Annotated in this window: 41 protein-coding genes; 19 read left to right on the plus strand and 22 right to left on the minus strand. The window is 68.6% G+C overall.

The window, feature by feature from the left end; all coding sequences use genetic code 11:
- Positions 1 to 118 precede the first annotated feature (118 nt).
- The 3 genes from ABZX37_RS29685 to ABZX37_RS29695 all read left to right on the plus strand — a co-directional run bounded on the left by ABZX37_RS29685 (position 119) and on the right by ABZX37_RS29695 (position 2426).
- The gene (locus ABZX37_RS29685; RefSeq protein ID WP_354745043.1) at positions 119 to 1234 is read left to right on the plus strand and encodes an NAD(P)/FAD-dependent oxidoreductase; all 1116 of its coding nucleotides are present in this window, start codon (positions 119 to 121) and stop codon (positions 1232 to 1234) included.
- Between the two features lie 121 nt (positions 1235 to 1355).
- Positions 1356 to 1598, plus strand: a complete 243-nt coding sequence (locus ABZX37_RS29690) for a PLDc N-terminal domain-containing protein (protein WP_354745045.1) — start codon at positions 1356 to 1358, stop codon at positions 1596 to 1598.
- A gap of 36 nt (positions 1599 to 1634) precedes the next feature.
- Positions 1635 to 2426, plus strand: a complete 792-nt coding sequence (locus ABZX37_RS29695) for a nuclear transport factor 2 family protein (protein ID WP_354745047.1) — start codon at positions 1635 to 1637, stop codon at positions 2424 to 2426.
- Positions 2427 to 2480: 54 nt separating this feature from the next.
- Here the strand turns inward: ABZX37_RS29695 and ABZX37_RS29700 are convergent, their stop codons facing one another.
- A complete protein-coding gene (locus tag ABZX37_RS29700; RefSeq protein ID WP_354745049.1) occupies positions 2481 to 2996 on the minus strand; it encodes a lytic polysaccharide monooxygenase auxiliary activity family 9 protein in 516 nt (171 codons plus the stop codon).
- Between the two features lie 239 nt (positions 2997 to 3235).
- Between ABZX37_RS29700 and ABZX37_RS29705 the strand changes: the two genes are divergently transcribed.
- Together ABZX37_RS29705 and ABZX37_RS29710 are read left to right on the plus strand one after the other, a co-directional pair.
- Positions 3236 to 4591: an NAD-dependent succinate-semialdehyde dehydrogenase gene (locus tag ABZX37_RS29705; RefSeq protein WP_354745051.1), complete on the plus strand. Its 1356-nt coding sequence runs from the start codon at positions 3236 to 3238 to the stop codon at positions 4589 to 4591.
- Positions 4588 to 5226, plus strand: coding sequence for a YdcF family protein (locus ABZX37_RS29710; RefSeq protein WP_354745053.1), 639 nt, complete (start codon positions 4588 to 4590; stop codon positions 5224 to 5226). Before ABZX37_RS29705 ends, ABZX37_RS29710 begins: the two co-directional genes overlap by 4 nt.
- Here the strand turns inward: ABZX37_RS29710 and ABZX37_RS29715 are convergent.
- From ABZX37_RS29715 to ABZX37_RS29725, 3 genes are all read right to left on the minus strand, one after another.
- Positions 5219 to 5812: a TetR/AcrR family transcriptional regulator gene (locus ABZX37_RS29715; RefSeq protein WP_344272188.1), complete on the minus strand. Its 594-nt coding sequence runs from the start codon at positions 5810 to 5812 to the stop codon at positions 5219 to 5221. The genes ABZX37_RS29710 and ABZX37_RS29715 overlap by 8 nt on opposite strands.
- 4 nt (positions 5813 to 5816) lie before the next feature.
- Complete coding sequence (locus ABZX37_RS29720; RefSeq protein WP_354745054.1) at positions 5817 to 6683, minus strand: alpha/beta hydrolase; 867 nt, start codon at positions 6681 to 6683, stop codon at positions 5817 to 5819.
- 77 nt (positions 6684 to 6760) lie between these two features.
- Positions 6761 to 7123: a helix-turn-helix domain-containing protein gene (locus ABZX37_RS29725; RefSeq protein WP_354745056.1), complete on the minus strand. Its 363-nt coding sequence runs from the start codon at positions 7121 to 7123 to the stop codon at positions 6761 to 6763.
- 82 nt (positions 7124 to 7205) lie between these two features.
- On the opposite strand from ABZX37_RS29725, the gene ABZX37_RS29730 reads away from it, so the two are divergent.
- A complete protein-coding gene (locus ABZX37_RS29730; RefSeq protein WP_354745058.1) occupies positions 7206 to 8045 on the plus strand; it encodes an NAD(P)H-binding protein in 840 nt (279 codons plus the stop codon).
- A gap of 3 nt (positions 8046 to 8048) precedes the next feature.
- On the opposite strand, the gene ABZX37_RS29735 is transcribed toward ABZX37_RS29730, so the two are convergent.
- On the minus strand, positions 8049 to 8447 hold the full coding sequence (locus ABZX37_RS29735; protein WP_354745060.1) for a transcriptional repressor: 399 nt from the start codon (positions 8445 to 8447) through the stop codon (positions 8049 to 8051).
- 118 nt (positions 8448 to 8565) lie between these two features.
- On the opposite strand from ABZX37_RS29735, the gene ABZX37_RS29740 reads away from it, so the two are divergent.
- Positions 8566 to 8988 (plus strand): Fur family transcriptional regulator, encoded by a 423-nt coding sequence (locus tag ABZX37_RS29740; protein ID WP_354745062.1) that lies wholly within the window; start codon positions 8566 to 8568, stop codon positions 8986 to 8988.
- On the opposite strand, the gene ABZX37_RS29745 is transcribed toward ABZX37_RS29740, so the two are convergent.
- The 3 genes from ABZX37_RS29745 to ABZX37_RS29755 form a co-directional block, all read right to left on the minus strand.
- A complete protein-coding gene (locus tag ABZX37_RS29745) occupies positions 8985 to 10586 on the minus strand; it encodes a DUF885 domain-containing protein (RefSeq protein WP_354745064.1) in 1602 nt (533 codons plus the stop codon). The two genes, ABZX37_RS29740 and ABZX37_RS29745, sit on opposite strands and share 4 nt — an antisense overlap.
- Before the next feature lie 115 nt (positions 10587 to 10701).
- A complete protein-coding gene (argG, locus tag ABZX37_RS29750; RefSeq protein ID WP_354745065.1) occupies positions 10702 to 12150 on the minus strand; it encodes an argininosuccinate synthase in 1449 nt (482 codons plus the stop codon).
- A gap of 553 nt (positions 12151 to 12703) precedes the next feature.
- Complete coding sequence (locus tag ABZX37_RS29755) at positions 12704 to 13792, minus strand: glycosyltransferase (RefSeq protein WP_354745067.1); 1089 nt, start codon at positions 13790 to 13792, stop codon at positions 12704 to 12706.
- A gap of 104 nt (positions 13793 to 13896) precedes the next feature.
- On the opposite strand from ABZX37_RS29755, the gene ABZX37_RS29760 reads away from it, so the two are divergent.
- The 5 genes from ABZX37_RS29760 to ABZX37_RS29780 are packed head-to-tail and all read left to right on the plus strand — an operon-like array spanning position 13897 to position 16970.
- The gene (locus ABZX37_RS29760) at positions 13897 to 14175 is read left to right on the plus strand and encodes a hypothetical protein (protein ID WP_354745069.1); all 279 of its coding nucleotides are present in this window, start codon (positions 13897 to 13899) and stop codon (positions 14173 to 14175) included.
- Entirely contained in the window at positions 14172 to 15098 is a 927-nt protein-coding gene (locus ABZX37_RS29765; RefSeq protein WP_354745071.1) for an FAD:protein FMN transferase, read from the plus strand. Before ABZX37_RS29760 ends, ABZX37_RS29765 begins: the two co-directional genes overlap by 4 nt.
- The gene (locus ABZX37_RS29770; RefSeq protein ID WP_354745073.1) at positions 15095 to 15658 is read left to right on the plus strand and encodes a ferric reductase-like transmembrane domain-containing protein; all 564 of its coding nucleotides are present in this window, start codon (positions 15095 to 15097) and stop codon (positions 15656 to 15658) included. Before ABZX37_RS29765 ends, ABZX37_RS29770 begins: the two co-directional genes overlap by 4 nt.
- Complete coding sequence (locus tag ABZX37_RS29775) at positions 15655 to 16773, plus strand: NADH-ubiquinone oxidoreductase-F iron-sulfur binding region domain-containing protein (protein WP_354745075.1); 1119 nt, start codon at positions 15655 to 15657, stop codon at positions 16771 to 16773. Before ABZX37_RS29770 ends, ABZX37_RS29775 begins: the two co-directional genes overlap by 4 nt.
- The gene (locus ABZX37_RS29780) at positions 16770 to 16970 is read left to right on the plus strand and encodes a ferredoxin (RefSeq protein WP_354745077.1); all 201 of its coding nucleotides are present in this window, start codon (positions 16770 to 16772) and stop codon (positions 16968 to 16970) included. The genes ABZX37_RS29775 and ABZX37_RS29780 overlap by 4 nt, the downstream gene beginning before the upstream one ends.
- A gap of 303 nt (positions 16971 to 17273) precedes the next feature.
- Here ABZX37_RS29780 and ABZX37_RS29785 read toward each other — a convergent pair whose 3' ends face one another.
- Positions 17274 to 20261 (minus strand): tetratricopeptide repeat protein, encoded by a 2988-nt coding sequence (locus tag ABZX37_RS29785; RefSeq protein WP_354745079.1) that lies wholly within the window; start codon positions 20259 to 20261, stop codon positions 17274 to 17276.
- Between the two features lie 195 nt (positions 20262 to 20456).
- Here ABZX37_RS29785 and ABZX37_RS29790 point away from each other — a divergent pair, with 195 nt between their 5' ends.
- A complete protein-coding gene (locus ABZX37_RS29790; RefSeq protein ID WP_354745081.1) occupies positions 20457 to 21671 on the plus strand; it encodes a hypothetical protein in 1215 nt (404 codons plus the stop codon).
- 221 nt (positions 21672 to 21892) lie between these two features.
- Here ABZX37_RS29790 and ABZX37_RS29795 read toward each other — a convergent pair whose 3' ends face one another.
- The 12 genes from ABZX37_RS29795 to ABZX37_RS29850 form a co-directional block, all read right to left on the minus strand.
- Entirely contained in the window at positions 21893 to 23818 is a 1926-nt protein-coding gene (locus tag ABZX37_RS29795) for an NB-ARC domain-containing protein (RefSeq protein WP_354745083.1), read from the minus strand.
- Positions 23819 to 23950: 132 nt separating this feature from the next.
- Positions 23951 to 24325: a hypothetical protein gene (locus ABZX37_RS29800; protein WP_354745085.1), complete on the minus strand. Its 375-nt coding sequence runs from the start codon at positions 24323 to 24325 to the stop codon at positions 23951 to 23953.
- 227 nt (positions 24326 to 24552) lie between these two features.
- On the minus strand, positions 24553 to 25821 hold the full coding sequence (locus tag ABZX37_RS29805; protein WP_354745087.1) for an ATP-binding protein: 1269 nt from the start codon (positions 25819 to 25821) through the stop codon (positions 24553 to 24555).
- A gap of 63 nt (positions 25822 to 25884) precedes the next feature.
- Positions 25885 to 26985 carry a class I SAM-dependent methyltransferase gene (locus tag ABZX37_RS29810; RefSeq protein WP_354745089.1) on the minus strand — a complete coding sequence of 367 codons (1101 nt, stop codon included), beginning with the start codon at positions 26983 to 26985 and terminating at the stop codon, positions 25885 to 25887.
- A gap of 173 nt (positions 26986 to 27158) precedes the next feature.
- The gene (locus ABZX37_RS29815; RefSeq protein WP_354745091.1) at positions 27159 to 28292 is read right to left on the minus strand and encodes a hypothetical protein; all 1134 of its coding nucleotides are present in this window, start codon (positions 28290 to 28292) and stop codon (positions 27159 to 27161) included.
- A 25-nt stretch (positions 28293 to 28317) separates the two neighbouring features.
- Complete coding sequence (locus tag ABZX37_RS29820; protein ID WP_354745093.1) at positions 28318 to 29499, minus strand: SPFH domain-containing protein; 1182 nt, start codon at positions 29497 to 29499, stop codon at positions 28318 to 28320.
- A 63-nt stretch (positions 29500 to 29562) separates the two neighbouring features.
- Positions 29563 to 30690: a serine hydrolase domain-containing protein gene (locus ABZX37_RS29825; RefSeq protein WP_354745095.1), complete on the minus strand. Its 1128-nt coding sequence runs from the start codon at positions 30688 to 30690 to the stop codon at positions 29563 to 29565.
- 80 nt (positions 30691 to 30770) lie between these two features.
- A complete protein-coding gene (locus ABZX37_RS29830) occupies positions 30771 to 32387 on the minus strand; it encodes an ABC-F family ATP-binding cassette domain-containing protein (RefSeq protein ID WP_354745097.1) in 1617 nt (538 codons plus the stop codon).
- Positions 32384 to 34006, minus strand: coding sequence for a ribosomal protection-like ABC-F family protein (gene abc-f / locus ABZX37_RS29835; RefSeq protein WP_354745099.1), 1623 nt, complete (start codon positions 34004 to 34006; stop codon positions 32384 to 32386). The genes ABZX37_RS29830 and abc-f overlap by 4 nt, the downstream gene beginning before the upstream one ends.
- A 382-nt stretch (positions 34007 to 34388) precedes the next feature.
- Complete coding sequence (locus ABZX37_RS29840) at positions 34389 to 37517, minus strand: NACHT domain-containing protein (protein ID WP_354745100.1); 3129 nt, start codon at positions 37515 to 37517, stop codon at positions 34389 to 34391.
- A gap of 42 nt (positions 37518 to 37559) precedes the next feature.
- Positions 37560 to 37988 (minus strand): MarR family transcriptional regulator, encoded by a 429-nt coding sequence (locus ABZX37_RS29845; RefSeq protein ID WP_354745102.1) that lies wholly within the window; start codon positions 37986 to 37988, stop codon positions 37560 to 37562.
- A 9-nt stretch (positions 37989 to 37997) separates the two neighbouring features.
- Positions 37998 to 39464, minus strand: coding sequence for an FAD-dependent oxidoreductase (locus ABZX37_RS29850; protein ID WP_354745104.1), 1467 nt, complete (start codon positions 39462 to 39464; stop codon positions 37998 to 38000).
- A gap of 85 nt (positions 39465 to 39549) precedes the next feature.
- Between ABZX37_RS29850 and ABZX37_RS29855 the strand changes: the two genes are divergently transcribed.
- On the plus strand, positions 39550 to 40593 hold the full coding sequence (locus ABZX37_RS29855; RefSeq protein WP_354745106.1) for a TetR/AcrR family transcriptional regulator C-terminal ligand-binding domain-containing protein: 1044 nt from the start codon (positions 39550 to 39552) through the stop codon (positions 40591 to 40593).
- Between the two features lie 248 nt (positions 40594 to 40841).
- On the opposite strand, the gene ABZX37_RS29860 is transcribed toward ABZX37_RS29855, so the two are convergent.
- On the minus strand, positions 40842 to 41411 hold the full coding sequence (locus tag ABZX37_RS29860; protein ID WP_354745108.1) for a YdcF family protein: 570 nt from the start codon (positions 41409 to 41411) through the stop codon (positions 40842 to 40844).
- A gap of 128 nt (positions 41412 to 41539) precedes the next feature.
- On the opposite strand from ABZX37_RS29860, the gene ABZX37_RS29865 reads away from it, so the two are divergent.
- From ABZX37_RS29865 to ABZX37_RS29885, 5 genes are all read left to right on the plus strand, one after another.
- Positions 41540 to 43186, plus strand: coding sequence for a helix-turn-helix domain-containing protein (locus ABZX37_RS29865; protein ID WP_354745110.1), 1647 nt, complete (start codon positions 41540 to 41542; stop codon positions 43184 to 43186).
- Positions 43187 to 43249: 63 nt separating this feature from the next.
- Positions 43250 to 44749, plus strand: a complete 1500-nt coding sequence (locus ABZX37_RS29870; protein WP_354745112.1) for an aldehyde dehydrogenase family protein — start codon at positions 43250 to 43252, stop codon at positions 44747 to 44749.
- Positions 44750 to 44777: 28 nt separating this feature from the next.
- Complete coding sequence (locus ABZX37_RS29875) at positions 44778 to 45899, plus strand: NDMA-dependent alcohol dehydrogenase (protein WP_354745114.1); 1122 nt, start codon at positions 44778 to 44780, stop codon at positions 45897 to 45899.
- Positions 45900 to 45904: 5 nt separating this feature from the next.
- Positions 45905 to 46834, plus strand: a complete 930-nt coding sequence (locus ABZX37_RS29880; RefSeq protein WP_354745116.1) for a MoxR family ATPase — start codon at positions 45905 to 45907, stop codon at positions 46832 to 46834.
- 254 nt (positions 46835 to 47088) lie between these two features.
- Positions 47089 to 47766: a vWA domain-containing protein gene (locus ABZX37_RS29885; protein ID WP_354745118.1), complete on the plus strand. Its 678-nt coding sequence runs from the start codon at positions 47089 to 47091 to the stop codon at positions 47764 to 47766.
- Positions 47767 to 48045 lie beyond the last annotated feature (279 nt).

Below are 48045 nucleotides of genomic sequence, written 5' to 3' on the forward strand. Positions count from 1 at the left end.
TGCTGCCAACGCGGACGCGGGGGCGGTTGACGACCGTCACTCCATCGCGAACTTGTTCGTAACGAACATGTTCGTTAAGCTCGAGCAAGTCACCCACGAAAGAGAAACGGAGCACCTCATGAACATCACCATCGTCGGCGCCGGCCTCGGCGGTCTCAGCCTCGCCCGCGTCCTGCACGTCCACGGCATCGAAGCCACCGTCCTAGACCTCGACGCCTCCCCGTCCGCCCGCGCGCAGGGCGGCATGCTCGACATCCACGACGACTCCGGCCAGGTCGCCCTCCGCGCCGCCGGTCTGCACGAGGAATTCCGTGCCCTGGTCCACTCCGGGGGCCAGGAGACCCGCGTCTACGACCGGACCGCTGCCCTCCTCTTCTCCGAAGCGGACGACGGCAGTGGCGGGCGCCCGGAGATCGACCGTGGGGCCCTGCGCGACCTCCTCCTCAGCTCGCTGCCGGAAGGCACCGTCCGCTGGGGCACGAAGGTCGCCGCCGCGGAGTCGCTCGCTGACGGGCGGCATCGCCTCACCCTCGCTGACGGCACGTCGCTCACCACGGACGTGCTCGTCGGAGCCGACGGCGCCTGGTCGCGGATCCGTCCGCTGGTCTCGCCGGAGAAACCGGCCTACACCGGGATCTCGTTCGTCGAGATCGACCTCCTCGACGCCGATTCCCGGCACCCAGAGGCGGCGGCTCTCCTCGGCGGCGGCATGAGCTTCGCGCTCGGCGAGGACAAAGGCTTTCTCGCGCACCGCGAACCGGACGGCAGCCTCCACGTCTACGCCGCCGTGCGTGTCCCGGAAGCCTGGGCCGCGTCCATCGACTTCACTGATCGCGACGCCGCCAAGGCCGCCGTGCTGAGTCACTTCGACGGCTGGTCTGACCAGCTCCGTGCGCTGGTCACGGACGCGGACGGCGACCTGGTCCCGCGGCTGATCCACGCGCTCCCCGTCGAGCATTCGTGGGCGCGGGTGCCCGGCGTCACGCTCGTCGGCGACGCCGCGCACCTGATGTCACCGTTCGCCGGGGAGGGCGCGAACCTCGCCATGCTCGACGGTGCCGAGTTGGGGCTCGCGCTGGCCCGGCACCCGGGCGACGTCGAACGTGCGCTCGCCGAGTACGAGGCTGCGTTGTTCCCGCGCAGCGCGAAATCCGCGGCGGAGTCGGCGCAAAGTCTCGAGAGCTGTTTCCGCGCTGACGCACCGGCGGCTTTGCTCGAGTTGTTCGGAGCCTGATGTCCACAGTGGACGCATGTACGACTTAAGCGGTACCCGGATCGAGCCGTCAAGCCGATCCGGGCGAGGCGGTTCGGCTCGCACAATGGGCTTCAGCCCGCTGTGAGAGAGGAAACTCCTGATGACCGCCGTCCTGGCCGACACTGTCCATCAAGGCCTGCACTTCGCCGCCGTCGCCGGGATGATGGCGCTGGTGGCGTTTCCGGTCCTGCTGTTCCTCGGCGCGCTGGTGAGCGTGCTCGGCAGTCCGCTCGGCGGCGGGATGAAGTTCGTGTGGGTGATCTTCGCGTTCTGCGCGCCGTTCATCGGGCCGGTGCTGTGGTTCCTGGTCGGCAAGAAGAGCGCGGAGGCGTCGTTCCGCTGACACAGGATGTCAGTGGAGCGCGGTTAGCGTCCGGGCATGGATCACGAGATTGACGCCGGCGCGTTCGCCGACCGGTATGTCGCAGTGTGGAACGAATCCGACCCGGCCGCCCGCCGCGCGGCGATCGCCTCGTTGTGGGCCGAGGACGGGGTCCAGTTCACCGAGGCCGCGGATTATCGAGGCCATCGGGAACTCGAGCGCCGGGTCGATGAGGCTTTCGAGGAATTCGTTGGCGGGGCGGGGTTTGTGTTCCGGTCCGCCGGAGACGCGGTGGGCCATCACGGCGTGGTCCGGTTCAGCACCTGCATGGTCCCCGCGGCGGGCGGGGAGGTCGCCTGGACCGGCTTCGTCGTGGCTGAACTGGGCGAGGACGGCCGCATCCGGCGCGACTGCCAGTTCGCCGAGCCGCCGCTTCCCGCGTTTCCGGACGCCCGCACGACGGCGGACGAATTCGTGCGCAGGCTCGCGCAGGGCGACCCGGATCGGATCGCGGAGCTTTTCGCGGAACCGGTCGACTGGCGGGTGAGCTGGCCGGAACCGGAGCATCCCGCTGTGCCGTGGATCCGCCCCCGCTCCACCCGGGCGGACGTCGCGGACCACTTTCGGACGCTCGGAAGCGCCTGTGCTCCCGAAGAAGTTCGGGTCGACCGAATCCTGGTCCACGGCCCGGACGCGGTGCTCGTCGGAACGAGTGCCCAGACTGTCAAGCTGACCGGCAAGCGTTTCGCGACGACCTTCGCGGTGCACGTGACCGTCGACGGCGGATTGATCACCCGGTATCACGTTTACGAAGACAGCCTCGCCGTCGCCGAGGCGTTCGCCGGATGAAACACCGGGCAGCCGGAGCGGGGGTTCCGCCCGGCTGCCCGGCATTTCGCGCGGTCAGGAAACGTTCAAGTCGATGCAGGCGTAGAACGCGTTGCCGGTGTCGGCGATGTTCCACACCGCGAGCACCTTCTGCTGTCCGGTGTAGCCGCTCAGGTCGACCTGGTGCGAAATGGTTTCCGGCGGGGCCTGGTCGTTGCCGCTGAAGCTCGCGACCTGGGTGCCGCCGATGAAGTACTCGTAGTCGCTGGTGCGGTGGCGCGCGGTGAACACCCAGTTGAAGGTGACCTGGGTGCCGACCTGGGTGACCTTCCAGCCCTTGCTGTCGTCGTCGAGGTCGGCGAACCGGTCGTTGCCGCCGCTGCAGCTCTGCAGGCCCTTGGGCCCTTCGACGCTCTGCGGTTCCCATTTGATGTCGCCGCAGGACACCGTTCCGTCCGCGCATTGGGCCTGTCTGCTGGGCGGGGAGTTGACGTAGCCGTGCGCGCTGGCGATGCCGGGGCCGATCAGCATCAGCACCGGGGCGAGGGCCGCGCCGCCGAGTGCGGCGAGCATCGTGCGTTTGCGGGGCATGGTGGCTCCTTCGAAGCCGGGCCCGCTCCCGCGCCGGAGGGCGGCCGGACGAGCCACGGCACGACCGACGAGCCCGCGGTGGGGTGGAGCGCGGGCGGAGGGGGGGTGGGGAGATTTGTGGTCTAGACCATACTCGGCCGCCCGCTCTCGGTCAAGAATCAGCTACCCTGCGTCATCTATACACGGGATACTGTATGCAATAGGATGTCGCCGAGAATGCCGACCGCAGGGAGACCGCGATGTACACGGTGACCGACCCGGCAACGGGCCAGCTGATCGAGGAAATCGAGAACGCGACCGACGCGGAGGTTCGCGCGGCGATCGAACGCGTCGGCCACGGATATCGCAGCTGGCGGGACCGTCCGGTGGCGGAACGAGCAGCGATCGTCGCCCGCGCCGCGGACCTGTTCGCGCAGCGCGCGGACGAGCTGGCCGCCATCATGACGGTGGAAATGGGCAAGCGCGTCAACGAGGGCCGCGGCGAGGTCGGGATCGTCGTGGACATCTTCCGTTACTACGCGGAGCACGGCCCGGACCTGATCGCCGACCAGCCGCTCGCCATCCGCGGCGGTTCCGCGGTGATCCGCAAGGAACCGATCGGCGCGCTGCTCGGGGTGATGCCGTGGAACTTCCCGTGCTATCAGGTGGCCCGGTTCGTCGCGCCGAATCTGGTGCTGGGCAACACGATCCTGCTCAAGCACGCGTCGATCTGCCCGAGTTCGGCGCTGGCTATCGAGGCGATTCTGCACGAAGCAGGCGTTCCGGACGATGCTTACGTAAACGTCTTCGCCTCGAGCCGTCAGGTTCCGTCGATTCTTGCTGATCCGCGCATCCAAGGCGTTTCCCTGACCGGCAGCGAACGAGCCGGTATCTCCGTGGCGGCCGAAGCGGGCCGGAACCTGAAACGATGCGTGCTGGAACTGGGCGGCGCGGATCCCTTGCTGGTGCTCGACACCGCGGATTTGGACGAAACGGTGCAGGCTGTGGCGACCGCGCGGATGCGTAACTGTGGGCAGTCCTGTAACGCACCTAAGCGGATTATTGTCCAGTCTGACCTTTATGAGGAATTCGTGGATCGCTTCACCAAGCGGGTCGCGGACTATTACGTCCCGGGGGATCCGGCTGACCCGGCTGCGAAGCTGCCGCCGCTGGCTTCCGTCGCTGCTGCTGACGAGGTCGCTGGTCAGGTGGCTCGCGCGGTGGAGCAGGGCGCGACGCTGCGGACCGGTGGGCGTCGTGGTGAGGGGGCTTATCTGGACGCGACTGTGCTGACTGATGTCACGCCGGAGATGGACGCTTACCGGGAGGAGATCTTCGGTCCGGTGGCGATCTTGTTCTCTGCTGATTCGGATGAGCATGCTATTGAGATCGCTAATGACTCGCCGTTCGGTTTGGGCGCGGCGGTGTTCGGCACGGATCCGGTTCGGTTGCGTCGCGCGGCGGATCGGCTGGAGGCGGGCATGGTGTATTTCAACAAGTCCGGCGGGTCGCAGGCGGATTTGCCGTTTGGCGGGATCAAACGCTCGGGGATGGGGCGGGAGTTGGGGCCGTCGGGGATTGAGGAGTTCATGAACCAGAAGTCGATCCGGCTTTGAGCCTCCGCGCCGATGTCCAAACACTGTGGGACTACCACGACCTGCACCACGGACTCCGCTCCACAGACGTCGGAATCGGGCTCGGCAGCCACGACCTCGGCGTCGCCGCTTACGCCGCGGAGTTGTACCAGCGGGGCTGCTTCCCGAAGATCCTCTTCACCGGAGCCAACGCACCGACAACCGTGGCGCGATTCCCGCGTGGCGAGGCGGTGCACTATCGAGAACACGCATTGGAGCTAGGCGTTCCCGACGACGCGATCCTGGTCGAGCCAACGGCCCGCAACACCGGCGACAACATCGAGCGAAGCCGAGAGTTGTTGGCAGCGCGGGGAATCAAGGTCAACTCGGCGACGCTGATCTCACGCCCCTACCAACAACGCCGCGCCTACGCGACGTGCAAGAAGCTCTGGCCCGAGATCGAAGTCCGGTGCGCCTCCCAGCCGTTGCCGCTGGACGAGTACCTCCAAAGCATCGGCGACGTAGACCGCGTCATCAACATGCTGGTCGGCGACACCCAGCGGATCAGCGTCTACGCCCAGCGAGGATTCGCGATACCCCAAGACGTTCCGGAAGAGGTTCAGCGAGCATTCGAGAGGTTGGTAGCGAGCGGCTACACAGCCAGGCTCCTCACCTAGGAAGCAACAACCCGCTCAACCACCCCGAAAACACCTGCTGCACATCCCCCCGCACCCGGCCCGGGTCGTCGGCGTGGGCGATCATCCGCGCGGCCTCCATCACCGCGGCCAAGACCAACTGCGCCAAAGCATCCACCGGCGTGTCCACGATCAACCCGGCCTCCCGCGCGGCCGCCAGGTTTTCCGCGACCAGCCCCAAGCCGTACTCGGCCTCCAGGTCACGCCAGGCATCCCAGCCCAGCACGGCGGGGGCGTCGGTCAGGGAGATCCGCCGGACGTCCGGGCGCAGGCAAGCATCCAGGAACACCCCCAGCGCGGAAGAAAGCCCGGAAAGCGGGTCCGCCGCGGAATCGAGGACTTCCGAGACCTCGGCGGTCAGTTCCCGTTCCAGTACTTCGACCACGGCCCGGAACAGGCCCTGTTTGTCGCCGAAGTGGTGGTAAAGCGCGCCCCGCGTGACGCCAGCCGTGCGAGTGATTTCTTCGGCTGGCACGTCGTGGTAGCCGCGCGCGCCGAAGAGGTCGCGGGCGGCCTTGATCAGTGCGGCTCGCGTCGCGTCGGAGCGTTCTTGCTGGGTACGTCGCACGCACCTAATCTGCCATGGCGGCGGCGAAGCGCGTGATGTGCCCGGCCAGCGCGTCCGGCTGATCCTCCGAGACGAAGGTGTACGAGTCCGGCACCTCGACGATTTCCGCGTCCGGCAACACCTCCGCCAGGCGGTGGGCGAGGCTGATCGGGAAGAGCTTCTCCTCAGGTGGCCATACCAGGAGTACCGGACGCTTGAAGTGACGCAGTTTCTCGGCCGCGGCCAGGGTGTGGGTCGAGTCGACGGTGCGCAGGAACTTGCGCAGATCCCTTCGCAGGCCAGGGGATTTCCGCAGCTTTCCCAGGTACTCCTGCGCGATGTCCGGCGGCAGCGGGCGCTTCGTGACCCAGCCGAACAGCAGCGGCAGCCGGTACAGCGCCTTGATTCGCAGCAGTTGGCCCAGCACCGCCATCGAGCCGGGGACGCGGGCGATGGTCGGCAGCGGCTGGAAAATCGGCGGGAAGAAGTATTCGAAGCTGTCCGACGGCGTGAGCACGACCCGCCCGACTCGTTCGGGATACCGCGCGAGCAGCAGTTGCGTGATGGCGCCGCCGGTGTCGTTGGCGACCAGGATGACGTCTTCCAGGTCCAGCGCGGTCAGGAAGTCGCCGAGAAGGGTGGCGAGGCCGGGGGCGCTGAGGTCGGCGTCCGAGCGCATCGGGACCGAGTGGGCACCCAGCGGGAGATCTGGGGCCAGGCAACGGAATCCGGCGTCGGCGACCGTGGGGGTGACTTTTCGCCAGAGGAGGGCGTTGGTGAGTACGCCGTGGACGAAAACGACTGGACGGCCGTGTCCGCGTTCGAAGTAGCGGAGCTCGCCTTGGGGGAGGTTGACGTGCCGGGCAGTGCCGACTTCCTCGTGTGCGTTCATGCTGGCGAAGATACATACATGCAGTCTGTATGTAAATTACCTCTGCGGTAATGCCCGGTCTGACCAGGGTATTCGGGTTACCGCGGGTCCATCCGCTGGGTGATCCGGTCGAAAAGATCGTCCAGCGGTTCGCGGACCTCCTGGCCGAACTCGGTGAGCCCGTAGGTGACCTGAGGCGGGGTGGTCGGCTCGACGTGCCGCCAGACGAGGCCGTCCTCGACCAGGGCTCGCAGGGACTGGGCGAGCATCTTTTCGCTGATGCCCCGGATGCTCTCGCGCAGTTCGTAGAACCGGAGTTCCTTGTCCCGCAACGAGATGAGGATCCAGATGCCCCACCGGCTGGTCACGTGGTCGATCACGGCCCGCGCGGGGCAGTCGGTGTGAAACACCTCATAACGCGGCTCGGCGGCGGCCGGGGTGAACTGTGCGCTTCCTGTCACGTATCGAGCTTACCCAAAGGTATGTCCTTACGAAGAGTAAGCAAGTCGGCCTAGCGTCGGGCTCCTACCGAAGGAGCGATTCATGATTGTGGTGACCGGGGCGACCGGAAACATCGGCAGGCCGTTGGTGCGGGCGCTGATCGACGCGGGCGAGCAGGTGACGGCGGTGTCGCGGCGAACCGCGGAGGTGCCGGACGGTGCTCGCCACGTGGTGGCGGACCTGGCGGATCCGGCCAGTCTCGAACCCACGCTGACCGGCGCGAAAGCGGTGTTCCTCTTGCTGTCCGGCGATTTGCACGCCGTCGGGGCCAACCCGGCCGACCTCATCGCGAAGGCCGTGGATGCCGGGGTTCGCCGAGTGGTTCTGCTGTCGTCGCTGGGTGTGGCGACCAGGCCGTTCGGCACGACGCGGATCGCGATGCGCGAGCTGGAGGACGTGCTGCGGGAGTCCGGGCTCGATTGGGCCATTCTGCGGCCCGGCGGGTTCGACTCCAACGCGCTGGGGTGGGCGGAATCCGTTCGCGCGCAGGGAATTGTCGCCGCGCCGTTCGGTGACACCGGGGTGCCGATCGTCGATCCGGCGGACATCGGCGAGGTCGCGGCCGCGTGCCTGGCGGACGATCGGCATGTGGGCGGTGTGTACGAGCTGACCGGGCCGGAGGTGATCACGCCGCGTCAGCAGGCGGAGGTGCTGGCGGCCGCGCTCGGCAAGCCGGTGCGGTTCCACGAACTGACCCGCGCCGAGGCGAAAGCGGCCATGATCCAGAGCGTGCCGGGTGAACTCGCCGACGACACACTGGACATTCTCAGTTCGCCGAATCCGGCCGAGCTGCGCATCAGCCCGGATGTGGAGCGGGTTCTCGGCCGCCCGCCGCGCTCTTTCGCTGACTGGGTGGCTCGCAATATCGCCGCGTTCCGCTGAGGATTACTCGGCTGAAGTGCACCGCGAGCACAGGCCGGACTCCGCTTCGTCGGCGGATTCCGTTGGCGCGCCGTCGATTGCCTCCAGCCGGCCGCATTGACGGCAGAGCAGGTGCCGGTGGTCGAAGCCGGACAGCTCGTAGCGTTGCGCGACGCCGACGTGGTCGAAGCGGTGGACGAGACCGGCGGTGACGCCGGTGCTCAGCACGTCGTGGACGCCCCTCGTGGACGCCATCGACAGCCGTTCGCGGACCAGCGGCAGCAGCTCCGCGACGGTCACGTGCGGGTTTTCGGCCAGCACTTCCAGCACGACCTGCCGGGCGGTCGTCACGCGCAGGCCGGCGCGCCGGAGCCGGGTGCCGGCGTCGGCGCTGGACGGGGTGGGTGCGGAGGTCGTGAGCACGCCTCCTTTGTAGTCCCCAAAGTTGATCCAGTCAAATGTAAGATCGGGTCAACTCTGGGACTGTGAGCCACTGCACGCCAGAATTGATTCGGTCAAGTCTGGGGGTACCATCCGGGCCATGGACGAGTTCGGGGCGCGCCTGCGCGACAAGGGCCTGCGCAACACGCCGCAGCGGCGTGCGGTGCTGGCCGCGGTCGCGCGGACCCCGCACGTCACGGCCGCGGAGATCGCGACAGTGCTCGACGCCGACGGGGCCGTCGGCGCGTTGTCCAGGCAGGGCCTTTACAACGTGCTCGACGACCTCGTCGGCGCCCGGCTGCTGCGTCCGCTCGAACCGGCGGGCTCGCCGGCGCGGTTCGAACTCGAAACGCACGACAACCACCACCACCTGGTCTGCCGCGGCTGCGGCCGGATCCAAGACGTGCCGTGCGCGATCGGCGCCGCGCCGTGCCTCGAGCCCGGTCCGGTGCCCGGTTTCCGGGTGGACCAGGCCGAGGTCACGTGGTGGGGGATGTGCGCGGAGTGCGAGAGCAAGGCTTAACGCAGCGCGTCTTGTAATGCCTCGAGCCCGACCGGCCCGACGGCCAGCGCGTCGTGGTGCCACTGGCGCAACGTGAACCCGGGTTTGGCGGCGGCCTCGGCGCGCGCCTGAAGCCACGCGCGTTCGCCGATCTTGTACGAGATCGCCTGGCCCGGCCAGCCGAGGTAACGCACGATTTCGGCGTGCACGCGGTGTTCCGCGGCCAGTCCGCGCTCGTGCAGGAACCGGCAGGCGGTCGCGAAGTCCCAGCGGGAACCGTCCGGCAGCGGCAGGTCGAGGTGCGAGCCGAGGTCGATCACGACGCGGGCGGCCCGCAACGCGGAACCGGCGAGCATGCCGAGCCGGGTGCCGCGCTCGGAGAACCAGCCCAGTTCGTCGGCGAGGCGTTCGGCGTACAGTGCCCAGCCTTCCGCGTGGCCGCTCACTGAATGGACGCGTGCGTAACGGCTTACCGAGTCTCCGGCCAGGCCCGCGACGCCGATTTGCAGATGGTGTCCGGGCACGCCTTCGTGGAACACCGTCGTCAGCTCGGACCAGGTCGCGAAGCGCTTCCGTCCGCCTAGCGGCCACCACGTCCGTCCGGGACGGGTGCCGTCTTCGGCGGGGCCGGTGTAGTACGGCGAACCCGACGCGGAGCCGTACGCGAGGACGACGTCCAAGGCGCGCAACGGTTCCGGGATGTCGAAATGCTCGCCCGCCGCGTCCAGCGCACTGTCGTGCGCCTGGCGCAGCCAGTCCAAATAGGACTCTTCACCGTCGACCGCGCACTCTTCGTCCAGCCGTGCCAGTACTTCCGCCACGCTCGCGCCGGGCTGGATTTTCGCGACCTCGGCGGCGATTTCCGTTTCGATGCGCTGAAGCTCCGCCCAGCCCCATTCGTACGCCTCGGCGAGATCGAGGTCCGCGCCAAGGGAAAGCCGAGCCGCGACGGCGTAGCGTTCCGCGCCGACGCCGTCGGTTTCGGTGGCATGCGGGGCGTAGTCCTCTCGCAGGAACCGGGCGAGCGCCGCGTAACCGCGATGGGCGGCGTCCGCTCCGGCACGCAGTTCGGCGGCCTGCGGCCCGTCGCCGTACTCCTCGACAAGTGCATTGTGGACACCGGCGTAGCGCTCGGCCTGAGCCGCCGTTTCCAGTGCCTGCAGACGGGCCGCGCGCAGCCCGCGGTCGAGACCGGCCTGCAGCGTCTTCTGCCAGCCGGAAAGCATCGTTTCGACGCCGGACATCCGGACCGCGAGGACGTGCCAGTCGTCCGCGTCGCGGCGCGGCAGCAGCCGGACCGAATCGGCGATCGAACTCAGCGTGCCGAAGTGCGCCTGCACCTGGCGGAACGGCTCGTCCAGCCCGTGCCAGGCCAGTTCGTCCTCGAGACTGTTGCGCAGATGCGCGGACGCGATCCGGTCCGCGCGGGACTCGGGACTCAGCTTCGCGAGCGAGGCGAGCGTGCGCCGGGCCAGGTCGGCTCGGGCCGCGAAACCGTCCGGGGTGAGGTCGGTGAGCGCGGTCGCGTCGGTGGTTACGCCGTCCAGGGTCGCGGCGATCGGGTCAAGCGCTGCCTCGGCCGTGACGTGGTCGGCGGACAGCTGAAAAATCGGGGTCACGCCGCCACGTTAGCCGGGAGGATCCGCCCGAACATAGAGACGTTAGCGGGGTCTGGCTGCTGGTATAGAGAATGCCCGCGCCGGTGTTCCGGCGCGGGCATCCGTGGGAAAAAGCTCAGTCGGTGCCGGATTCCATCGCGGCGCGGTCGAGCAGTTCGACGTCGTCGGCCCGGCCGCGCGACGCGATCGCCTCGGCCCCGCCCTCGGACATCGCCCCGATCAGTCCGGTCGCGGCCGCCTGCGCGGCTCCGATCAGCTTGGGGTGCGAGTTGCCGCCGACCATGCCGAGGCTCGCGTACTGCTCCAGCTTGGCGCGCGAGTCGGCGATGTCGAGGTTCCGCATGGTCAGCTGGCCGATCCGGTCGACCGGGCCGAACGCGGAGTCCTCGGTGCGCTCCATCGACAGCTTGTCCGGGTGGTAGCTGAACGCCGGGCCGGACGTGTCGAGGATCGAGTAGTCCTCGCCGCGCCGCAGCCGGAGCGTAACCTCGCCGGTGATCGCGGTGCCGACCCAGCGCTGGAGCGATTCGCGCAGCATCATCGCCTGCGGGTCCAGCCAGCGGCCCTCGTACATCAGCCTGCCGAGACGACGGCCCTCGTTGTGGTAGCTGGCGATGGTGTCCTCGTTGTGCACCGCGTTGACCAGCCGCTCGTACGCCGCGTGCAGCAGCGCCATGCCCGGGGCCTCGTAGATGCCGCGGCTCTTGGCCTCGATGATCCGGTTCTCGATCTGGTCGGACATGCCGAGCCCGTGCCGCCCGCCGATCGCGTTGGCCTCGAGGACCAGCTCGACCGCCGTGCCGAACTCCTTGCCGTTGATGCTGACCGGACGGCCCTGCTCGAAGCCGATGGTGACGTCCTCGGGCGCGATCTCGACCGCCGGGTCCCAGAACCGCACGCCCATGATCGGCTCGACGATCTCGATGCCGGTGTCGAGGTGCTCGAGGGATTTCGCCTCGTGCGTGGCGCCCCAGATGTTGGCGTCGGTGGAGTAGGCCTTCTCGGTGCTGTCGCGGTAGGGCAGGTTGTGCGCCTGCAGCCACTCGGACATCTCCTTGCGGCCGCCGAGCTCGCCGACGAACGCCGCGTCCAGCCACGGCTTGTAGATCCGCAGGCCCGGGTTGGCCAGCAGGCCGTAGCGGTAGAACCGCTCGATGTCGTTGCCCTTGTAGGTGGAGCCGTCGCCCCAGATCTGGACGTTGTCCTCGAGCATCGCGCGCACCAGCAGGGTGCCGGTGACCGCGCGGCCGAGCGGGGTGGTGTTGAAGTAGGCCCGGCCGCCGGTGCGGATGTGGAAGGCGCCGCAGGTCAGCGCGGCGAGCCCCTCTTCGACGAGGGCTTCCTTGCAGTCGACCAGCCGCGCGAGCTCCGCCCCGTAGGCGTGCGCACGGCCGGGGACGGACGCGATGTCGGGTTCGTCGTACTGGCCGATGTCGGCGGTGTAGGTGCACGGAACCGCACCCTTGTCGCGCATCCACGCCACCGCCACGGACGTGTCGAGGCCGCCGGAGAACGCGATGCCGACCCGCTCGCCGACGGGAAGGGAAGTGAGCACCTTGGACATAGGAATGATTATGCACGACGATGTATGAACGTGCATCCCCGGGTGGTGTGAACTCGCTCTCGCGGGCAGCTGGGCACGTGCTCACCGCTCTTGCAGGCGCTGCCGCCACCACCCGGCAGCGTGCCAGGAGCTGAGCGAACTCGCTGTCGGGTCGGGCAGGGTCCTTCGCCGGAACTCTTCGTCAAGGGGAGCGACGACTCGGCGCAATTCGGCACGGGCGCCGGGCGGCAAGGCTCGCAGGACGGCTTCCAGCTCGTCGCGGGCGTCGACCGGATCGCAGCACGGACAGTCGGTCCACGGAACATACAGCCAGCGCCCAGGCTGGCGCAGGAAGCTTCGATACCGGTCAAGCGCTTGGGAAACGCTCCCGGTTCCCCCGTGCGCCGCTGCGAACTCGATGGCGGCTTGCGCTCTCCGGCTGATCCCGGGAATCGGGGTATCGCGGGGTCCGGGGCGATCGGCGCGCACGGCGCCGGGCCTTCTACGAGGCATTGCCCCTTCGGGTCGACATCATGCCGAAAGCATGCCACACCTGCTGCTGAGCGTCGCTATCTCAGTACGTGCGGCCCTTCCACCCGGTCCGCCGCCGAGCGGAGTCCAGCGTCATCAGGGTGTAGAGCGCCGCGGTGAACGGCAGCAGCAGCCCCGCGACCAAGGGTTGCCGGTAATACCGGGCGACCGGGACGAACGTCGCCGCCATCAGGAGCCACGCCGCGGCGGCCTGCCACGAGCCGGTCAGAGCGAGCACCGGCGGGGCGAGGAAAACGGCGATCATCCCGACGACGGTCCCGGCCAGCAGGAGCGGCGAATGCCGGAGCTGGGTGTAGGCGCTGCGGGCCACCATCTGCCACAGGTCCGCGAGTCGCGGATACGGCCGGACGCTTCGGACCTTCGACGCGTAACCCAGCCAAATCCGGCCGCCGGCGGACGCGACCGCGCGGGCGAGCGCGACGTCGTCGATCACTGCGCCGCGGATTGCCTCGATGCCGCCAGCGCGTTCGAGCACCGAGCGGCGGACGAGGACGCATCCGCCGGCTGCGGCCGCGGTGCGCCAGCGGGCGGAGTTCACGCGGCGGAAGGGGTAGAGCATCGCGAAGAAGTAGACGAACGCGGGCACGATCAGCCGCTCCCAGAACGTCGCGGTGCGCAGGACGGCCATTTGAGATACCAGGTCCCGGCCGCTGGCGGCAGCGGCGACGAGGGTTTCCAGCGAATCGGGCTCGTGTGCGATATCGGCGTCCGTCAGCAGCAGGAAGTCGACGGTTCCTGCTTCGCGGACGCCGTGTGCGACGGCCCAGAGCTTCCCGGTCCAGCCGTCGGGTGGTTCGCCGGGGCTCGTGACGGTGAGCGGGAGTCCATTGGGGACAGTCAGCGAGCGGGCGACGTCGGAGGTGCCGTCGGTGCTGCCGTCGTCTACGAGGACGACTCGCGCGTCGCCCGGGTAGGTCTGGCGGAGCAGTGTGGGCAGGGTTTCCGGGAGCAGGTCCGCTTCGTCGCGAGCGGGGACGACGATGGCGACGGACGGCCAGATCTCCGGCTGGACCAGTGGGGGAAGACGTTGGTCGGTGCGCCAGAACCAGCTGTGGCACAACGCGAGTCCGGCCCACACCGCCAGCGTTGCCCACGCGAGGACCGTGCCCATGCGCGGAGTGTAGTGACTGGAAGCAAACTGACAGGTCGCTCCCAGCGGACTCATAGATTCGCGGCTGAGACTGGGTGTTCCCCCCACCGGAGAGGACACCCGGCATGGACCCGCACATCAGGAGACGACAAGAAGAACGGGCACGCGTCCGGCATCGGACCGCGTTCGTCACGGCGGTCGCGGCGGTGCTCGGAGTCGCGGCGGCCGGAGGCATCGGATACGGGCTGACGGCGGCTGGCTCTCCGTCCACCAGCGGAACTGGTTCCTCCTCGAGCGACAGCGGCACCGGATCGAGTACTTCCGGCCAAGACCAGCTGCAGGCGCCCGCGCAGGACCCCGGCTCCGGTTCCGGGCACGCGCACACCGGATCGGGTGCGTCGTGACCAGGCCGTATTCGGCGGCGTTTCCCGCGCTCGGCACGACGGCGCGGGTGCTCGTCACCGAGGAAGCCGCGCTCGGCCCGGCGACCGCGCTGCTGCGGACGCGGCTCGCCGAACTGGATCGGGCATGCAGCCGATTCCGGAACGATTCCGAAATTTCGGCACTACATCGCGCCGCAGGCCGGGAAGTGGAGGTGAGCCCGTTGCTGGCCGACGCGCTGTCGGCTGCCTTGCGGGCCTCGTGGCTGAGCGGCGGATTGGTCGATCCGACGGTCGGCGGGTCGATGGCGGCGCTCGGTTACGACCGGGATTTCGCCGAGATCACCGACGGACCCGCTGCGACGCCAGTCCCCGCGCCGGGCTCGCATTGGGTGCTGTTCGAACCGGCCCGGCGGATTGTCGTGCTGCCGCGCGGCGTGACGCTGGACCTCGGCGCGACCGCGAAAGCGCTTGCCGCGGACCAGACTGCCGCCGAGATCGCCCGTCGCACCGGTTGCGGCGTGCTGGTGAACCTTGGCGGCGACCTCGCTGTCGCCGGCCCGGCTCCGGCAGGCGGCTGGCAGGTGGCGATCGGCGACGACCACAGCGACGCGGTTGCGCGCGCAGACACGACGATCACGCTCACCAGCGGCGGCCTCGCGACGTCCGGGGTGGCCCGGCGGACTTGGCGCCGCGGCGGTCGCGTGGTGCATCACATCGTCGACCCGCGCACGGGCGAATCGGCGGATCCGTGCTGGCGGACGGTATCGGTCGCGGCGAAGTCCTGTGTGGACGCCAACACCGCGAGCACCGCTTCGGTCGTGCTGGGCGTGGCGGCCTTGGACTGGCTCGGCTCGCGCGGATTGCCCGCACGGCTGGTGAGTTCGCGCGGCGCGGTCCGGATGACGGCGGGTTGGCCTGCGGAACGCCGGGAGCGTGTGTCGTGAGTTCCGCGCTCTGGTATTTCAGCCGTGCCACCGGAATCGTCTCGCTGGTGTTCTCGACCGCCGTCGTGGTGCTCGGCTTCCTCAACTCGGGACGGTTCGCGACGCGACGGTGGCCCCGCTTCGCGCTCGCGGACCTGCACCGGAACCTTGCCCTGGCCAGCCTCGTGTTCTTGGGCGCACACATCATCTTCGCGGTCGTCGACGGTTATGTGGATCTGAGCTGGATCGCGGTCGTCGTTCCGTTCGTCTCGGGCTACGAACCGTTCTGGATCGGAATCGGTGCGGTAGCGGTGGATTTGCTGCTCGCCATCGTCGTCACGAGTCTTCTTAGGACTCACCTCCCGCCGCGGTTGTGGCGTGCGGTGCACTGGCTGGCTTACCTGTGCTGGCCGGTCGCGCTCGCGCACAGCATCGGTCTCGTGGCATCCGACAGCGCGCGTCCGCTGCTCATCGCACTCGACATCGCCTGCCTGATCGCCGTCCTGGCCGCCGCGAGCGTGCGGTTCGGCAGTACCAGTCCCGACACCGAGGCTCGCCGCCTCTCTCCACTTCGGAGGTGAACGTGCTTCCCTTGCACCGGAACAATCTTGCGGCCCATCTGTCCGGCCACGGCGGACTCCCCGTTGTGCACCGCGATGCGCTGCTCCACGAAATCGACGCCGCCGGTATCCGCGGTCGAGGCGGCGCTGGCTTCCCCGCCGCGGCGAAACTGCGCTCCGTCACGCCAGGTCGGTCCATTGTGGTCGCCAACGGCTGCGAGAGCGATCCCTTTAGCGGCAAGGATCGCGCCCTGCTTGAGCTCGCGCCACACCTAGTGTTGGACGGCATCCAGGTGGCAGCTAACGCAGTCGGCGCGACCGAAGCTTTCCTCTGCCTGCACGAAGAAAACCGGAGCGTCCTGGCTGCTTTGGCCGAACGCCGCGATGCCGTACCGGTGAAGCTGGTCGCAGTCCCGCCTCGATACGTCGCCAGCGAAGAAACCGCGCTAGTGCATTTCCTGGGCACCGGCGATGCCCGCCCCACCGGCAAATTCCCCCGCCCGACCGAACGCGGCCTGCGCGGCCGCCCAACGCTAGTCCAGAATGTCGAAACCTTGGCCCGATTCGCGATCGTCGCCAGAATCGGCGCGGACCGCTATCGCGCTGTCCACACTGACCTGGTCACCGTCACCGGTGCTGTCGCCCGTCCCGGTGTGCTAGAAGTCCCGGCAGACACGCCGATTTCCGCGATCCTCGCCCGCGCCGGTGGATCCGTTACCGCACAAGCAGTCCTGATCGGCGGCTATGGCGGAACCTGGATGCCGCGCTCCCTCGCCGACCCCCTGCCGCTCGGCCGCGAACCAGGTTTGTCCTCCCTGCACCTGCTTGCAGAGCCAAACTGTGGCCTAGAGCTGACTAGGAATATTCTCTCGGGATTGGCCGCCGAATCAGCCCGCCAATGCGGCCCGTGCATGTTCGGACTCCCCGCCATCGCCGCGGATTTCACTGACCTGCTGTCCGGTCGGGACGCCACCGCCCGCCTGGCCCGCCGCCTCCCTCTCCTCACTGGACGAGGCGCCTGCGCCCACCCGGACGGAGCGGTCCGCCTGGCCGCGAGCGCTCTCCGAGTCTTCGCGTCCGACGTCCACGCCCACCTGACGGCTGGCTCGTGCCGAATCACGGCAGGTGCGGCATGACCCGCCTGACGGTCGACCCGATCGCCTGCCGCGCACACGGTTTGTGCGCGGACGTCCTGCCGGAACTGATCACTGTGGACGAATGGGGCTACCCGATCGTTCGCGGTGGGACGGTGCCCGAGTCGCTGCTGGCCGAGGCCCGACGGGCTGCTGCGGCTTGTCCGGCGCTGGCGTTGCGACTGCGGAAAGCAGATTAATCGCAACGCCAGCCCCGTACTAATGAATATTCAACAACGCCACCAATCGCTGATGGCGTGCAGTGCCATGATCGACACTGGCAAGATGCTAATAAGAGCTGACGCTACTGCGGTCAACTAGCACTCCTCAGGCAAGTTATGAATTTATTTCACCACAACATGGATATCGCTGTGGCCAGGCCGTCCGAGCTGCTCTGCGAACGAGCTTCAGGGGTTACCCAAAGTGTGTCGGCAATTGCAGACGTCCTCAGAAGGAGGAGTTTGCCCTACCGTGGAGTGAACCGTTTCGGCGCCCCTGCCGTTTTAGCGGTGGCGGATTACGGATCGTCGCGGAGCAGGCATGGCCACGGTGTTTTCCTCGTCGCTCTCGCCGTCCCTGGCCTGCGGAATCAGGTGCGGATCCCGGGCCACCGCCAGCCGCTCCTCGACGCGGTCGGCCTTGGCGTCCCGCCCGCGACCCCGGTAGAAGGCGGCGGCGCGAGTCCAAGCGTCGACGGCGTCCTCGCGGTTTCCCCGTGAGTAGAGGATCTCCGCGAACGCCTCCAGCGCCCGCGCCTGGCCGGTCGCGTTGTGCGCCCGCTCGGCCAGTTCGACGGCTTCCTGCGACAAGCGCAGCGCAGCCCGGTCGTTCCGTTCGGCCGCGGCAAGTCGGGCCTGCACGGTCCGCAGCCGCATCCCGGCGGTGAGGTCGCCGGCGATCTGGGCTTGCGCGAGGTGGCAATGCCGGTGGGCGACCGCGAATTCCTCCTGGCCGAGATGGAGTTCGGCCAGCGTGATGTAGGTGGCTGCCTGTCCAGAGGCGTCGCCGGTGAGCGCGCGCAGGTGCAGAGCGCGGTGGTAGTGCGGCAGCGCTTTTTCGTACTGGTCGAGTTCGGCGAGGGTCTCGCCGAGGTACTGCTCCGCCTTCGCCTCTCGGACCGGATCGCCGTTGCGTTGCGCGTGCGTGATGCAGCTGCGGAAGAGGGCGATCGCTTCCCCGTGACGGCCGGTCAGTCGGTGCAACCGGGCGAGATTGATGTTGATGGTCAGTTTCGCCACGGGCGATTCGTCGTCGATGGCCAGTTCCAGCGCCCGGGAGAGCGCGTCCTCGGCCGCGTTGTGGTTGCTGAGCGTGAGATGCAGTTCCCCCAGATCGTTGAGCGTCGACCCTTCCGCGTGAGAGTCCTTGTTCGCCCGCGCGGCCCGGGCCGCGATGGCCAGCCCGGCGGTCATGTCGTCGTAGAAGCCGTAGATGACGAAGGTGTCGTGCATGAGATGCGGAAGCGTGCACGCGTAGTCGAAGAGCTGGTGGTGCTCGGCGAGCGCGGCTAGCGCGGTGAGGTTGGTGCGTTCGCGCAGGAACCAGCGGTGGGCGGCGGCTGACGTCTCGAACTGTGTCGGGCGGATGTCCGGTGCCGGGTCGAGCCGCGGCGGGCGGTCGCGGTGCGGGTGCGCCACTCGGTGCGCGTTGTCCGCAGTGCTGCAGTAGTGCGACAGCAAGCGCCGCAACGGTTGCGGGTCGTAGTGCTGAGTGCTCAGGGTCTGCGCGTAGCGGTGGAAGATCGAGAGGATCCGGTAGCGATCCGTGTCGCCGGGCTGGTCGATCAAGTGCAGCGCGACCAGGGTCTCCAGCGCGCGCCGGGTTTCCGCGGCGGGGCGTCCGGCCGCGGAGAGCAGGGTGTCGACGTGGATTTCCGCGCCGGGGTGGTGGCCGAAGAGCCGGAAGACGGCCTGGCTCGGCGGTTCGAGCATTTGGTACGACGAGGAAAACGCCGCGCGCAGGCTTTGGTCGTCGCCGTCGTCGCCGATGCTCAGGAGCCTTTCCGGGTCTCGCAGCTGGTCGAGCATGGTGCTGAGGCTCAGCCCCGGACGGCGGGCGGCGCTTTCGGCGATCAGGGTCAGCGCGAGGGGCAGTCCGTCGCAGAGGTGGGCGATCCGGCGGGCCGCGCCGGGTTCTCGTTCGCCGCGGCCGCGCAGGCGCCGGACGAACAGTTCCAGCGAATCGCGGTCGTCGAGGCGGTCGAGGCTGAGGGCGGCGAGTTCGTGCCGCCGGGTCAGCGCGCCGAGGCGGCGGCGCGAGGTGACGATCACCGCGCATTCGGACAGGGCGTGCAGCAGCCGGTCGACGTGTTCGGAGTTCTCCGCGTCGTCGAGGATGACCAGGACGGACCGGTCGGCCAATTGCTGGCGCAGGACCGCGGCGCGGGCTGTCGTGTCGACAACGTGGTCGACGGGGTAGCTGAGGGACTGGAGCAGCTGATCGACCACATCCGCCGGTTCGAGCCTCGGTGCCGGGCCGAAGCCGTGCAGGTCGAGGTAGATCGCCCCGTCCGGGAACCAGTCCGCCGCCCGGTGCGCCCAGTGGACCGCGAGGCTCGTCTTTCCGATGCCGGGCGGGCCGCTGAGCACGACGGCGGGCGAGCGCGTCGGCGAGCCGGGGCGGAGCCATTGGTCCAGCGTTTCCAGCGCGTCGGCGCGGCTGATGAACCCGCGGAGATCGCGGGGGAGCGGATGGGTCGGCGGCGCGGCCCGGCGCACGGGGACGACGGGGGCGGGCGGGTTCTCGTAGCGGTCTCGGAGCTCGGCATGGAAGGCGTGCAGCAGGGTCTTGGCGGTCTCGTCGGCGGCCTCGTTGAACTGGCGGTTGGCGTCGAGGAAATGGGTCTGGGCCTGCACGGACTGCCCGAGCGCGTAGTAGATCTGGAGCTGGAGCTTGACGAAAGCCAGCCGGCTGGCGTGCTCGGGAGCGAGTTCCTGCATCCAGCCCGCCGCCTCGTCGGGGCGGCCGAGTGCGAGCAATTGGCTCGTCAGGATTTCTCGCGCGGGAAGCAACATGGATTTGACTTTGTCCTCGCGCCAATTGCTCGCGCGTTCGGTGCGGAGCTCGGCCAGTGGTTCGTCGCGCCACAAGGAAAGCGCGGACGCTGCTGATCCGTGTGCCGTTTCATGATCGGCGGAACGAACGGCGTCGTGTGCTTTCCGAATTAGTTTGCGAAAGGCCGCGACGTCCACGAGGTTCTCGTCGAGATCAACCAGATAGCCGTCGCCGGACCGGGTGATCGAGGTGGGCGAGTCCGCCTCGGCAAGGGCCTCGCGCAGCCGGTAGACCGCCTTGTACAGGGCTTCTTGCGGGTTTCCGGGCAGGTCGTCGTCCCACAGCCAGGAGATGAGGGCGTCCTGGGAAAAGCGCTGCCCCGGCCGGGTGAGCAGGACGCCGAGAATATTCCGGGTTTGCCGCTGGCCCCACTGCTCATTCATCTTCCCGTGCATCCGCACCGCAGTCTGCCCGAGAATTCCGTAGGCGAAGTCCATTCGACGCCCCTCCCTCGTCGATTGCCCAGTTTCGCATTGATCCGGTCGATCGGCGACCGCTTTCGGGATAACGATCATCCGGGGAATTGCCTTGTCCGGTTTCGGTCCGCTTTGTGTCCAGCGGCGGGAAGCGTCCGGTCAGAACCGCGCCGCAGCCTCGGCTCGTCGGTTTGGTTCTGGACGGAGGGGATGAAGATGGCGCACGACGTGTGGGTCCGCGGTCCGATCGGTCTCGACGCAGCTTCGCGGGTGACGCGGCCGGGCTGCCGCACCGTGCTGGCGGTCGTTCCGACTGTGACGGCGGGGACGCGGTTGTTCGAACTGATCTCGCTGCTCGAACGGGATCTGCGGGTGCAGGTGATGTTCACGGTGCCGCACAGCACCGACCGGTGGGCCGGGGTCGAGGAGTACGTGCGGGCGCAGCACGGGCTGCTGCTGCCTTGGGAGCAGGCGGTGGCGCATCGGTTCGACCTGGTTCTGGCGGCCTGCCACCGACAGCTTGACCAGGTGCGCGGGCCGCTGATGCTGATCGGGCACGGAGTCGGACGGGTCCCCGGGCGTCGGTTCAGCCGGAAGGCGGGAGGGGCGGTCATCGCGACGACTGCGCTCGAACGGGAGCTGCTCACGTTTCGCGGGCGAGTGCTTCCGTCGGTGCTGGCGCTCGGAACGGAGGCGGAGGTCGAAGTGCTGCGCGAGCGGTGCCCGGAGGCGGTACCTGCAGCCGTCGTGGCCGGCGACATCTGTCTTGACGGGATGCGGGCGGCGACCGGGCAGCGGGAGCGATACCGGCGGGCGCTGAATGTCGGCTCGCGGCGGCTGGTGGTGCTGAGTTCGACCTGGTTCACTGACTCGGCGTTCGGCCGTGTTCCGAAGATGTACGAAGCGATCGTGAACGCACTGCCGGACGACCGCTACGCGGTGGCTGCGGTGCTGCATCCGAACGTCTGGGCGGTGCACGGGCGGCGTCAGGTCACTGCCTGGCTCGACGGATGCCGGGGTCTGCGGGTGATCCCGCCTGAGCAGGGATGGCAGGCCACGATGATCGCGGCTGACTGGGTGATCGGGGACCACGGCTCCACCACGGGCTACGCGGCGGCGGTCGGACGGCCGGTGACCCTCGCGTCGCTGCCGGACGGGCGGCCGCAGGCCGGGAGCGTCGCGGACGTCGTGCGGGCGCACGCGAAACCGCTGGATCTGGACCAGCCGCTCGAGCCGCAGGAGGAAGCCGCGATCGCCGCCGCGCCGAGGCTCACGGCGGGGGTGCTGCCGGTCGCCAGCGCGAGGATCGACTGCTCGGCGGGGATTTTGCGGTCGGCGATGTACCGGCTGCTGGAGTTGTCCGAACCGGACGCGCTGGCGTATCCGCCGTTGCCCGCGGTGCCCCGTCCGCTGCCGGGGTGGGACGCGTGACCCCCGGCGTCGCGCGCGTCCGGATCGCGCTGCCCGGACGCCGCGCGATGCCGGTGCTGGTCGTCGACCTGGATCGGGCCGGACCTCGGCAGGCGGCGGGCGCGGACGTCGTGGTCCGGGTCCGGTCCGGTGCCGCGACTAGGTGCGAGGCCGACGAGCTGAGAGCGGAGTGGCCGGGGGCGATCGCCGCGGCGGTGTGCTGGCCGGGCGGGGCGGTGTGGTCAGTGCGGCGGCTCGAAGGAGTCCCCGCTGAGTCGTCGGGCCTCGTCGAGATGGCGCTGGGCGTTTGCCTCGTCGCCGTGGCCGCGTTCGAGGCCGGCGAGCGCGGTGAGGACCTCGGCCTGGAAATGCGGTGATTGGAGACGTTCGACGCCTTCGAGCGCGTGCAGGAGTTCGGTGCGCGCCCGGCGGTAGTCGCCCCGCCGGGCGTGGATCGCGGCGAGCGGGATGACCGCACGCGCGAGCTGGGCGGCGTCGGCTTGTTCGTCCAGGATGGCAGTGGCTTCAGTCAGTTCGCGCAGCGCTTCGTCGTCGCGACCCAGCTTGATCAGCACTTCGCCGCGGCGGTAACGGGCCATGCCGACCCCGCGCGGCCGCCCGATCTCGTCGTGTTTCCTGGCGCTGCGCTCATACAGCTCAAGCGCGGTTTCCCACTCTTGTTGTCTTCGTGCGTTCCTGGCGAGCCGGGCCAGCGCGGAGGCCTGAGTCGGGCCGTGCTGCTCTCGCTCGCCGATTTCCAGGGTCACGGCGTTGTGCGCGGCGGCTGCGGCGTAACGGCCGAGCTGGTCGCAGACGTACCCGGCCTGGCTGTGCAGCCGGGCTTCGACCAGCGGCTGCTCGCACCGCCGGGCGGCCTCGATTCCGGCCGTGCAGAGCTCCAGGAACGGTTCGTAATCCCGGTGGTGCAAGAAAAATCCCCACGACGCTTCGGCGAGCTGCCACAGTTCCTCGTCCCAGCCTCGGGCCGAGGCGGCGTTCGCGACGGCGTTGATGACCGGCCGGTCTCGTCGCCACCAGTTCACCGCGTCGTCCCGGTCGGCGAAAGATCCCGTCGCCGCGACGGTTTCGGACGCGAAGGTCGGGCGGAAGGGGTGGATGAGCTCGCTCGCGGTGACGGTGTGGTCGCGGTACCAGCGGGTGTAGCGGTGCACGAGGTAGTCCCGGTCGGCCTCGGCGTCCTGGCGTTCCGCGCGCACGCGGGCGTCGTGGCGGACGACGTCGTGCTGTGCCACGGTTTCGTCCTCCAGTTCGTGGAGGAGATTGGCTTCGATCAGCTCGTCGACGGCGTCGTCAAGGTGGGCGGGCGAACTCTGCAAGGTGTCGGCGAGCGCGTCGACGGTGTGATGGGGGCCGGGCAGGATGCCGCAGGTTCGGTAGAGCCGGGCGGCCGAGTCGTCGAGCGTGGCGTACGAGGCGTCGAAAACCGTTGAGAGCGCGGGGAAATCTCCGACTGGACGGATACGTCCGCGGCGGGCTTCCTGGTGCGGCTTGCGTCGTGGCCGGGCGCGCAGTCTCGCTCCGGTGATGGCGAGCGCCAGCGGGAGGCCGGCGCAGGCGGTCAGCAGGTCTTGCGCGTCGTCGTGGCTGATCTGCCGTTGTCCGGCGCGGGCGAGCACCTCGCGGGCGGGCTGGTCCGGAAGCGGGCCGAGCGGAAGGATTTCCGCGCCGTCGAGCGCGAGACTGGTCAGCTGCGACCGGCTGGTGACGAGCACGACCGCGTGGGCGCTGGACGGCAGCACGGCGCGGGCGTCGGCGCTGTGCACGACGTCGTCGAGCAGCACGGCGAACCGGCGATCCGCCGTCGCCGCACGGAATTCGGCGGCTCGGTGGGCGAGCGAGGCGGGGATGTCGTCGGCCGGGATGCCCAGCGCGGCAAGGAAACCGTGCAGTACGCCGCTCGCGGATTCCGCGGTTTCGGTTCCCTCGGAGGAAAACCTCGCGCAGAGGATGCCGTCCGGGAACTGGGCGCGGTGCTTGTGCAGCCAATGCAGGGCGAGCGCGGTTTTGCCGATCCCGCCGACGCCGGTGAGCACGACGACCGACGGGGCGGGGTCGGACCGGAGCCGGATTTCGTCCAGCCGGGCCAGTTCCGCGGTGCGGCCGAGCAGCACGGGCGGTGCGGGAGGAAGCTGGACCGGCGCCCGCACCGGTCTGCCGGATGCTACGGTTGCCCCTGGTCGCGCTTCAGTCATTCCGCACCCCCAATTATTCCTCCCTACCTGCTTCGGGTGGCAAAAGAAACGGAATGCGGCGGGAATCACCCACCCCCGAGGTGCTGCTCAGGGTCGCTGGGCGTCGCCGGGCGTGCGCCGTTCGAGAGCATTCTGGCCGCCATGTGGGCGTATGGTGACTTTTTCCCGGAGCAGCAAGCGACGGATAGTTCCATAGGACGCCTGATGCGTGTCCGCGATGCTCTGAATAGTAGAGCCAGATTGGTACTCGCGGACTATTCGCGGTACGTCGAGTTCCCGGCGCACTCCCTGGCGGATTTCCGGCAGCACGGCGCCTTCCTGGCGCAGCAGCCGTCCGGTCCAGCTGAGCGACAGGCCGTGTTCCCTGGCGATCTCGGTGATCGACGCTCCGGCCCGCCAGGATTCGAGCATCCGGCGATTCCGCTCGGTCCGATTCGCGTGTGCCTCGTCCGGCGTGTCCATGCAAGCGCTCCCGCTGCTGGGCCTGAAGGTGAACGACCCTCCATTATCGGCCTCGCTGGCGCGGAATGTGAACCTACGAACGTGGTGCATAGGAGCGAAGGTTGTTTGTTATCAAATGGTTACGCAAGTGCGCGAAAGGGGGATTGAATAATTAGCGCATTGCGGTGATTTTTGCGAAGTCAGGGTGGCCGGGCGATCTCGTCCCGGCTATCGGGAATGGCTGCCGGTCAGTGTGGCACCCAAAGGGTGACCCGGGTGCCGTGTCCCGGCGTCGATTCCACTTGTCCGGTGCCGCCGACCTCGGCAAGGCGCGCTTCGATCGACTGCTGGATGCCGAAACCCGGGCCGCGTTCGCGTACGTCGAAGCCGCGGCCCTGGTCCCGGGCGACCACTGCGGTGCCGCCGTCGCGTTCTTCCACCCGGAGCACGACGCGGCTGGTTCCGGCGTGCTTCACCGTGTTGCGCAACGCTTCTCGTACTGCTTCGCACATCGCGGTGCGGCGATCGGCGGAAAGACGGTCGTCGTCAGCGAAATCGGCAGCCACGAGCTGGGTACGCAGGCCCTCGCGGGCCATGTCGGCGGCGACGTCGGCCAGTTCGACCACGAAGCCGCGTCTCGTGCGCGGTTCGATCGGTTCGGTGATGCTCCGGCGGAGTTCGGCCGCCTCGGCGTGCGCGACCGAGCGCAGCTGGGCGAGCCGTTCGGCGGCGTGGTCGGCGTCGTCGGAGGGGGAGATGGCGAGCGCTTCGAGGGTCTGCAGCACGCTGTCGTGCAGCAGCCGCTGGGTGCGTTTGCGTTCGGCTTCCTGCCCGCGGCGCAGGCCGATGTCGAGCGCGAAGCGGGTGCCGACGCCCAGCAGCACCAGGATCCCGCACGCCACCACGATCGACACGGCCAGCGCGACGAGACAGCCGATCGACCGGTTGATCGCGAGATGGTCGTCCAGCCGCAGACCGCCCGCCAGGGTCAGCAGGACGCGCACCGGGACGGCGGCGGCGAGCAGCAGCAACGCCGCGGGCAGCCCGGACGTTCCGGCCCACATCGCCACCGAGCCGACCAGCCACGTCCAGGTGACGTCGATCGCGAACGGCTGCACCGAGTCCGGCGCGAGCACCGCGGTCAGCAGGTTCAGCGCGAGTCCCGCGCAGAGGTCCGCGGCGAGCACCCGCCGCGTGCGCCGCGCGGGCAGCCCGCCGGAGCGCAGCAGCCACCACAGGAACGCGGCGTTCGCGGCGACGCCCAGCACGGCCGCGGGCAGCACCGGGAACAGCCCGGTGCTGCCGTTGGCCGCGGCGAACCCGATGAACACCTTCACGAACGCGGCGATCCGGTAGGCGACCGGAACGACGACCCAGTACCGCGCGGCGCGGGCCAGCGTCGCGTCGCCGACCGCGGCGAGGTCCTCGCCCGCGTCCGGCCGCTCCGGCGGGCTGCCGCGATGCAGCAGGGTCCGCACGAAGTCCCGGCGCGGTACGGCAAAACCCGGTACGGGCATCGTCCCTCCCCGTGTCTTCGGCGAGGATATTCGATTGGTGTAGTCCAGTGTGGAAACGCCGGGTCACGCTCTGGACATGGTTAGCCGCCACAGCATCGTCCGCTCCCGGGAACGCTGCGCGTGCAAGGGATCGGCACTGTCCGTGGCGCTTCGGTGCCGTGGCGTGGTTTCCCGGCGTCCCGCGACCTCGAGCCCGGCGGCGGAGATCCGGTCGAGCAGTTCGGCCCGCGTCCGCAGGCCGAGGTGTTCGGCGAGGTCCGACAGGATCAGCCAGCCTTCGCCCTGCGGCTTCAGATGATCCGGGAGTCCGTCGAGGAAGCGGTTCAGCATGGCGGACGAGGCGTCATAGATCCCGAGTTCCAATGCCGAAGTCGGGTTTCCGGGCAGCCAGGGCGGATTGCAGACGACCAGATCGGCACGCCGCCGCGAGGGCCAGAGATCGGCTTCGAGAACGCGGACGCGGTCGGACAGACCGAGTCGCCGCAGGTTGTCGCGTGCGCAGCGCACGGCGCGCGGGTTCAGGTCGGTCGCCACCACTTCGGGGGCGCCGCGCCGCGCGAGAATGGCGGCGAGCACTCCGGTACCGGTGCCGAGATCGAAGACGACCGGGGAACCCCTGCCCGGCAACGGTTCCCGCGCGACAAGATCGAGGTATTCGCTGCGTGTCGGAGCGAACACGCTGTACGCGGGATACAGCCGAGCGTTCAATGCCTTGATGTGTATGCCTTTCTGGTGCCATTGATAAGCGCTCAGGGCGCCGAGCAGCTCACGCAACGAGATCAACGTGCCGGGTAAACCGCCGAACGCGTGCTCGCAGGCGGCTCGGATGTCGGGGGCTCGGCCCAGCCGCAACGAATGATCAGCCTCTACTGAGACCAGGACTTTTCCGAGCAGCGTGGCGCGTTCCGAGCGCGCCGAACGCACCTCGGCGAACGAACCCGAGCGCTGCGGAAGCCGACGGTCCATGGCGCGCACAAGCTGCCGTGCGTTGGGAAAATCGCCGCGCCACAGCATTCCGGTGCCAGCGCGGGCATGCCGCAGTGCCGCGGCAGCGGTCAGCCGGTCATCGACGACGACAATGCGGCCCGGCGGCGGAGTTCCGTTTCCGGAATGCCAGCGGGCGGTGTGGGTGTTTCCGTTTTCGGTCCACTGAACGGTGGACATGAATGCTCCCGGGAAGGGTCGAAGGGCCAGGCAGCCGTCGACGCTTCGCGGAGAGCAGGCGAGGATTCCCGCCGGTCAAGACAGCGGCGTACCCGCGTGCTCCCGCGAAACGCGGGAGAAGCGGTCGCCGAGAACCATGCCCATCAGCATGGGATCTCACTTCCTTCGAAAACTCAGTGGTGCGTAACGGAATGGTGGGTCGTTCCGGTGCTGTGGCCCTTCGTCGCGACGAAGTAGACGATCGCCGCGATCACGATCAGCGCGATGACCACCGCGACGGCGATCTTGACCTTGCTCCACGGACGCTGGCCGTGGATCTCGCCGGTGCGGCCGTTGACGAGGATCTGCCAGTTCTTCCCGGCGTACACATAGGTCGCGACCCACACCGGCAGCAGCATCAGCTTGAAGGTGACGTTGTTGTGCTGCGTGTCGACCGAATTCAGCTGCTGGGTGTCGCCGCCGATGTCGTGCTTGCAGTCGTCGGCGATGACCGGCGCCATCCGGTTTTTCGCCTCTTCGAAGCCGTTCTCCGGCTCCACGTCGTACCGCAGCGCGAAGTGCCCGGAGAGGAACTGCGGCTGGTACGGCGCGGAGTCGAGCAGCGGCCACGGCGCGAGTTTGTCCAGCTCCGGCAGCGGCAGCTGGGTGCTCGCCGGGACCAGGACGTCGTCGAAGTTCCGCGCGACCCGTCCGCGCGCCGGGTACCAGCGCGTATGGCGAACTTCGCGCGTCTTGCGCTCGCCGTTCTCGTAGTAGCTCTCGGTGACGTAGTAGTACTCGCCGCGCGCGCCGGTGTAGACCGACACGGTCTGCGAGTCGTACGTCCAATGCGGGATGTACGTGCTCTTAGTGGACTCCGCGGTGGTGACCTTCTTCAACGCGGTCGGCGCGAACCAGCGCGAAGACGTCCACTTCTTCAGGTGCGTGCTCACGGCGGGCCGGTCGAACGCGAACGGCAATACGCCTTCAGGGACCAGCTGACCGGACGCTCCTGGCTCGATGACCAGCGGCGCGCCGCAGAACTGGCACATGCTGGCGGTCTCGTTGGTTTCCGTCCGGGCCGCGCACCGCTGGCACACGAAGACGTACTTGCCGATCGACCCCACCGGCTTGCGCGCCAGGTTCGCCAGCTCGGCGAAGGGGATCTCGCGGATCTCCCGCTCGCCGGCGGCGATCTCCTGCCGGAATCCGCAGTACGGGCACTGCATGGCCGTCGTGCCCGGCGCGAACTCCAGGCGCGCGCCGCAGCCGCCGCACGGGTAGGTCGTGTTGGCCACGCCTTCCTGCGGGAAGCGCGGTTCAGTCATGGGTCCCCCAGAAGGTTGATGCGGCTCAGGACGGCGGCAGCGGCGGCGGGGCCGCGCCGAACAGCGCCGACACCTCCGGCACCTGCGCGGCCGCGGTCCACTGGGCCATGCCGGCCTTCCACACCAGGGTGTCCTGGGCGAGCGTGCCCGCCGAGATCTGCTGGCCGAGGCCCGCGCGGTCGAACGGGCCGAGCTGCTGGCCGTTCGCGCCGATGAACCACTGCTCGCCCTGCGGCAGCGGCGGCGGCATCTGCGGCGGGGCCTGCTGCTGGTACTGGGGCTGCTGCGGGGCCTGCTGGTACTGCGGCTGCTGGTATTGCTGGGGAGCCTGCTGCTGGTACTGCTGCGGGGCGGGCTGCTGCTGCGGTCCGGCCGCGCGCTGGCCGAGCGCCATGCCGAGACCGATGCCCAGCCCCTCGCCCGCGCCGCCCTGGTTGTTCGCCGCCGCCTCGATCGCGTTCGCGGACTGGAACTTCGTGTACTGGTCGAGGTCGCCGACCACGCCCATCTGGGTCCGCTTGTCCATCGCGGCCTCGACCTCGGGCGGCACCGAGATGTTCTCGATCATGAACTTCGAGATCTCGATGCCGACCTCGCGCAGTTCGAGGTTCAGCGCGACCGCGATCTTGCCCGCGATCTGGTCCTGCTGGGTGACCAGGTCGAGCATCGGCACCTGCGCGGCCGCGATCGCGGGCCCGAGCTTGCTGATGACCATGCTGCGCAGGTAGTCCGACACCTCTTCGGTGCGGAACTGCGGGTCGGTGCCGGCCAGCTCCTTCAGCAGCGCGACCGGCTCGACGACGCGGATCGCGTAGCCGCCGAACGCGCGCAGCCGGACCATGCCGAACTCGGCGTCGCGCAGGATGACCGGGTTCTGCGTGCCCCATTTGAGGTCGGTGAACTGCCGGGTGTTGACGAAGTACACCTCGGCCTTGAACGGCGAGTTGAAGCCGTACTTCCAGCCCTTGAGGGTGGACATGATCGGCATGTTCTGCGTCTGCAGCGTGTACATGCCCGGCGGGTAGGCGTCGGCGACCTGGCCCTCGTTCACGAACACCGCGGCCTGCGATTCGCGGACGGTGAGCTTGGCGCCCATCTTGATCTCGTTGTCGTAGCGCGGGAAGCGCCACACGATGGTGTCCCGGCTGTCGTCGGTCCACTCGATGATGTCGATGAACTCGCCGCGGATCTTGTCGAAGATGCCCACGTCTGACCCCTCGTCGTTGCCTCGTGCCCGCGGGCCACAGTACAGTGCGCGACCCGCGGCGGATCACTGCGGCGCGGCCGCCTCGCGCCAAAAGTCCAGCATGTGCGGTATGCCACCGGGCCCGTCCACCGCGCGCTGGGTGAGAAGAATCGCCACCGAACTCCTCGACGGCGTCAGGTAGGCGCTGGTTCCGGTGCCGCCGACCCAGCCGTAGCGGCCCGCGACCTGCCACGGCTGTGCCGGTTCGACGTCGACCGCGCCGCCGAACCCCCAGCCCTGGCCTTCGAGGAAGACCGGATTGGCCGCGATCTGTTCCGCGGTGAGGTGGTTGGTCGTCATCTGCCGGACGGATTCCTTCGACAGCAATCCGTCGCCGTCGGAAAGGAGCATTCGGGCAAAGCGGTGCCAATCGTCTGCCGTTCCGGCCAGCCCGCCGGATCCGGCCGGGAACGGCGGCACCTCGCGCCACTGGCCGTCCGGGCGGTCAGCCAGCTCCAGGCCGTTCTCGCCCTCGCGGTAGTAGCTGGCGAACCGGTGTCGTTTGGCGGCGGGGACCTCGAACGCGGTGTCGGCCATGCCGAGCGGCTCGAACACCCGCTCGGCGAGGAAGTCCGGCAGCGACTGGCCGGACGCGCGGGCGATGAGGATGCCTTGCAGGTCAGCGCAGGTGTCGTACAGCCAGGCCTCGCCGGGCTGGTGCAGCAGCGGGATGCGGGCCAGCCGGGCGAGCCACTCGTCGGGCCCCGGGCGCAGCCGGACCTCGCGGCCGTCGGTCTGCACCGTGAACAGCTCCTGGACCTGCGGCAGGGAGAAGTCCGACGGGAAGCCGTATCCGGCGCGGAAGGTCAGCAGGTCGCGGACGGTGATCGGCTTTTCCGCGGGTACGACGTCGTCGACCGGGCTTCGCGGCGTCCGCACGACCATCGGGTCGGCCAGTTCGGGCAGCCATTCGGCGATGGGGGTGTCCAGGTCGAACCGGCCGTCCTCGATCAGCAGCAGTACCGCTGCCGCGGTGATCGGCTTGGTGATCGAGGCGAGGCGGAAGATGGAGTCGCGGGCCATCGGCGCGGTGCCCTCGGCGTCGAGAGATCCCAGCGCGGTCACCTGGACGTCGTCGCCGTGCGCGATCAGAGCTACCGCGCCCGGGACGAATCCGGACTTGACGTGGCGGCGCAGGGCTTCGTGCGTCATCGGTCGTTTCCCTTCGCGGGCGGATGTTCCGCGGGGTGGTCGTTGCCGGGGTTTCCCGCCGGACATCCGCCCGGCGCGGATCACTCTAACGGCGCAACGCGGTGGTCGGGTCCGATTCGGAGTACCTGCCCGGCCCAGTTTTCGCGCAGCCGCCGGTCGTGCGTGGCGGCGACGATCGCGCCCGGGCTGGTGCCGAGGGCGTCCTCCAGTTCGTCACACAGCGTGGGGGAGAGGTGGTTGGTCGGTTCGTCGAGCAGCAGCAGGTGCGGCGGGTCGGCGATGAGGAGCGCGAGCGCGAGACGGCGGCGCTGGCCGACGGACAACTCGCCGACCGGCCGGGAAGCTTCGCGATTTGTCAGCAGCCCCAATGAGTTCAGCGGAACGGCTGCGACGCGTTCTGGACCCAGCGCGGCGAGGTAGGTGGCGCGGGCGGTGCGTTGCGGACGGGCGAAAGTGGTGTCTTGGCTCAGGATTCCGGTGCTTAGGCTGGGTTGTCGGGTTGCGCCTTCTGCGGTGAGGTCTCCGGACAGGAGCAGAAGCAGCGTTGACTTTCCCGCACCGTTGGGGCCGGTGACCAGCAGCCGCGTATCGGCTCGGATCTCCAGGCGGTCTACGGAAAGCCGGTCTGGCAGGTGCACATTATCCAGCGCGGCAAGGGTTTCTTCAGGGTTCTCGACGGCCAGCGCTCGCGGGCGGAACCGGAGCGGCGGCGGTGGCGCGGGAAGCTGGGCGCGTTCCCGCTCGTCCAGCCGTCGCGTGGTGGCCCGGGTCCGGCGGGAGATCTGGTTCTGCACCCGGCCGGACCTGCGGCCGAGACCCATTTTCTCGTTGTCCGGCGCGAGCCGGCCCGGCGCGACCCGATGCGCGGTGACGCCGAGCGTGTCGCGCAGTTCCTCCAGTTCCTCCTGCTCTTCGAGGTACTGCCGTTCCCAGCGCTCGCGTTCGGCCCGTTTCCAGCCGAGGTATTCGGTGTAGGCGCCGCCGTGGCGCACCGGGCCGTCCGGGGCCGGGTCGAGGTCGAGGATGTCGGTGCACACCGCGTCGAGGAACGCTCGGTCGTGGCTCGCGAAAACGACGGTGCCGGGCAGTTCGCGCAGCTGCGCTTCGAGGAACGCGGCGGCTTCGGCGTCGAGGTGGTTGGTCGGTTCGTCGAGCAGCACCGCCGACGGACGGCGGACCAGCAGCCCGGTCAGCGCGAGTCGTCCGCGCTGGCCGCCGGAAAGGGAGCCGAGCGTGCGCTCCCGGTTGATCCCTTCGAGGCCCAGCCCGGTCAGTACGATCTCCGCTCGCCGATCCGCGTCCCACGCCTCGTGTTGTTGCGCCTGGTCGAGCAATTCGGAGTACTTGGCCAGCAGCGCGGCATCTTCCGGCGCTTCGGCGAGCAGCGCCGCGACCCGGTCAAGCTCGGCCAGCACTTCGCGGGCCGCGGCGAGGGCTTGATCGAGGACGTCCGCGACCGTCTCGGCCGGGTCGAACGGCATTTCCTGGTGCAGGAAGCCAAGATCCGGCGGCCTTTCGACCTCGCCCCGATCCGGCTGTTCCACTCCCGCGAGCACCCTTAACAGCGTCGATTTCCCGGTGCCGTTCTCGCCGATCACCCCGATCCGGCGGCCGGGGGCGGCGGTGACCGACACTCCGTCGAGCACGCGCCGTTCCCCGAGCACCCGCACGATCTCGTGCGCGCGCAGGGCGGTCATTCCGTGATCCTGGCCGTTTCCCGGAGCTGCCCGTTTTCCAGCCGCAGCCAGCGGTCGACGCCGATCTCGGCCAGGAACCGCTCGTCGTGGCTGACCACCACGAACCCGCCCTGGTAGGCGTTGAGCGCGCTCTCCAGCTGGCCGGCGCTGACCAGGTCGAGGTTGTTCGTCGGCTCGTCGAGCAGCAGCAATTGCGGGGCAGGCTCGGCGAAGAGGACGCAAGCGAGCGTCGCGCGCAACCGTTCGCCGCCGGACAGCACGCCGACCGGCAAGTGCGCTCGTGCGCCACGAAACAGGAAGCGCGCCAACAGGTTCATCCGGTCCGCGGGCAGCATTTCCGGTGCCGCGTCGGCGAGATTCTCCGCGACGGTGCGTTCCGGATCCAGCAGATCGAGCCGCTGCGACAAATACGCGATCCGCCCGTCCGCCCGGCTGATCTCGCCCGCGTCCGGCGTGAGCGTGCCGTGCATCAGCCGCAGCAACGTCGACTTGCCCACGCCGTTCGGCCCGGTGAGCGCGATGCGTTCGGGACCCCGGATCGACAGCTCCGCGCCCTCGCCCGCGAACAGCCCGCGCACCCGGAGATGCTTGCCGGCAAACAACGTCCGCCCCGCCGGTACCGCTGTTTTGGGCAGCTCCAGGCTGATCTTCTGGTCCTCCCGCAACGACCGCTCCGCCTGGTCAAGCTTGGCCTTCGCCGCACTGACCCGCGCCGCGTGCGTACCGTCCGCCTTCGCCGCGGACTCCTGGGCGTTGCGTTTCATCGTGCCCGCGAAGATCTTCGGCAGACCCGCGTTGGACAGATTGCGCTTCGCGTTGCTCGCCCGTTTGTCCGCGCGTTCCCGGGCCTGCTGCATTTCGCGCTTCTCGCGTTTGACCTCTTGTTCGGCGTTGCGGATATTCTTCTCCGCGACCTCCCGTTCGGCCTGCACGCTCTGCTCATACTCGGTGAAATTGCCGCCGTAGAAACGGATTTCGTCCGCGCCGAGCTCCGCGATGCGATCCATCCGATCGAGCAGCGCGCGGTCGTGACTGACCACGAGCAGGCAGCCGGACCAGTCGGAAAGCACTGAGTAAAGCTGCTGGCGGGCGGTGTGGTCGAGGTTGTTGGTGGGCTCGTCGAGAAGCAGGACGTCCGGGCTGCGCAGCAGCTGCGCGGCGAGCCCGAGGGAGACGACCTGGCCGCCGCTGAGCGTGCCGAGCAGCCGGTCGAGTGTGAGATCGCCCAGCCCGAGCCGATCGAGCTGCGCACGGGTGCGGTCCTCGATGTCCCAGTCCGCGCCGATGGCGGTGAAGTGCTCCTCGGCCGCGTCGCCCTCCTCGACGGCTGAGATCGCTTTGAGGATCGCGTCGATGCCGAGCACCTCGGCGACCGTGCGATCCGCGGTGAGCGGCAGGTCCTGGGGGAGATAGCCGAGCACCCCGTCGACGGTGACACTGCCCGCCGCGGGCTTGAGCTGCCCGGCGATGAGCTTGAGCAGAGTGGACTTCCCGGCCCCATTGGGCGCGACAAGCCCGGTGCGGCCTGCTGGGAAAGTGGCGGAGAGCTGGTCGAAGACGAGGGTGTCGTCGGGCCAGGAGAAGGAGATCCCGGACAGGACAATACGAAGATCGGACATGGTGCGGCCTCGCGGTGGATCGGCAGGGCGTGTTTGTCCCCGCTGGTGGTGGTGTGGACGACTTGGGTAGGGCCGTTCACGACCTGCCGCCCGGCTGGTGCCTGGGCTTCATCCGCTCGGCGCGTTCGCCGGTGATCGGATGCCTCGCAGCCTGTGGGTCCGGTGGCGTACGTTCGCCTGACCAGCACAGGAACCTCCACGCGCGGCTGGGCCGCGCAGGGATCAGCGAGGGGCCGGTGCCGTGACGGCCCGTGCCCCGGGCTCACCCGGAGATGTCGTCTTCACCTGCCACGATAGGAATCCTCTTGATCGAGTCTGCTGTCCGTCGGCCAGGATACCAGGAAGCGGAGGATGCGCATCCGGGTTCCACTGTGGACGGCGGTCAGAACCGCTCCAGCTTCACGCCGGGGCCGAGCTGGTCGACTCCGATCAACTCGGTGACTCCGCTTACGTGCAGTTTTAGCTTGCATCCCTTCAACGGGCTCAGGTCGATCGATTCTCCGGTGCCGTGCACCGTAAGTTCAGCCAACGTGGGGTGGGCGGCCAGCGACTGAAGGCTGCCATTCGTGCACACGGTCAGTTCCTGGAGCGGCAAGGCAAGCAACGGCTCCAGGTCAGGTGAGCTTTTGTAGAGCAGGCTCAGTTCGGTGAGTCCCGGAAAAGTGTCGGCGAACGTGGTGAGGTCGGATATTGATTCCCCGTAATACTCCAACTTTCGCACCTGCGCGAGAGGCGGCGTGGCGACGATCGCACGCATGGGACAATCGTGGAGGGTCAGCTCGGTAAGGTTCTCGATCGCGGCCAGGGCGTCGAGGCTTTCTATGGCGGACAAGTTGTCCAGGGCCAAACTGGTGAGGTGAGGGAGCGCGGCGAACGTTCGAATGCTCCGCCGCGGCCTGAGTGTGAAAAGGCCGAGATTTCGCAGGTGCGGAAGCTTTTTCAGTGCTCTCACGTCGGTGTAGTCGCGGGCGTCGTACAAGCGCAGGGTTCGCAACCCCTCGTGTTCGACCAGGGGTGTCAGGCTGATCGTCTGCTTGCTGGAGAAACTCAAGTTCAGAGTGCTTAGCGCGGGTGTCTCCGCAATGACGGCCAGGTCGGTATCGTAGATGTAGGCCGACAACGCTTTGAGGTTCTTCAGCCTTCGCACGTGCGGAATCAACCGGGTGCTGGTCACGGTGATACGTCCGTGGATGAGCGGCGAATCAGCGAGCACTTCGTCGACGTAACGGACCGGATCGAAGTGATTCCAAGCCTCCGCGAGCCTGACCTGTACCATCAACCGCTCGTCCTGCGCGTAATTCCTCAGCAGCGGCAGCACCTCGTCCCCGGCGCACATCGTCGCCGCGGCGGTCGTCGCGTGGGCGACCGCGTCGCTCAGGCCGTCCAAAGCAGACGGCAGATAGTGCAGCAGTTGGCTCCCGACCGATGCGAGCGATTCGGCTTCCACGATGCTCCGCGGCGGAACCAGATGCTCCCGGATCGCCCGCCGGACCCGCTCGATCACATCCGGATCCACATCTCCGACCGTTTCCAAGCACGCTGCGGCCAGCAGCCGGAGCCGTCGAGCGCGGCGGGGTTCTGAGTCCGCCCGGTCCATGATCTCTTTGAGCAGCTTCGTAGCCTGATGGTGTTTCGCGTGCCCACAGGCCATCACGACAGTCTCGCGCCAAGTATCGCGGTGGGCGTTGTCGACCAGCATGTCGATATACCCGGCCTCGGTCGCTTCGCTGGCCGCCAAATACTCCTGAAAAGTCCGGTGCACGAAGTCGATCCGGCCGACGGCTGGGGCCCGCAGCACCGCGCTTCGTTCCACCAGGTGTTCCACCACTTCGTCCGTGCTGTAGCCGACGTTCGGGAGCGATTTCAGCCGGTACTCCAGGTGCTCCCGGACCTCGGCGAGCGGCAGTTCGACTTTGTTCCCCGACGTGAGCCGCCAGGCCAGGTGCCCCAGCAGAACATGCTTCTGCTGTTCGGTGAGCAGCACCCGGATGCCGCGCTCGTCGTCGCGGCTGTGCACGAGCATGGACAACGCGTTGCGGTACAACGTCATCCGGTCGCGCGGCAGCTCCGAGCGGCGCGTGAGGTTCAAGGCGCACAGCATCGCGCACAACAGCGGATTCGCCGCGAGGGCGCGCAGGTGCGGGCGATTGTCGAGCTGGCTCAGCAACCTGCGTTCGGCAGCGGCGAGATCCGCGTTCGGACGGACGCGCGCGGCTGCCTCGTGCCAGCGTTCTACCAGCGTGTGGATGTCGGGGGCGGTCATCGGCTCGAGCACGACCGAATCGAAGCGCTCCGAACCGAGCCAGTGCGGATCGGCGGCCGCCGTGCGGGAGGTGACCACGATCCGGGCGGCGGGGTACATCGCGCCGAGTTCGCGCAGCCAGGATTTGACCTTGCGGCGCTGGGCGGGCTGGACCTCGTCCACGCCGTCGACGAGGACGATCGCCTCGCCGCTGCGCAGCACCTCGTCGGCCCAGCCGGGCGGGACCTGATTGCGCATCGTGTGCAGCGCCAGCGCGACGAAGTCGTCCGCGTCCGGCAGCGGCCCGTCGGGCAGGCTGCGCAGGCGGATCGGGAACGGGACGAAGCCGTTCCACTCGGCCAGTCGTCCGGTGAACGCGCTGCGTGCGGCGGTGACGGCCAGCCAGTCCAGCAGGGTCGTCTTTCCCGAACCGGCCTCGCCGCGGACCAGCGTGCGGCCGGAGCGATGGATCGCGTTTTCCGCGCGAACGGTAGCGCCGGGCTGCTGGTCGAACCAGTCTGGTTTCCGAGACTCGAACCGGAATTGGGTTTCGCCGGACACGCTCAGGCTCAGATACGCGACCGTCAACGGAAGCGTCGGCTGGTCCTCCATCGTCAGCCCGAGCAACTCCAGATGGTCCAGCTTGTCCGCCAGCACCCGCAGGTACTCATTCCGGAACTGGGCATGGTCCGTCCCCGCCTCGGTCAGGCTCGTCTTGGGGAGCCGCGCCAGCAGTTCCTCCATCTGGTTGGACTGCTGATTCAGCCGCTTCAGCACCTCGACCAGCGCAGCCGGCTGGAACGACGGCAGATGCCGCACGATCAGCACCAGCTGACGACACGACTGATCCAACGCCACGTCATACAACGCCGCCCCAGCAGCCGAGAGGAACTCATTAGCCGGGCACTGCGCCCGCACCTGCCGGGCGAGTTGCTCCTCGTCGGCATCGGCGGCCAAGAGAGCGTCGTCGGAGAGGTCGACCTCGCCCAGCGCATCCTCGACAGCCGAGAACACCGCGGAAGCCTCGGACTCCGGCAAAGCGGCGTATTCATTCCGCAGCACCGGTTCCAGCTCCGTGGCCACCTGGGTACCGATGGTCTGCAGCAACCGATCCAGGTTCGCCTGTCCGAGCGGCCCGGCACCGGCAGCGAGTTCGACCAGGCTCAGTCCGCGGGTCTTCCGGTCCTTCCATCGCTGCAACCACGACTTAGCCGCGTGTGTCGCGATTTTCCCGCCGATCTTGACCGCACCCGCTTCCAGCCCGCTCATGACGCACCACCGTAGCGAGTCAAAGGCGCACAGTGGAGCGGTTCAGAACGTCTGGCCCAGCCGTTCCAGCAACGGTGCCGCCTCCTTCAGCACCGCCAGCTCCTCCGGCGAAAAGCCCGAGCTGAGCGAAGCCGCGAACTGGCGCATCCGGGCGTCGCGCCGAGCCTGCAGCACCTCAACCCCTTCGGGGGTCAGCGAGACGATCATCTGGCGTCCGTCGGCGGGGTCGGCGTCGCGGGTGACGAAACCGCGCGTGGCCAGGCCGCTGATGGTCGTGCTCATGGCCTGCGGGGTGATCTGCTCGGCGCGGGCCAGCGCGGCGGTGGTGGCGGGGCCGTCTCGGTCCAGGCGGGACAGCGCGGAGCGTTCCGGCAGGGACAGTTCGGCCGCGACCTGGCTTTGGCGCAGCCTGCGGGCGATCAGGCTGACCGCGCCGTACAGCGTCGCGGCCAGTTCGTCGGGGGCGGACATGGGAAGAGGCTAGAGCAGGTACTCCGTGACAGCCGTGAGGTCGCCCGCGTCCGAGATCAGGCCGACGTAGCCGTCGGGGCGGAGCAGGACCAGGGTGCGGTCGGTCGGGGAGTACGCGCGGGCCAGGTGGCCGGAGGAATCGGCGACCTCGTCCTCGGCGGCGGCCTCGGGAACGACATGGAAGGTGCGGACAGCGGACTCGAAGCGGGGGCCGAAGTTCAGCAGGGTGAACTGGCCGCCTCGGGTGAGGTCGAACAGGCGGCATTTGCCGGTCGTGGTGGTGAGGCCGGGGGCGTCGGGAGCGCGGTCGCCTGCGCGGAGCTGCGCGGATTCGGCACGGTCGTCGCGGGCCAGGACGGAACCGCGGTAGTTGACGTTGAGCTGGGTCGTGTCCCGGTCGCTGCGGATGGGGATGCTCTTCTGTTTGGCGGCCTCGGCCAGCCGCGCGGTCGACAGCTGCAGCACGCCGATGGCGATCGGGCGGCGTTCGGACTCGTAGGTGTCCAGCAGCCCCGGCGCCCCGGTGGCGAGTTTCCAGCCCAGGTTGTGCGCGTCCTGGATGCCGGTGTTCATGCCCTGGCCGCCGGCGGGGGAGTGCACGTGCGCGGCGTCGCCGGCGAGGAAGACGCGGCCCTCGCGGTAACGGTCGGCCAAGCGGGTGTTGGAGCGCCACACGGACGTCCATTCCGGGGTGTGCAGGCGGATGTCGGCGCGGCCGCTTCGCCGGTCGAAGATCGTTTGCAGGGTGGCGAGGTCGAGGTCGGATTCGCCGAGGATGGGCGCTTGGTACTGGAACAGGTCGGTGGACGGCAGCGGGCAGAGGCTGACGAAACCCTCCTCGCAGCGCCACATGTGCCAGGCGTCGCGGTCGAGGCCGTCGACGGCCAGGTCGGCGACGATCATCCGGATCCGCTCGTCCGTCTCGCCTTCGAACGCGATCCCGGCTTGTTTGCGGACGACGCCGCGGCCGCCGTCGCAGCCGATCAGCCACTCCGCGCGGACGGTTTCGGTCCGGTCGCTGGTACGCAGCACTGCCGTCACGGCGTCGGCGGATTGGTCGAAACTCTCCAGTGCGGTGCCGAATTCGACCGTTCCGCCGAGCTCGGCCAGCCGCAGGCCGAGGGTTTCTTCGACCCGCCATTGCGGCGTGATGACCGTTGCGGGGTAAGGAACATCGGGTCGTTCCTCGTAGGTCGGGCCGCCGCTCGTCTGGCCGTCGGGGCTGGTCAGGCGGATCGGCATCGCGGCCTGGCCGTTGGCGAGAATACGGTCGATGACGCCGAGGTCGTCGAACACCTCGAGACTGCGCGGCTGCAGTCCCTTGCCGCGCGACCCCGGGCGAAGGGCAGGGGACGCTTCGATCAGCCGGAACGCGACGCCGCGCCGGGCGAGTTCGCAGGCCAGCGTGAGCCCGGTCGGGCCCGCTCCGGCGATCAGGACCGGCAATTCCGGTGTGGACAGGTTTGCTCGCGACATTTCCAACCCCCTGGCTCCGAAGAACTCCTGGCCGCCAGGGTAGGGAAACTTGCTAAGAAAGGCAAACCTTTCTATTGTGGGTTGAGTGGCCCCTGAAACCGTCCGCCGCCGCCGCGGCGAGCAGCTGGAATCCGCGTTGCTGGCCGCCGGATGGGACGAACTGGTCGAAGCCGGGTACGCGCGGCTGACCATGGAATCGGTCGCCGTGCGCGCCCGCACGAGCGAGGCCGTGCTCTATCGGCGCTGGGCCAACAAGGACGAACTCGTGCTGGCCGCGATGCGGCGGCACCGCGACGTCAACCCGATCGCCGCCCCGGACACCGGTAGCTTGCGCGGCGATCTGCTCGCGTACCTGACCGCGACGAGCGAGGCGCTGGCCGGATTCCTCGCCATCGCCGCCGCAGCGGCTTTCTCCGGGCTGTCGTTCGGCGACGGCGCCACCCCTGGCGAAGTCCGCGACCAGATCATCGGCGACCGGCTGCTCCCGCGAGGGGCGATCTACCAGCGCGCGCAGGACCGGGGCGAGATCGACCTGGCGCACCTCTCCGCCGCGGTGCTCGAACTGCCGTTCCAGCTGGTGCGCCACGACTTGCTGCTGGATCTCGCGCCGCCCCGGCCCGCACGGATCCGGTCGATCGTCGACGAGGTTTTCCTTCCGCTCGTCCAGTCACAAGTTAAGGACTTAACTCCAAGCCGGGAAAGGCAGCCGGAACCGATGCCAGGCGACCTCTTCCGGTCGATTCGCCAGGCACAGCGCAAGCGGATCGAGGAATGGAGCCGAACGCGCGACCTCACCTTCGAACAGGCCATGGTGCTCGGCTACCTGGAGCGGCAGCCTGGCGTCATCCAGCGAGACGTCGCGGAGATGAGTTACACGACGCCTGCGAATGTCTCCCTGCTGCTGAAGGGGCTCGAGCGCCGCGGTCTGGTCGAGCGACGCACGGAGGGCGGGCGGAAACGAGTCTCCGCCACCCCGGCCGGGCTCGGCCTGGTCGCGGGGCTCGACGCGGTGCTGGCCGAGGCGGACGAGATGGTCTTCGCTTCGCTCGAACCGGACGAGCGGGCCGGGCTGGAAGCGTTGGTGGCCAAGATCAACGCGCATCTGCCGGGAGCTGTCGAGGGTTCTTGAGCGGCGGCGGGTTCTAGTTGGAATTGCCGCTCAGGAGATCCGGGGTGGCTGGCCTCGTTCGGTGCTGGCTCGCGCGGCGTCGGCGGGTTCTGGCTGGAATTGCTGCTCAGGAGACCCGGAGCGGCTGGCCTCCTTCGGTGCCGGCTCGCGCGCCGTCGGCTCGCCGGGGTCCTTCTTCGCAGGTGCCGCCCAGCCTGTCTTGCGCACGGAACGTGCTCCAGCGCCGAGCTTCAGCGAAACGCCCCGCCTCACCGCCGAAGCCGTCGCAACCTCTGCAACCCCAGCACCGCCAGCACTGGCTTCACCGCCAGCAACTCCCCGAACCGGTATTCCTCCGCGGGCACCAGCCGCTCCGCCAAGTCCGGCCGCTGCTTCCGCAGGTAGTGGCGCGCTTTCTCCGCGTGCAAGGAATTCGAGACGATCTTGATCCGGTCCGCGTCCTCGATCAACGGCACCGCGCCGACCACGTTCTCCCACGTCGACCGGCTCTCGGTTTCGAGGACGAGCGAACCGCGGTAGCCGTACTCCCGCGCATACCGCGCCAGCAGGACAGCCTCCGCCTCCGCATCGCCGACGGCGCCGCCGCACAGCACCAGTCGCGAACGTCCGGGCGCCTGGGAACGTACCGCCGCCCGGACTCGCCAGCGGTTCACGAAATTGGCCCGCGACCCGCCGTTCCGGTACCCGAGCACGACGACCGCCTCGCCGGTCCCCGCCGTCCCGGGGCGGTCGCCCATTCCGCGACGGGAAGATCGCCAGTGTTCCCATTCGGCCCAGCCGAACACCAGGACGAAAAGCATCAGAAGACGCCGCAGCATTCACCCGATCTTACCATTGTCCACAAAGGACAGTGGGGATCGGGGAAGACGCACGTCTGGAACTTGTCGATCCGCGAAGGTACTGTCACACGAACCGCTACGTCGCCGTCCGGTAGTCGGGAGGAGCAGTGTCGCTCGGAGGGATACCGTCGCAGGGCTCCGCCGTCCTGCGGCCGCCGATCGCCGATTCGTGGCGCCGGTCCCGGCTGTTCGGCGTGGAGCCGGAGCTGGACCGGGCCGCGATTTCGATCGCCGAGGTCGATCCGCGCAGCCGGCTGATGACCGCCGCCCGCCCGGTGCTGGACCAGCTCGTCGAGCAGCTCACCGGTACCCGGTTCTCCATCCTGCTCGCCGACCGCGACTGCCGCCTCGTCTTCCGCTGGTTCGGCGACCGCGGCCTGCAACGCCAGCTGGAGGACCTCGGCGTGCTGCACGGTTCGCAGCTCAGCGAGGGCCGCGTCGGCACGAACGCGCTCGGCACGCCGCACGAATCGCGCCAGGCGGTGGAAATCCACGGCCAGGAGCATTACGCCGACGCGTTGAAGCGGTTCAGCTGTTACGGCCATCCGATCCGCCATCCGCTCACCGGACGCATCGAAGGCGTCCTCGACATCACCGGCGAGAGCGACAGCGGCAACCCGCTTTTCGGGCCGTTGGTGAAACGCGTCGTCGGCGACATCGAACAACTTGTGCTGGAGAGCGCCCGCGCCTGCGAGCGGCGGCTGTTCCTGGCGTTCCAGCAGGCCACGCACCACCGCAGCGTGCCGGTCGCGGTGCTTGGCGGCGACCTGGTGTTCGCCAACGAAACCTGCATCGAACAGCTTCGTCCCGCCGATCCGACCCTGCTGCGCACGTTGCTGCCGCAAGTGCCGGAACGCGGAGTATTCGACACTCGCCTCGATGTGGGTGACGGAATCAGTCTTTCGGTCGTAGCCGAACGCGTCGAGGGTTCGACGGACGGTGCCGTCTTCCGCATCGCGAAGGCACCGAGCAGCAGCCGAAAACCGGCTCCGGCAGCGACAAAACCCGCGCGCTCGGTCCTCGTCACGGGCGAACCGGGCACCGGCCGCACCACCGCGGCCCGCGCGCGGGCCGGTGTCGACGATCCGGTCGTCTTGCACGCCGCCGCCGCGCTCCGCGAGGAACCCCGAGCCTGGGCAACAAGATTCACTGACCTCGTCGCGCAGCCGCACACCGCCGTTGTCCTGGACGACGTCCACCTGCTCCCGGAGAGCCTGCTCCCGTTGGTCGGCGAGGCGCTCGACAGCCCCGAATCGGCCCGGTTGCTGCTCACTTCCGTCCCGTCGGACGCGATGTCCCCAGCCGTCGCGGCGATCGCGGCGAGATGCGCGGAAACCGTCACCCTCGCCCCGCTGCGCGAGCGCCTCGACGACCTGCCCGCGATCGCCGTGACGATGCTCCGCGACGAATATCCGGACCGGAAACCGCACTTCACCGGCACCGCGCTGGCCGCGCTGCGCACGCATCCGTGGCCGGGCAACCTGCACGAGCTGCGCGCGGTGATGCGCGAAGTGTCCCGCCTCCCGTACACGGGGGTGATCGACCTCGCGCAGCTGCCGCCCGCGTGCCGCGGCAGTTCGCGCACGAGGCAGCTCGGCGGGCGCGAACTCGCCGAACGGAACGCGATCGTCACGGCGTTGCGCGCCAGTGAGGGCAACAAGTTGCGCGCGGCCCGCGAACTCGGCATCAGCCGCACCACGCTGTATCGCCGCATGCAGGCGCTGGGCGTGACCGACGACTGTCCACTTCTGTAACACTTCGCCCCCGGTCCGCCGGGTGACGATGACCTCCGTCACAACGAAGTGAGGAGGCGCCAGGTGACCGCAACGGTGGAATTCCCCCTGCACACCCAGGTCCGGGAGTTTGTTTCCGGCCCGCTGGAGCTCTTGATCGGCGGGCGCTGGGTCCCGGCCGCGTCGGGCCGGACGTTCCCGACCTACGACCCGGCCACCGGGGAGAAGATCGCTGAGGTCGCGCACGGCGAGGCCGAGGACGTCAACCGCGCCGTCGCCGCCGCGCGCAAGGCGTTCGACGCGGGTCCGTGGGCCGCGATGAAGCCGAACGAACGCGAACGGCTGATCTGGCGCATCGGCGATCTGCTGTCCGAGCGGGCGGAGATCTTCGGCCAGCTGGAGGCACTCGACAACGGCAAGTCCGCGGCCATCGCGACGGCCGTCGACACGAACTGGGCCGCCGACGTCTTCCGCTACTACGCGGGCTGGGCGACCAAGATCGAAGGCAGCACGGTAAATGTGTCGATGCCGTTCGCGCCGGACGCGCAGTTCCACGCCTACACGCTGCGCGAGCCGGTCGGCGTGTGCGGGCAGATCATCCCGTGGAACTTCCCGCTGCTGATGGCCGCGTGGAAGATCGCGCCGGCGCTCGCCGCGGGCAACACTGTGGTGCTCAAGCCCGCCGAACAGACGCCGTTGACCGCGCTGCTGCTGGGCAAGCTGTTCGAGGAAGCCGGATTCCCGCCCGGCGTGGTCAACATCGTCACCGGCTTCGGCGACGCCGGGGCCGCGCTGGCCGCACACGACGGCGTCGACAAGGTCGCTTTCACCGGCTCGACCGAGGTGGGCAAGAAGATCGTCCAGGCGGCGAGCGGAAACCTGAAGAAGGTTTCGCTGGAGCTGGGCGGAAAGAGCCCGAACGTGGTCTTCGCCGACGCCGATCTCGACCTCGCGGTACCGGGTTCGGTCAACGCGTGGATGTTCAACCACGGCCAGTGCTGCGTCGCCGGAACGCGGCTGTACGTGGAGGACACGATCTTCGAGGAGTTCACCCAGGCGGTCGCGCAGGCGGCGAGCCAGGTGAAGATCGGGCCGGGCCTCGACCCGGAAACCCAGCTGGGCCCGATGGTTTCCCAAGAGCAGTTCGACCGCGTCTCGCGCTATCTCGGCGAGGGCCTCGCCGACGGCGCCCGCGCGCTCACCGGCGGAAAACGCTGGGGTGACACCGGATACTTCATCGAGCCGACCGTTTTCGTTGACGTGAAACCGGAATTCAGCATCGTCCGGGAAGAAATCTTCGGCCCGGTCGTGGCGGCCATGCCGTTCAACGCCGAACAGGGCGTGGCCGCCGCGGCCAACAACAGCGAGTACGGACTGGCCGCCGGGGTCTGGACACGCGACGTCGCGAAGGCGCACCGTACTGCGAAGGAACTGAAGGCAGGCTCGGTGTGGGTCAACCAGTACAACGGCTTCGACACGGCGATGCCGTTCGGCGGCTACAAGCAGTCCGGCTGGGGCCGGGAACTGGGCGCGGCCGCGCTCGACCTCTACACCCAGACCAAGTCCGTGAACATCGCGCTGTGATCCGCCCGCTCGAACAAAGGAGTTCCCGATGAAGACGAAAGCCGCGGTCGTCTACGAGGTGGGCAAGCCGATCGAGGTGGTCGAACTCGACCTCGAAGGCCCTGGCGAGGGCGAGGTGCTGATCCGGTACACGCACGCCGGCCTGTGCCATTCGGACGTGCACATCGCGCACGGCGACCTGGAGGCCCGGCTGCCGATGGTGCTCGGGCACGAGGGCGCGGGCATCATCGAGGACGTCGGTCCCGGCGTCACCCGCGTCAAGCCAGGCGACCACGTGGTGTGCTCGTTCATCCCGAACTGCGGCGTGTGCCGCTGGTGTTCCACCGGGCAGCAGGCGATCTGCGACATGGGCGCCACGATCCTCGAGGGCTACCTCCCCGGCGAGCGGTTCCCGTTCAGCGGCCCCGGCCCGGTCAAGCAGTACGGCGCGATGTGCATGCTCGGCACGTTCAGCCAGTACTCGACCATCCACCAGAACTCGGTCGTGAAGGTCGACGACGACCTGCCGCTGGACAAGGCGGTGCTGGTCGGCTGCGGCGTCCCGACCGGATGGGGTTCGGCGGTCAACGCGGCCAACGTACGCCCGGGCGAGACGGTGATCGTGTCCGGCGTCGGCGGCATCGGCATCAACGCGGTGCAGGGCGCGCGCTACGCCGGCGCGAAGAACGTGATCGCGCTGGACCCATTGGAGAACAAGCGCGAAAAGGCCATGGAACTCGGCGCGACGCACGCGGTCGCGACGCCGGAGGAAGCGGCCGAGCTGGCGCAGTCGTTCACCAACGGCAACGGCGCGGACAAGACCATCGTCACGGCGGGCATCGTCACCGAGGAGATCGTGACCGGCGCGTTCAACGCCACCGGCAAGGGCGGCACGATCGTGCTGACCGGGCTGAACAAACTGTCGGTCAACAACGTCAACCTCCCCGGCTCGATCCTGACGCTGTTCAAGAAGACCGTGAAGGGCAGCCTGTTCGGCGACTGCAACCCGACCGTGGACATCCCGAAGATCCTCGGGCTGTACCAGAGCGGGGACCTGAAGCTGGACGAGATCATCACCCGCACGTACACCCTGGACGAGGTCAACCAGGGTTACGACGACCTGCTGGAGGGCCGGAACGTGCGCGGCGTGCTGGTCCACGACGCACCGTGACGGCAATGTCTGCGGACTGCGGGCCGGTTTCCGGCCCGCAGTCCGCGGTGCCCCTGTTGACCGCGGACGTAGTCGGCCGCCGCCGCGAAATCGAACTGCTCCTGGCCGGTCTCGACTGCGGCGCGCACGTCGTGCTGGAAGGCCCGCCCGGCACCGGAAAAACCACGCTCCTGCGCGCAGTCGCGGAAGCAGGCGGCTCACCGTTCGTATTTGTCGAGGGCAACGCCGAACTGACCCCCGCCCGTTTGGTCGGCCAGTTCGACCCTTCGCGAGTGCTGGCCGAAGGCTACGTGCCAGAGACCTTTGTGGACGGTCCCCTGATCGAAGCCCTGCGCACCGGCGGCCTGCTGTACGTCGAGGAAGTCAACCGAATCCCAGAGGAGACCCTCAACGTCCTGATCACGGTAATGTCCGAAGCCGAACTGCACGTGCCCCGCTTGGGCCGAGTACGCGCAGCCGACGGCTTCCGCTTAGTAGCCGCGATGAACCCCTTCGACGCAGTAGGCACCGCCCGCATCTCGTCGGCTATCTACGATCGCGTCTGCCGAATCGTCATGGGCTACCAAAGCCAAGACGAGGAAGCCGACATCGTCGCCCGCAGGAGCCCGCCGGTCCCCGCAGAATGGCGAGACCAAGTGGTAGATCTGGTACGCCGCACCCGCGATCACAGCGATGTCCGAGTCGGCTCCTCCGTACGCGGCGCCATCGACGTCGTACGCCTGGCAGTTTCACTGGCCCGAATCCGCGGCGCTTCCGCCACGGACTGGCGAATCGGCCACGACGCCGCCCTGGCCGCCCTGTCCGGCCGGATCGCCTTGCACGAATCCAGCGGCCGCACCGCGGAATCAGTAATCGACGAACTGTACGTAGCAGTCTTCGGCACAGAAAACCCTCCGCCGGACTCGAAGGCTGGTGACCCGCCGGGGGAAGCCTGAGCCCGCCGCCGGCGGGCCAACAGCAGCGGTCACCCCGGCCAGGCTCCGCGCGGAGCAGCACCACCCCGCGCTCCGAACTGTCCCGCAACGGCCGCTTCGCGGAAATCTCGCCCGAAGTCGGCGTACTGGACGAAGAAGCCTTCAGCGCGGCGTTCCGTGAGGACGCGGACGAGGCAATGGCCTTGCTGGTCGAGATGAGCAAAGCCACCGATGAATCCCTGCGCGCGGCCGCCCGAGGCCTAGCCGGCCGCCTGATGATCGACGTCGCACGCCGCGGCGTCGCCCGAGCCCGAGGAGTAGGGAAACTACGCCGAGACCGAGCCGACCGAGGCGGCGAACTAGACCTGGACCGCTCCCTGCCCGCACTGGTGGACGCTGCCGCGGTAGGCGGAGTCCCCGCCCTGGACGACCTGGTAGCCCGCCGATGGGCGAGACCCGAATTGGCCCTGTGCTTGGTAATCGACACCAGCGGCTCAATGACAGGAGCCCGCCTGGCAGCGGCCGCGCTCACCGCTGCCGCGTGTTCGTGGCGAGCACCGGCGGAACACGCAGTGGTTTCCTTCGCCCGAACCGCAGAGGTAATCCGCCCCCTGCGCTCTTCCCGCTCGAAGGCGTCGGTGGTGGATTCGGTTCTGTCGCTGCGCGGCCACGGAGTCACCGCCCTGGCGGCGGCTTTGCGCAAGGCGAATGAGCAACTGACTTCCTCGCGAGCGGCCAGAAAAACGATTCTCCTGCTTTCAGATTGCCGAGCAACGGATGACGAGGACCCGTTACCGGCCGCCCGCGCCTGCGAAGAATTATTGATCCTGGCGCCAGCCGAAGACTGCGAGGAAGCCGAACGCTTCGCCCGAGAAGCAGGCGCCCGCTGGCATCCGCTCAGCGGTGCCGCGTCCGCCCCCGCCGCACTAGCCACGCTGCTAGACCGTCCGTGAGGGGAACCCTGAGAGGGCGTCTGAGAACTGGATGGGGTGGTTGGCGTGGTGATGCCCTGAGGTTGGGTGAGCTCCCGGTAGGACTGGTGGTTCCTACGCCAACCGTTCCTACCAGGAGCTCGTGTGTCAGTGTCGCCTACTTGCCCGTGCTTGTCGTGCCCGGCCCACGGTGACCGGGGTGCCACGTCATCGCCGCCGTGTCCGTTTTACCCGACCTCGTCGATGACCGATGCCCAGTGGGCGCTCGTCGGGCCCCTGCTGCCACCGCCGGGCAACATC

The sequence above is a fragment of the Amycolatopsis sp. NPDC004079 genome (genome assembly GCF_040610415.1).
Lineage (GTDB): Bacteria > Actinomycetota > Actinomycetes > Mycobacteriales > Pseudonocardiaceae > Amycolatopsis > Amycolatopsis halotolerans.

Excerpts from the sequence above, each read along its gene's own strand:
- ABZX37_RS29685 (WP_354745043.1), top strand. The coding sequence starts at position 119 with ATGAACATCACCATCGTCGGCGCCGGCCTCGGCGGTCTCAGCCTCGCC.
- ABZX37_RS29690 (WP_354745045.1), top strand. The coding sequence starts at position 1,356 with ATGACCGCCGTCCTGGCCGACACTGTCCATCAAGGCCTGCACTTCGCC.
- ABZX37_RS29695 (WP_354745047.1), top strand. The coding sequence starts at position 1,635 with ATGGATCACGAGATTGACGCCGGCGCGTTCGCCGACCGGTATGTCGCA.
- ABZX37_RS29700 (WP_354745049.1), bottom strand. The coding sequence starts at position 2,996 with ATGCCCCGCAAACGCACGATGCTCGCCGCACTCGGCGGCGCGGCCCTC.
- ABZX37_RS29705 (WP_354745051.1), top strand. The coding sequence starts at position 3,236 with ATGTACACGGTGACCGACCCGGCAACGGGCCAGCTGATCGAGGAAATC.
- ABZX37_RS29720 (WP_354745054.1), bottom strand. The coding sequence starts at position 6,683 with ATGAACGCACACGAGGAAGTCGGCACTGCCCGGCACGTCAACCTCCCC.
- ABZX37_RS29730 (WP_354745058.1), top strand. The coding sequence starts at position 7,206 with ATGATTGTGGTGACCGGGGCGACCGGAAACATCGGCAGGCCGTTGGTG.
- ABZX37_RS29740 (WP_354745062.1), top strand. The coding sequence starts at position 8,566 with ATGGACGAGTTCGGGGCGCGCCTGCGCGACAAGGGCCTGCGCAACACG.
- argG (WP_354745065.1), bottom strand. The coding sequence starts at position 12,150 with ATGTCCAAGGTGCTCACTTCCCTTCCCGTCGGCGAGCGGGTCGGCATC.
- ABZX37_RS29755 (WP_354745067.1), bottom strand. The coding sequence starts at position 13,792 with ATGGGCACGGTCCTCGCGTGGGCAACGCTGGCGGTGTGGGCCGGACTC.
- ABZX37_RS29760 (WP_354745069.1), top strand. The coding sequence starts at position 13,897 with ATGGACCCGCACATCAGGAGACGACAAGAAGAACGGGCACGCGTCCGG.
- ABZX37_RS29780 (WP_354745077.1), top strand. The coding sequence starts at position 16,770 with ATGACCCGCCTGACGGTCGACCCGATCGCCTGCCGCGCACACGGTTTG.
- ABZX37_RS29785 (WP_354745079.1), bottom strand. The coding sequence starts at position 20,261 with ATGGACTTCGCCTACGGAATTCTCGGGCAGACTGCGGTGCGGATGCAC.
- ABZX37_RS29790 (WP_354745081.1), top strand. The coding sequence starts at position 20,457 with ATGGCGCACGACGTGTGGGTCCGCGGTCCGATCGGTCTCGACGCAGCT.
- ABZX37_RS29800 (WP_354745085.1), bottom strand. The coding sequence starts at position 24,325 with ATGGACACGCCGGACGAGGCACACGCGAATCGGACCGAGCGGAATCGC.
- ABZX37_RS29805 (WP_354745087.1), bottom strand. The coding sequence starts at position 25,821 with ATGCCCGTACCGGGTTTTGCCGTACCGCGCCGGGACTTCGTGCGGACC.
- ABZX37_RS29810 (WP_354745089.1), bottom strand. The coding sequence starts at position 26,985 with ATGTCCACCGTTCAGTGGACCGAAAACGGAAACACCCACACCGCCCGC.
- ABZX37_RS29815 (WP_354745091.1), bottom strand. The coding sequence starts at position 28,292 with ATGACTGAACCGCGCTTCCCGCAGGAAGGCGTGGCCAACACGACCTAC.
- ABZX37_RS29825 (WP_354745095.1), bottom strand. The coding sequence starts at position 30,690 with ATGACGCACGAAGCCCTGCGCCGCCACGTCAAGTCCGGATTCGTCCCG.
- ABZX37_RS29830 (WP_354745097.1), bottom strand. The coding sequence starts at position 32,387 with ATGACCGCCCTGCGCGCGCACGAGATCGTGCGGGTGCTCGGGGAACGG.
- abc-f (WP_354745099.1), bottom strand. The coding sequence starts at position 34,006 with ATGTCCGATCTTCGTATTGTCCTGTCCGGGATCTCCTTCTCCTGGCCC.
- ABZX37_RS29840 (WP_354745100.1), bottom strand. The coding sequence starts at position 37,517 with ATGAGCGGGCTGGAAGCGGGTGCGGTCAAGATCGGCGGGAAAATCGCG.
- ABZX37_RS29845 (WP_354745102.1), bottom strand. The coding sequence starts at position 37,988 with ATGTCCGCCCCCGACGAACTGGCCGCGACGCTGTACGGCGCGGTCAGC.
- ABZX37_RS29850 (WP_354745104.1), bottom strand. The coding sequence starts at position 39,464 with ATGTCGCGAGCAAACCTGTCCACACCGGAATTGCCGGTCCTGATCGCC.
- ABZX37_RS29860 (WP_354745108.1), bottom strand. The coding sequence starts at position 41,411 with ATGCTGCGGCGTCTTCTGATGCTTTTCGTCCTGGTGTTCGGCTGGGCC.
- ABZX37_RS29875 (WP_354745114.1), top strand. The coding sequence starts at position 44,778 with ATGAAGACGAAAGCCGCGGTCGTCTACGAGGTGGGCAAGCCGATCGAG.
- ABZX37_RS29880 (WP_354745116.1), top strand. The coding sequence starts at position 45,905 with ATGTCTGCGGACTGCGGGCCGGTTTCCGGCCCGCAGTCCGCGGTGCCC.
- ABZX37_RS29885 (WP_354745118.1), top strand. The coding sequence starts at position 47,089 with ATGATCGACGTCGCACGCCGCGGCGTCGCCCGAGCCCGAGGAGTAGGG.